The sequence below is a fragment of the Streptomyces marokkonensis genome (assembly GCF_008312835.1).
Lineage (GTDB): Bacteria > Actinomycetota > Actinomycetes > Streptomycetales > Streptomycetaceae > Streptomyces > Streptomyces marokkonensis_A.
In genome coordinates, this window is the sequence record NZ_VSKS01000026.1 from 1 (window position 1) to 57,525 (window position 57,525).

Genomic DNA, 57,525 nt, shown 5'->3' on the forward strand with positions numbered 1-57,525 from the left:
CGGATCGAGCACCTGCGGATGATCCGGGACGTGCAGGACCGCACGGGCGGGTTCCGCGCGTTCATCCCGTACACCTACCAGCCGGAGAACAACCACCTGAAGGGCCGCACGCAGGCCACCCTCTTCGAGTACCTGCGGATGATCGCCATCGCCCGGCTGTTCCTGGACAACGTGGCGCACATCCAGGGGTCCTGGCTGACCACCGGCAAGGAGGTCGGGCAGCTCTCCCTGCACTACGGCGCGGACGACCTCGGCTCGATCATGCTGGAGGAGAACGTCGTCTCCTCCGCCGGCGCGAAGCACCGCTCCAACCGGCTGGAGATCATCGACCTGATCCGCAAGGCGGGGCGGGTCCCGGCGCAGCGCTCGACGACGTACGAGCACCTCGTCGTGCACGACGACCCGGCGGACGACCCCGTCGACGACCGCGTCGTCTCCCACATCTCCTCCACGGCGATCGCGGGCGGCACCGCCCACCCGGAGCTGAAGCTCCTCGCCTCCAACTGACCGGCCCGTGCTGACGATTCACGCCGCGGACGAGGTGCGGTGCACCTGGGACGCCGAGCCGCTGCAGGACGGTGCCGTCGCCGTCGACGGCGGCCGGATCGCCGCCGTGGGGCCGCTGGCCGAGGTGGAACGGGAGTTCCCGGGCGCACGGGTGCGGCGCTGGCCGGGCGTGCTCGGCCCCGGGCGGGTGCACGAGGGCCCGCTCCCGGACGCGCCGAGCCCGCGGGAACGCGTGCACGCGGTGCTGAAACGGGGCGCGGTGGCGGTGCTCGCGGAGTGCGCCGACTCGGCGGAACTCCGCGCCGCCGCCGGGCGCAACGACGTGGCGGTCCTGGCGAGTTCACGCCCGGCGGCGATCGTCACGGGAGGCCGCGCGGATCTGGCGGTCTTCGACGGCACGGGCACCTGCGTGGCGACCGTGTGCGCCGGGCGCCTGGTCCACAGGCGCCGCTGAGCGCTCCCCGGAGCTCACCCCGAGAACGCCTCACCGAACGCCCCGTCCTCCTGGGACACCCCACTGCACCCGGTCATCGCCTTCTTCGCGGAGGAACCGCCGCCGCACGGCCGGTCCCGGGACGCCGACCACATCGATACCCACGCGACGCCCTTCTCCTCGGCGAAGGCCCGCACCTGCGCGGCGTCCTCCAGGGTGAACGTCTCGCCCTCGACGTCGTTGACGCCGATCATCGAGGTGAGCGCCATGCCCCGCCAGGCGGCGGCGCCGGACAGCCCGAAGACGTCCCGGAGTTGCGCGTGCGCCGCACGGGCCGCGGTGAGGGCGTAGTCGCCCATGTCGCCGTCGTAGGACTCGCCGTAGTTCATGGTCATGAGGTTGACGGTGGCGACCCGGACGCCGTGGTCGTTGGCCGACTCCAGCAGGGCCAGGCCGTCCTCGTCGAGCCCCGAGGGCATGACCGGGAGCGTGAACGAGACCTCCAGGCCGGTGCGTTCCTCCTGCAGCAGTGCGATGGCCTCCGAGCGCAGGGCCACGGAGGCGGAGTCGGCGAGTTCGTCGCCCTCGATGTCGAAGTCGGCGCGGGTGGCGCCGGCCGCGTCCAGCGCCGTGCCGTACGCCTCGGCCAGTTCGGCCGCGGTGTCACAGGTGGCCGCCAGCTCCTTGCCGGAGGCGCCGCCGAAGGAGACGCGGACATCGGCGCCGGACCCGGTGAGCCGCGCGATGCGGGATGTCACCGCGGTGTCGTCGACGGGCCGGGTGCCGTGCCAGCGGGGGGTGCAGCCGCTGCCGGAGGAGATCACGAACGCCAGGTTGTACGTCGTGGGGGAGCCGGCCGAGTCGGTGGGGGAGGCCGTGGTGGCGCTCACGTAGGGGGCGTAGGCGGTGGCCCCCGGGGCCGAGGCCGTGGGGCGGGCCGGAGCCGCGTCCGTCGTGGCGTCCCCGGTCGAACAGCCCGCGACGAGGGCCAGCACCGGCGCAAGGACGAGCCCGGCGACGGACCTCGGTGAACCGCGCATCGCGCTCGCTCCCCTTTCTCGTGTCTCACGACTGCTGTGCGAACGGTGAATATCGCACACGGGGCGGTGCCCCACCCGGGGATGTACGTCCCTTTTCCGGAAGATTCTCAGCGGAGGGCGAGGCGGGCGGCTTTCCGACCGGAGTCCCACGGGAAACGGGCCGCGCCGCGCGAGGGCTCGGGACGCCGCCGCACCGGCCGTGCGGGCGGGCTGCAAGAATGGGCGGGTGACCCGCGCATCCCTGGACAAGCAGCCGCACGAAGTCGCCTCGATGTTCGACGACGTCGCGGAACGGTACGACCTGACCAACGACGTGCTGTCCCTCGGCCAGGACCGGCGATGGCGCAAGGAGGTCGCCAGGGCGGTCGACGCGCGGCCCGCGCAGAAGGTGCTCGACCTGGCGGCCGGCACGGGCACGTCGTCGATGCCCTTCGCCCGCACCGGCGCCTACGTCGTGCCCTGCGACTTCTCCCTCGGCATGCTCCGGGTCGGCAAGCGCGACCGCGCCTGGCTGCCGTACACCGCCGGTGACGCGACCCGGCTGCCCTTCAGGGACGACGTCTTCGACGCCGTCACCATCTCCTTCGGGCTGCGCAACGTGCAGGACACGGACGCGGCGCTGCGCGAGATGCACCGGGTGACCCGGCCCGGCGGGCGGATCGTCATCTGCGAGTTCTCGCATCCGACGTGGGCGCCGTTCCGCACCGTCTACACCGAGTACCTGATGCGCGCGCTGCCGCCGGTCGCCCGGTCGGTGTCGTCCAACCCGGACGCCTACGTCTATCTCGCCGAGTCGATCCGCGCCTGGCCCGACCAGCCCGCACTGGCCGACCGGCTGAAGGACGCCGGCTGGTCGAGGGTGGCGTGGCGCAATCTGACCGGCGGGGTGGTGGCGCTGCACCGGGGTTTCAAGGAGAGCTGAGCACCGCCGGGTGGGGGAGGGCGGGCCCCTCAGAGATCCAGGCGGTAGCAGTGGGCCTCGCGCTGCGAGACGGGTCTCACGAAGGTTTCGGCGAGCCGCATGCCCAGCCGCCGGGTGACCGCCGCGGAGCGGGCGTTGCGGGCGTCGACCATCGCGACCACACTGCTCGTCCCCGCCGCGCGCACCCGTTCCACGGCCTCCCGGGCCGCCGCGGTGGCGTACCCCTTGCCCCAGTGTTCCCGTGCGAGCCGCCAGCCGATCTCGATCTCGCCGGTGGGCCCCCAGTCGCGCTCCCACGGCTGGGCGCCGGTGAAGCCGATGACCTGCCCGGACTCGTCGAGCATGCTCCACAGGCAGAAGCCGAGCTGGGCGTCGTGCCGGCGCTGGCGGGCGGTGAGCTCCTCGTAGACCGACAGGTCCGCCGCCCTGCCGCCCAGGAACTCCATCACGTCCGGGTCGGCGAAGATCCGGTGCCAGGTGAAGGCGTCCTCATGGGTGGGAACACGCAGCCGTACAGCGGGGAGAGCTCGGTTCACGGGGCAGCCCTTCAGCCGGGTGATCAATGCCGCTGAATAGACTGCACGTGTCCAGTGCCGGTCGGCACGCAGATTTCGAACCTTGGGGAGATCCCGCCGTGACCGAGCCCCTCTCCGACAACACCGCCGATGTGATCGTCGTGGGCGCGGGGCCAGCCGGCTCCACCACCGCGTACCACCTGGCCCGGTCCGGACTCGACGTGCTCCTGCTGGAGAAGACCGAGTTCCCACGGGAGAAGGTGTGCGGCGACGGCCTCACCCCGCGCGCCGTGAAGCAGCTGGTGTCGATGGGCATCGACGTCTCCGAGGAGGCCGGCTGGCTGCGCAACAAGGGCCTGCGCATCATCGGCGGCGGGGTCCGCCTCCAGCTGGACTGGCCGGATCTCGCCTCCTTCCCCGACTACGGACTGGTCCGCAAGCGGGACGACTTCGACGAGCAGCTCGCCCGGCAGGCCCAGAAGGCGGGCGCCCGGCTGTACGAGCGCTGCAACGTGGGCGCGCCGATCGTCGACGACCGCACCGGGCGCATCACGGGCGTGAAGGCCAAGCTCGGTGAGGAGAAGCGGGAAGTCACCTTCCACGCCCCGCTGGTCGTGGCCGCCGACGGCAACTCCACCCGGCTGTCCCTGGCGATGGGCCTGCACCGGCGCGAGGACCGGCCGATGGGCGTCGCGGTGCGCACGTACTTCACCTCGCCGCGCCACGACGACGACTACCTGGAGTCCTGGCTGGAGCTGTGGGACCGCCGCGGCCCGCAGGACCGGCTGCTGCCCGGCTACGGCTGGATCTTCGGCATGGGCGACGGCACGAGCAACGTCGGGCTCGGCGTGCTCAACACCTCGGAGTCCTTCAAGGAGCTGGACTGGCGCGAGGTCCTCAAGGCCTGGTGCGCCTCGATGCCGGAGGACTGGGGCTACACCCCGGACAACATGACCGGCCCGATCCGCGGTGCCGCGCTCCCCATGGCCTTCAACCGCCAGCCGCACTACACGCGCGGCCTGCTGCTCGTCGGCGACGCGGGCGGCCTGGTCAACCCGTTCAACGGTGAGGGCATCGCCTACGCCATGGAGTCCGGGCAGCTCGCCGCCGAGGTGATCGTCCAGGCGCACGCGCGGGCGACGCCGGCTCAGCGGGAGATCGCGCTGCGGCGCTACCCGCGGGTGCTCAAGGACACCTACGGCGGCTACTACACGCTCGGCCGCGCCTTCGTGAAGCTCATCGGCAACCCGAAGGTCATGCAGATCGCCGCCCAGCGCGGGCTCACGCACCCGATGCTGATGAGGTTCACCCTGAAGCTGCTCGCCAACCTGACGGACCCGACGGGCGGCGACGCGATGGACCGCATCATCAACGGTCTGAGCAAGGTGGCGCCGAAGGCCTGACGCCCCCGGCGGGGCCACCGCCTGACGCCGGCGCCGTGAGCGGCGCTGTGGACGGCCGGAGTCCGGAGGGCGGACTCCGGCCTTCGCCGTCCGCGCGGGGCGCCGTGAGGGGCCGTCACGGCGCGGCACGGCCCTCCACCGGCGCGCGCCGGCACCGTCGACCCGCCACGGAGGCGGGACGATTCGGGCAATCGGGTGATCTTGCCCTGGTGTGCGCGGGGAACGCGGTGGGAGCGCGGGAGGGAACGGCGGAGGGCCGCTGCCCCCGAGCGGCAGCGGCCCTTCAGTCCGTGTGGGCGCGGCTCAGAGCACGCGCACGGCACCCGACGCCGGGTAGCCGGAGAGGTCCTGGATGACGACGCCCTTGGACGGGTTGGCGGCGTCCAGGTACTGGCCGTTACCGATGTAGACACCCGTGTGGTACGCGGAGCCCTTGCCGCCCCAGTACAGGATGTCGCCGACCTGGATCTGCGACAGCGGGATGTCCGTGCCGACGGTCGACTGGTCCTGCGAGACACGCGGGAGGTCCACGCCGACCTGCTTGAACGCGGCCTGCACCAGGCTCGAGCAGTCCCAGGCGTTGGGGCCCGTGGCGCCCATGACGTAGGCGTCGCCCACCTGCGCCTTGAGGAAGGCGATGACCGTCGCGACGCTGCCGCCGGCCGGCGCGGAGGCGGTCGTGGTGGCGGTCGCGGCCGTGGTGGCGGTGGAGAGGGCGGGGCGCTCGGCGTCGCGCGCGGCACGCTCGGCGGCGGCCTTGCGGGCCTCCTCCGCGGCCTTCTTCTTCGCCTCGGCCTTCTTCTTGGCCTCGGCGAGGTCCGCCTTGGCCTCCTTGGCGGCCTTCGCGGCGGCCGCGTCACGCTCGGCACGCAGCTGGTAGTTCGCGGCGGCCTGCTGGGTCGCGTCCGCGGACTGGGCGACCTGGGCGGCCAGGTCGGCCGTCAGGGTGGGCAGTTCGAGGGTCTGCGTCACCGGCTCGGCGGCGTTCGCCGAACCCGACGCCCCGGCCACTGCCAGGGTGCTGAGGACGCCACCGGCAACTCCGGCCCGCATCGCCATCGTGGACGACGCGGTGCGGCGGGGCTTCCGGTGGCTGCGTATGTGAGCGGTGTGGGACATGGGAACTACCGGTACCAGGGGCTCCTTCATATCTTCAAGGAACGTGTGCTGCGCCACAGTTGTTCAATCGGGGGTCCGAATCCCGGGCGTGTCGTTCTTTATTGACGCCGTAACGGACATTGCGGGCGCCCGTGATCAGCCCTTGATCACGCACTTTCATCGTTACGCCCGAATTGCCCCCCGCTTACCACTGGTTGAACCTGTTGGCCAATCCCTGCTCTCCTGCGGATCTTGTGAATGTGGCGGAGGTCACGGAACGGTTACCCCCGTCGCCGCGTCCGGACGGCCTTCCGGGGTCGTGATCGACCGGTGGCGCCGGCCGCGGGGGTCGCGGTGGCCGAACGTGACCGGATCGTGACCCTCCGACTTCGTGAACGCGTGCACACGTCCACATCGCGCCGCGGATCCCCTCCGAGGTGTGAACGCGGCTTCTATCAAGGGATCGGGTCCAGCGCCAATTTGCATGCACGAGAAGCCTCTTGATATGGAGACGGGCCCTCTGAGCTGCGCTGACCAGTCAAAATGTCACCTTTGGTGATCACGCGGACGCTTGACGTATGAAGATCACCGCTCATCCGACTTCATGATCGTTCGTCAGGTGGTGGAGATCACAAAGCTTGTGCAATACCCCGTGTCGCAGATCACAGACCCACGGGCATAGGATGCGGAGCGGTTGGGCTTGTGACCTGCTTCACATGTTCTCGATCTTCGCCGGGGCGGGCGTGGTTCGTGGGGCAGTTGAGGCCGGATCGGCCCGATGCACAACCGCCAGCAGTCAGTGCCGACTGAGAGGAGCGAGGAGCGGTGAACGCTTATGCGCCCATCCTCGTACTGGGAGCCCTCGGGGCAGGCTTTGCGATCTTCTCCGTGGTCATGGCCACGCTGATCGGTCCGAAGCGGTACAACCGCGCCAAGCTCGAGGCCTATGAGTGCGGTATCGAACCGACCCCCACGCCGGCCGGCGGCGGGCGCTTCCCCATCAAGTACTACCTGACGGCGATGCTCTTCATCATCTTCGATATCGAGATCGTCTTCCTCTACCCCTGGGCCGTCACCTTCGACGCCCTGGGGCTTTTCGGGCTCGTGGAGATGCTGCTCTTCGTGCTCACCGTCTTCGTCGCGTACGCGTACGTATGGCGGCGCGGCGGCCTGGAATGGGACTGAGGGGCCATTAGTCATGGGACTCGAAGAAAAGCTGCCGAGCGGATTCCTGCTGACCACCGTCGAGCAGGCCGCGGGCTGGGTGCGCAAGTCGTCCGTCTTCCCGGCCACGTTCGGCCTCGCCTGCTGTGCCATCGAGATGATGACCACCGGTGCGGGCCGCTACGACCTGGCGCGCTTCGGCATGGAGGTCTTCCGCGGCTCACCGCGGCAGGCGGACCTCATGATCGTCGCCGGGCGGGTCAGCCAGAAGATGGCGCCGGTGCTGCGGCAGGTCTACGACCAGATGCCGAACCCCAAGTGGGTGATCTCCATGGGGGTCTGCGCCTCCTCGGGCGGCATGTTCAACAACTACGCGATCGTCCAGGGCGTCGACCACGTCGTCCCGGTCGACATCTACCTCCCCGGATGTCCGCCCCGCCCCGAGATGCTGCTGGACGCCATCCTCAAGCTCCACCAGAAGATCCAGAGCTCCAAGCTCGGCGTGAACGCCGAGGAGGCGGCCCGCGAGGCGGAGGAGGCGGCGCTCAAGGCCCTGCCCACGATCGAGATGAAGGGGCTGCTGCGATGAGCGACGCGAACGGCGACGGGGTCAACCCCGAGAAGGACCTCTCCGCGGAGAACCTCCCGGGCCAGCGCGGTCAGGGCGGCGAGGAGATCCGCGTCCAGCGCGGCATGTTCGGCGCGAACAACGGCGGCGACACGTCCGGCTACGGCGGCCTGGTCCGCTCGGTCCGGCTGCCCGGACCGGCGACCCGCCCCTACGGCGGCTGGTTCGACGAGGTCGCCGACGAACTGGAGGGCGCCCTGGAGGAGCAGGACCTGCTCCCCGGCAACGCCATCGAGAAGACGGTCGTCGACCGCGGCGAACTCACCTTCCACATCGAACGCGAGCACCTGGTCCGCGTGGCGAAGACCCTGCGCGACGACCCCGCCCTGCGCTTCGAGCTGTGCACCGGCGTCAGCGGCGTGCACTACCCGCACGACAAGGGGCGGGAGCTGCACGCCGTCTACCACCTGCGCTCGATCACCCACAACCGGGTGATCCGCCTCGAGGTCAGCGCCCCCGACAGCGACCCGCACATCCCGTCGCTGTTCCCGGTCTACCCGACGAACGACTGGCACGAGCGCGAGACGTACGACTTCTTCGGCATCGTCTTCGACGGTCACCCGGCCCTGACGCGGATCATGATGCCGGACGACTGGCAGGGCTTTCCCCAGCGCAAGGACTACCCCCTCGGCGGCATCCCCGTCGAGTACAAGGGCGCCCAGATCCCGGCTCCGGACCAGCGGAGGTCGTACTCGTGAGTACTTCGCACGCATCCCCTCGCGAGACCACCGAGGGCACCGTCTACACCGTCACCGGCGGTGACTGGGACGAGGTCGTCGAGAGCGCGGCCCGGGCCGACGACGAGCGCATCGTCGTCAACATGGGTCCCCAGCACCCGTCCACCCACGGTGTGCTCCGTCTGATCCTGGAGATCGACGGCGAGACGGTCACCGAGGCCCGCTGCGGCATCGGCTACCTCCACACCGGCATCGAGAAGAACCTCGAGTACCGGACGTGGACCCAGGGCACCACGTTCGTGACGCGCATGGACTACCTGACGCCGTTCTTCAACGAGACGGCGTACTGCCTCGCGGTCGAGAAGCTCCTCGGCATCGAGGACCAGGTACCCGACCGCGCCTCGATCATCCGCGTGCTCCTGATGGAGCTGAACCGGCTCTCCTCCCACCTGGTGTGCATCGCCACCGGCGGCATGGAGCTCGGCGCCACCACGATCATGATCTACGGATTCCGCGATCGTGAACTGATTCTCGACATCTACGAGCTCATCACGGGTCTCAGGATGAACCACGCGTACATCCGCCCCGGCGGACTCGCGCAGGACCTGCCGCCCGGCGCGGTGGACCAGATCCGCGAGTTCGTGAAGAAGATGAGGAAGAACCTCCCGGAGTACGACAAGCTCGCCACCGGGAACCCCATCTTCAAGGCCCGCATGCAGGACGTCGGCTACCTGGACCTGGCCGGCTGCATGGCCCTCGGCGCGACGGGTCCGGTCCTGCGCTCCACCGGCCTGCCGCACGACCTGCGCAAGGCGCAGCCGTACTGCGGGTACGAGACCTACGACTTCGAGGTCCCGACCGCCGACACCTGCGACTCCTACGGCCGCTTCCTGATCCGGCTCGAGGAGATGCGCCAGTCGCTGCACATCGTCGAGCAGTGCCTGGACCGGCTCCAGCCGGGACCGGTGATGGTCGCCGACAAGAAGATCGCCTGGCCCGCCCAGCTCGCCCTGGGACCGGACGGACTGGGCAACTCCCTCGACCACATCAAGCAGATCATGGGCACCTCCATGGAAGCCCTGATCCACCACTTCAAGCTGGTCACCGAGGGCTTCCGCGTGCCGCCGGGACAGGCGTACGCGGCGGTCGAGTCGCCCAAGGGCGAGCTCGGGGTGCATGTCGTCTCCGACGGCGGCACCCGCCCCTACCGGGTCCACTTCCGTGACCCGTCCTTCACCAACCTGCAGGCCATGGCGGCGATGTGCGAGGGCGGCCAGGTCGCCGACGTCATCGTCGCCGTCGCGTCCATCGACCCCGTGATGGGAGGCGTCGACCGGTGACCACCTCTTCTTCCGAGCGGTCCGAGCGGGGCGTCAGCCTGGGCATGCCCGAACTGCCCGCACCCCCCTACCCGGACGACGTCCGGGCCCGGCTGGAGACCGACGCGCGCGAGATCATCGCCCGCTACCCGGACTCCCGGTCCGCCCTTCTGCCGCTGCTGCACCTCGTGCAGTCGGAGGAGGGCCACGTCACCCGCACCGGGATGCAGTTCTGCGCCGACGTGCTGGGCCTGACCACGGCCGAGGTGACCGCGGTCGCCACCTTCTACACCATGTACCGGCGCCGGCCGAGCGGTGACTACCAGGTCGGGGTGTGCACCAACACCCTGTGCGCCGTCATGGGCGGCGACGCGATCTTCGAGGAGCTCCAGGAGCACCTGGGCGTCGGCAACGGCGGGACCACCGACGACGGCAAGGTCACCCTTGAGCACATCGAGTGCAACGCGGCCTGCGACTTCGCGCCCGTGGTGATGGTGAACTGGGAGTTCTTCGACAACCAGACCCCCGAGAGCGCCAAGCGCATGGTCGACGACCTGCGCGCCGGCCGCCCGGTCGCACCCACGCGCGGGGCGCCCCTGTGCACCTTCAAGGAGACCGCCCGCATCCTGGCCGGCTTCCCCGACGAGCGCGAGGGAGCCGTCGAGGCCACCGGGAGTGCCGGACCCGCCTCCCTGATCGGCCTGAAGCTGGCCAAGGGGGAGGCCGCACCCGCGCGCGTGGTGCACCCGCGCGGCGAGGCCCCCCGGGACACGCCGCCGCACGAGCCGTCGCCCACCGAGCACCTCAGCTCGCACGACGCGCCGCAGGACACATCGGCCTCCGACCCCGAGCACCCCTCGGGTCCCGTTGCCGAGGAGGGGGAGTGATGACCTTGGCACCCGAACTCAAGGACATGAGCCCGGAGAAGCTGCTCGCACCCGTGCTGTCGGCCTTCTGGGACGAGGACAGGTCCTGGACGCTGGACGTCTACAAGAGGCACGAGGGGTACGAGGGGCTCCGCAAGGCGCTCGCCATGTCACCGGACGACGTCATCGCGTACGTCAAGGAGTCCGGTCTGCGCGGGCGCGGCGGCGCCGGCTTCCCGACGGGGATGAAGTGGCAGTTCATTCCCCAGGGGGACGGCAAGCCCCACTACCTGGTGGTCAACGCCGACGAGTCGGAACCCGGAACGTGCAAGGACATTCCGCTCCTCTTCGCGAACCCGCACAGCCTCATCGAGGGCATCGTCATCGCCTGCTACGCCATCAGGTCCTCCCATGCCTTCATCTACCTGCGCGGTGAGGTCGTCCCCGTGCTGCGGCGGCTGCACGAGGCCGTGCGCGAGGCCTACGCGGCCGGCCTCCTCGGCGAGAACGTCCTGGGCAGCGGACTCGACCTCGAACTCACCGTCCACGCGGGCGCGGGCGCGTACATCTGCGGTGAGGAGACCGCACTGCTCGACTCGCTCGAAGGCCGCCGGGGCCAGCCGAGGCTCCGTCCCCCCTTCCCCGCCGTCGCGGGCCTGTACGCGTGTCCCACTGTCGTGAACAACGTCGAGTCGATCGCGTCGGTTCCCGCCATCATGAACCGGGGCAAGGACTGGTTCCGCTCGATGGGCAGCGAGAAGTCGCCCGGCTTCACGCTCTACTCCCTCAGCGGCCACGTCGCCAGCCCCGGACAGTACGAGGCGCCCCTCGGCGTCACGCTGCGCCAGCTGCTCGAGATGAGCGGCGGGATGCGTCCGGGCCACCGGCTGAAGTTCTGGACCCCGGGCGGCTCCTCCACGCCGATGTTCACCGACGAGCATCTCGACGTCCCCCTCGACTACGAGGGTGTGGGCGCCGCGGGTTCCATGCTCGGCACGAAGGCACTGCAGTGCTTCGACGAGACTACCTGCGTCGTCCGCGCCGTCACCCGCTGGACCGAGTTCTACGCCCACGAGTCCTGCGGCAAGTGCACGCCCTGCCGCGAGGGCACGTACTGGCTCGTCCAGCTGATGAGGGACATCGAGGCCGGCAAGGGACAGATGGCCGACCTCGACAAGCTGAACGACATCGCCGACAACATCAACGGCAAGGCCTTCTGCGCCCTCGGCGACGGCGCGGCCTCGCCGATCTTCTCGTCGCTCAAGTACTTCCGCGAGGAGTACGAGCAGCACATCACGGGCCGTGGCTGCCCCTTCGACCCGGCCAAGTCGACGGCCTGGGCCGACCGTACGGAGGTGCACGCATGACTGTGACCACCAGCGCTCCCCCCGGCGGGGGAGAGGCGGCGGTCCCGCCCGAGGACCTCGTCACGCTGACCATCGACGGCGCCGAGATCAGCGTGCCCAAGGGCACCCTGGTCATCCGGGCCGCCGAGGAGCTCGGCATCGAGATCCCCCGGTTCTGCGACCACCCGCTCCTCGACCCGGCCGGCGCCTGCCGCCAGTGCATCGTCGAGGTCGAGGGCCAGCGCAAGCCCATGGCCTCGTGCACCATCACCTGCACCGACGGGATGGTGGTGAAGACCCACCTCACCTCGCCGGTCGCCGAGAAGGCCCAGAAGGGTGTGATGGAGCTCCTGCTCATCAACCACCCGCTGGACTGCCCGGTCTGCGACAAGGGCGGCGAGTGCCCGCTGCAGAACCAGGCCATGTCGCACGGCAACGCCGAGTCCCGCTTCGACGGCAAGAAGCGCACCTACGAGAAGCCCGTCCCGATCTCCACGCAGGTGCTGCTCGACCGCGAGCGGTGCGTCCTGTGCGCCCGCTGCACCCGGTTCTCCAACCAGATCGCGGGCGACCCGATGATCGAGATGGTCGAGCGGGGCGCGCTCCAGCAGATCGGCACCGGCGAGGGCGACCCCTTCGAGTCGTACTTCTCCGGCAACACCATCCAGATCTGCCCGGTCGGCGCGCTCACCTCGGCCGCCTACCGGTTCCGCTCCCGCCCCTTCGACCTGATCTCGTCGCCGTCGGTGTGCGAGCACTGCTCCGGCGGCTGCGCCACCCGCACCGACCACCGGCGCGGCAAGGTCATGCGGCGGCTCGCCGCCGACGACCCTGAGGTCAACGAGGAGTGGATCTGCGACAAGGGCCGCTTCGCGTTCCGGTACGCGCAGCTGCGGGACCGCCTCGACACGCCGCTCGTGCGCAACGCCGAGGGTGACCTGGAGCCCGCGTCCTGGCCCGACGCGCTGCAGATCGCGGCCCAGGGGCTGCTGGCCTCGCGCGGCCGCACCGGTGTGCTGACCGGCGGCCGGCTCACCGTCGAGGACTCCTACGCGTACAGCAAGTTCGCACGCGTGGCGCTCGCCACCAACGACATCGACTTCCGCGCGCGGGTGCACAGCTCCGAGGAGGCCGACTTCCTCGCCGCGCGGATCGCGGGCCGCGGCCGCGACCTCGACGGCACGGGCGTCACCTACACCTCCCTGGAGAAGGCGCCGGCCGTTCTGCTGGTCGGCTTCGAGTCCGAGGAGGAGGCGCCCGGCGTCTTCCTGCGGCTGCGCAAGGCATGGCGCGGGCACGGGCAGAAGACCTTCGCCCTGGCCACGCACGCCACGCGGGGACTCGAGAAGGCCGGGGGCACCCTGCTGCCGGCGGCTCCGGGAACCGAGACCGAGTGGCTGGACGCGCTGGCCGGCGGCGTCGGCCTGGAGGGCGACGGAGCCAGGGCCGCCGAGGCCCTGCGGGCCGAGGGCGCGGTGATCGTCGTCGGCGAGCGGCTGGCGGCCGTACGGGGCGGACTGACCGCGGCCGTCCGGTTCGCCGCCGCGACCGGGGCCCGGCTGGTGTGGATCCCGCGCCGGGCCGGGGAGCGGGGCGCGGTCGAGGCGGGCGCGCTGCCGGCGCTCCTGCCGGGCGGCCGCCCGGCGACCGACCCGCGCGCGCGTGAGGAGGTCGCCGCCCTCTGGGGCGTCGCCGAACTGCCGCACCGCTACGGGCGCGACACCGGCCGGATCGTCGAGGCGGCGGCGCGCGGTGAGCTCCAGGCCCTGCTGGTGGCGGGCGTGGAGGTCGCCGACCTGCCCGACCCGGCACGCGCGCGTGCCGCGCTCGCCGAGGCCGGGTTCGTGGTCTCGCTGGAGCTGCGGCCGAGCGAGGTCACCGAGCTCGCCGACGTCGTCCTGCCGGTCGCCGCCGTCGCGGAGAAGGCCGGGACCTTCCTCAACTGGGAAGGCAGGGTCCGCCTCTTCGAGGCGGCGCTCAAGCCCGACCAGATGACCCGGCGGCTCGCGCCCACCGACGCGCGGGTGCTGCAGATGCTGGCCGACGCCATGGACGTCCATCTGGGCCTGCCGGACCTGCGCACGATCCGCGCGGAGCTCGACCGGCTCGGCTCCTGGGACGGCCCCCGCGCCACCGACCCGCTGGAGACCGCGGGCGCCCTGCCCCGGCCGGCCGCGGGGGAGGCCGTGCTCGCCGGACACCGGCTGCTGCTGGACCAGGGCCTTCTGCAGCTCGGCGACGAGGCGCTGGCCGGTACCCGGCACGCCGCCCTCGCGCGGCTGTCGGCGGCCACGGCCGCCGAGGTCGGCGTCAAGGACGGCGACCCGCTGTCGGTGACCGGTACCGCGGGGTCGGTCGAACTGCCCCTGGCCGTCACCGACATGCCCGACCGGGTGGTCTGGCTGCCGCTGAACTCCGTCGACGGCGGGGTCGCCGCCGGCACCGGGGCACTGCCCGGCTCCCTCGTCCGTATCGGCCCGGCGACGCTCGCCGGCGAGGCCCCCAAGGAGGTGGAGGCATGAGCCCGTACCTCGCCGCTGAAGACCTCTCGATGTTCGGCCGCGATCCCTGGTGGCTGATCGTCGTCAAGGCGGTGTTCTGCTTCGCCTTCCTGATGGTGACCGTGCTGATCTCCATCGTCATGGAGCGCAAGGTCGTCGCCTGGATGCAGCTGCGCATCGGCCCCAACCGGCACGGCCCCTGGGGCATGCTCCAGTCGCTCGCCGACGGCGTGAAGCTGATGCTCAAGGAGGACGTCGTCGTCAAGCGCGCGGACAAGGTGGTGTACGTCCTCGCGCCGATCGTGGCGGCGATCCCGGCCTTCATGGCGTTCGCGGTGATCCCCTTCGGGCCGGCCGGCAACGAGATCTCGATCTTCGGCCAGCGCACCACGATGCAGCTCACCGACCTGCCGATCGCGGCGCTGTACATCCTCGCGGTCGCCTCGGTCGGCATCTACGGCATGGTCCTGGCGGGCTGGAGCTCCGGTTCCACGTATCCGCTGCTGGGCGGCCTGCGCTCCTGCGCGCAGATGATCTCGTACGAGATCGCCATGGGCGCGGCGTTCGCCTCCGTGTTCCTCTACTCGGGGTCGATGTCGACGTCGACGATCGTCGAGCAGCAGACCGACCGCTGGTACATCCTGCTGCTGCCGGTCTCCTTCCTCATCTACATCGTCACGATGGTCGGCGAGACCAACCGCGCCCCCTTCGACATGCCGGAGTCCGAGGGCGACCTGGTCGGCGGCTTCAACACCGAGTACTCGTCCATCAAGTTCGCGATGTTCATGCTCGCCGAGTACATCAACATGGTGACCGTCTCGGCCGTCGCCGTGACCTTCTTCCTGGGCGGCTGGCGGGCCCCGTGGCCGGTCAGCACCTTCTGGGAGGGCGCGAACCACGGCTGGTGGCCGATGCTCTGGTTCACCGGCAAGCTGCTGACCCTGCTGTTCGGGTTCGTCTGGCTGCGCGGCACGCTCCCGCGGGTCCGCTACGACCAGCTGATGAAGCTCGGCTGGAAGGTCCTCATCCCGGTCTCCCTGGTGTGGCTGATGGCCGTCGCCACCGTGCGGGCGCTGCGGAACGAGAACTACGACTTCGCGGACATCGCCCTCTACATCGCCGGAGGCGTCCTCGCCCTGCTGCTGCTCTCCTTCGTCGCCGACATGTTCCGGTCGAAGGCGAAGGAGTCCGAGCGGCCCGAGGGCCCGCCCGCCTTCGACCCCATGGCGGGCGGATTCCCCGTGCCGCCGCTGCCGGGACAGGAGTTGCCGCCCGTGCCGCGACGCCGTTCGCACCGGGAGCGGGAACTGATTGTCAGTGGCGGACCCGATACTCGGAGTGACGAATCTCTGGGCGGAACTACGGATGGAAAGGAGGCGTCCGATGGCTGAGGAGCCCAAGGAGACCAAGCCCGGTTTCCTGAACCCCGTGGCCGGCTTCGGCGTGACCTTCAAGGCCATGTTCAAGAAGCGGCTGACCGAGCAGTACCCGGAGCAGCAGAAGACCACCGCTCCGCGCTTCCACGGACGGCACCAGCTCAACCGCCATCCGGACGGCCTGGAGAAGTGCATCGGCTGCGAGCTGTGCGCCTGGGCCTGTCCCGCCGACGCGATCTACGTCGAGGGCGCGGACAACACCGAGGAGGAGCGCTACTCGCCGGGCGAGCGGTACGGCCGCGTCTACCAGATCAACTACGCCCGCTGCATCCTGTGCGGCCTGTGCATCGAGGCGTGCCCCACGCGGGCGCTGACGATGACCAACGAGTTCGAGCTGGCGGACTCCAGCCGCGCCAACCTCATCTACACCAAGGAGCAGCTGCTCGCCGGTCTGGAGGAGGGGATGGTCGACTCCCCGCACGCCATGTACCCGGGCACCGACGAGCAGGACTACTACCGGGGCCTGGTGACCGAGGCCGCGCCCGGTACGGAGCAGCAGGCCGCCCACTCCGAGGGCGAGGTGGTGCAGGAGGCCGCCTCGACCTTCGGCGCGGAGGAACCGGCGTCGGAGGAGGTGATCGGGCGATGAGCGGGCTCGCCGCCTACTCCACCTCCGGCGGAGAGGCCTTCCAGTTCTGGGTCCTGGGCACGGTCGCCGTGATCGGCGCCCTGTGCACCGTGTTCATGCGGCGGGCCGTGCACAGCGCGCTCTGCCTCGCCGGGACCATGATCATCCTGGCGGTGTTCTACCTGGCCAACGGCGCCTACTTCCTGGGCGTCGTCCAGATCGTCGTCTACACCGGCGCGATCATGATGCTGTTCCTGTTCGTGGTGATGCTGGTCGGCGTCACCGCGGCGGACTCCCTGAAGGAGACCATCAAGGGCCAGCGCTGGCTGGCCCTGCTGTGCGGTCTCGGTTTCGGCATCCTGCTGATCGGCGGGATCGGGAACGCCTCGCTCAGCGAGTTCAGCGGCATCGGCGAGGCGAACGCGGGCGGCAACGTGGAGGGCCTCGCGGCCCTCCTGTTCACCAAGTACGTCTTCGCCTTCGAGATCACCGGTGCCCTGCTCATCACGGCCGCCGTCGGCGCCATGGTCCTCACCCACCGGGAGCGCACCGAGCGGGCCATGACCCAGCGGGAACTGGCCGAGCAGCGCGTGCGCGAGGGCAGGTACCTGCCGCCGCTCCCGGCGCCCGGTGTCTACGCCCGGCACAACGCCGTGGACATCGCGGGCCTGCTGCCCGACGGCACCCCGTCGGACCTCAGCGTCAGCAAGACGCTGCGGGACCGCGGCCAGGTCCGTGACGTGTCGCAGGAGGCGATCAACGACCTGCGGGCGATGGAGCAGCGCGCGGAGGAGCGCCTGGAGCGCAAGGCGATCGATCCGCCGACCTTCAAGCGGGCCGAGGAGGCGTCGAAGTGAACCCCGTCAACTATCTGTACCTGGCCGCGCTGCTGTTCACGATCGGCGCGACCGGTGTGCTGATCCGGCGCAACGCGATCGTCGTGTTCATGTGCGTCGAGCTCATGCTCAACGCCTGCAATCTCGCGTTCGTCGCCTTCTCCCGGATGCACGGCAATCTCGACGGCCAGGTCATCGCCTTCTTCACGATGGTGGTCGCCGCCGCGGAGGTCGTGGTCGGGCTGGCGATCATCGTGTCCCTGTTCCGTTCCCGCCACTCGGCCTCGGTCGACGACGCCAGCCTGATGAAGCTGTGAGGGGCTGCTGAATCGTGGAGAACCTGATTGCGCTGCTGGTGGCGGCGCCCCTGCTCGGAGCGGTGGTCCTGCTGTGCGGCGGACGCCGGCTGGACGCCGTGGGCCACTGGATCGGCACGCTGCTCGCGGCCGCCTCCTTCGTGCTCGGCCTGGTGCTGTTCACCGACCTGCTGGGCAAGGGCGCCGGTGAACGCACCGTCACGCAGCACCTGTTCAGCTGGATCCCGGTGGAGGGCTTCCAGGCCGACGTCGCCTTCCGGCTCGACCAGCTGTCGATGACGTTCGTCCTGCTGATCACCGGCGTCGGCTCGCTGATCCACCTGTACTCCATCGGGTACATGGAGCACGACGAGCGGCGCCGCCGCTTCTTCGGTTATCTGAACCTGTTCCTCGCGGCGATGCTGATCCTCGTCCTCGCCGACAACTACCTGCTGCTGTACGTCGGCTGGGAAGGCGTCGGTCTCGCCTCCTACCTGCTGATCGGCTTCTGGCAGCACAAGCCCAGCGCGGCCACGGCCGCGAAGAAGGCCTTCCTGGTCAACCGCGTCGGCGACATGGGCCTGTCGATCGCGATCATGCTGATGTTCCTGTGGTTCGGCACCTTCGCCTTCGGGCCGGTGCTCGGCGGCCACGGCGAGGCCGGTCTCGCGGGCGAGGCGGGCGAGGGCAAGCTCACCGCCATCGCCCTCATGCTGCTCCTCGCCGCCTGCGGCAAGTCCGCCCAGGTGCCGCTGCAGTCCTGGCTCGGTGACGCGATGGAGGGCCCGACCCCGGTCTCGGCCCTGATCCACGCCGCGACCATGGTGACGGCGGGCGTGTACCTGATCGTCCGGTCCGCGGCCGTCTTCAACGGCGCCCCGGACGCGCAACTGGTCGTCACCATCGTCGGCGCGGTCACGCTGCTGTTCGGTGCGATCGTCGGTTGCGCGAAGGACGACATCAAGAAGGCGCTGGCCGGCTCGACCATGTCGCAGATCGGCTACATGGTGCTGGCGGCCGGCCTCGGCCCCATCGGCTACGTCTTCGCGATCATGCACCTGGTCACGCACGGCTTCTTCAAGGCCGGTCTGTTCCTCGGCGCCGGTTCGGTGATGCACGGCATGAACGACGAGGTCGACATGCGCCGCTACGGCGGCCTGCGGAAGTACATGCCGGTCACGTTCGTCACCTTCGGCCTCGGCTATCTGGCGATCATCGGCTTCCCGGGCCTGTCCGGCTTCTTCTCCAAGGACAAGATCATCGAGGCGGCGTTCGCCAAGGGCGGCACCGAGGGCTGGATCCTCGGCGCGTGCGCCCTGCTGGGCGCGGCCATCACCGCGTACTACATGACGCGCGTGATGCTGATGACGTTCTTCGGCGAGGAGCGCTGGCGCGACGCGCCGACGCCGTCCCCGGCGGCACCGGGCGTGGAGCCCGCCGCCGAGACGCGCGGCGCCTACGAGCCGCCGCACCCGCACGAGTCCCCGAAGGTCATGACGATCCCCATGATCGTGCTGGCCGTCGGGTCGGTCGCGGGCGGTGCCTTCTTCAGCATCGGCGACCGCTTCCTGCACTGGCTGGAGCCCGTCACCGGGCATGCCCACGGCCACCCGCCGGTCAGCGCCCTGACGGTGACGCTCTGCACGGTCGCCGTGATGGTCATCGGCGTGGGCATCGCCTGGGCCCAGTACGGGCGCCGTCCGGTGCCGGCCGTCGCCCCGCGCGGGTCCCTGCTCACCCGGGCCGCCCGGCGGGACCTGCTCCAGGACGACTTCAACCACGTGGTCCTGGTCCGCGGCGGTGAGCACCTCACCCGCTCGCTGGTCTACGTCGACCACACCCTGGTCGACGGGGTCGTCAACGGCACGGCGGCCTCCATGGGCGGCCTGTCCGGGCGGATGCGCAGGCTGCAGAACGGCTTCGCGCGGTCCTACGCGGTCTCGATGTTCGGCGGTGCGGCGGTCCTCGTCGCCGCGACCCTGCTGATGAGGGCGGTCTGATACCGATGTCCTTTCCTCTGCTGACAGCGACGGCGGCGCTCCCGGCCATCGGGGCGATCGCCACGGCCGCCGTACCGGCCGCGAGGCGCACGGCAGCCAAGTGGCTCGCCCTGCTGTTCTCGCTCGCCACGCTCGTGCTGGCGATCGTCGTCCTGGTGCGGTTCGACCCGGACGGCGACCGCTACCAGCTCACCGAGTCCCACTCCTGGATCGCGGACTTCGGCGTCCGGTACGAGCTGGGTGTCGACGGCATCGCGGTGGCGCTGATCGCGCTGACCGCGCTGCTGATCCCGTTCATCGTCCTCGCGGGCTGGCACGACGCCGACCCGCTGGAGACGGGGAACAAGAGGTGGCGGCCGACGCAGGGCTTCTTCGCCCTGATCCTGGCCGTCGAGGCGATGGTGATCCTCTCCTTCGAGGCCACCGACGTCTTCCTCTTCTACATCTTCTTCGAAGCCATGCTGATCCCGATGTACTTCCTCATCGGCGGCTTCGGGGACCGTGCCCACGAGCACGGCGAGGAGAAGGCGGCCGCCCAACGGTCGTACGCGGCGGTGAAGTTCCTGCTCTACAACCTGGCCGGCGGTCTGATCATGCTGGCCGCGGTGATCGGGCTGTACGTGGTCGCCGGGAACTTCTCGCTCACCGAGATCGCCGAGGCGCGGGCCAACGGCTCGCTGGACATGGCGACGAGCACCGAGCGCTGGCTGTTCCTCGGCTTCTTCTTCGCCTTCGCCGTGAAGGCGCCGCTGTGGCCGCTGCACACCTGGCTGCCCAACGCCATGCAGGAGTCCACCGCGCCGGTCGCCGTGCTGATCACGGCGGTCGTCGACAAGGTGGGCACCTTCGCGATGCTGCGCTTCTGCCTCCAGCTGTTCCCGGAGGCCAGCAAGTGGGCGACGCCGGTCATCCTCGTCCTGGCGGTCGTCAGCATCATCTACGGCGCCCTGCTCGCGGTCGGCCAGCGCGACATCAAGCGGCTGATCGCGTACGCGTCGATCTCGCACTTCGGCTTCATCATCATGGGCATCTTCGCGATGACCAGCCAGGGCCAGTCCGGCGCGACGCTGTACATGGTCAACCACGGCATCTCGACCGCCGTGCTGATGCTGATCGCCGGATTCCTGATCTCGCGGCGCGGTTCACGGCTCATCGCCGACTACGGCGGTGTGCAGAAGGTCGCACCGGTGCTCGCCGGCACCTTTCTGATCGGCGGGCTCGCGACCCTCTCGCTGCCGGGGCTCGCGCCCTTCGTCAGTGAGTTCCTGGTCCTGGTCGGCACGTTCACGCGTTACCCGGTGATCGGCATCATCGCCACCTTCGGCATCGTGCTCGCCGCGCTCTACACCCTCGTCCTCTACCAGCGGACGATGACGGGCCCGGTGAAGCCCGAGGTGGCCGCGATGCCCGACCTGCGGGTGCGGGAGATCGCGGTGGTGGCACCGCTGGTCGTGCTGCTGGTCTTCCTGGGCGTCTACCCGAAGCCCGTCACGGATGTCGTGAACCCGGCGGTGAAGCAGACCATGTCCGACCTTGAGAAGAAGGACCCCCGGCCCGAGGTGGAGGCGGCCAAGTGAGCGCAACAGCAGCCGTCCACAGCCTGTGGACAACGGCGGCGGCCGACCCGATCTCGAAGATCGACGCGCCGAAGATCGAGTACGGACAGCTCGCCCCCACCCTGATCGTCGTCGGTGCGGCGATCATCGGGATCCTGGTCGAGGCGTTCGTACCGCGCAAATCCCGCTACTACGTACAGATGTTCGTGGCCGTGGTCGCGCTCGCGGCGGCCTTCGCCTCGGTCGTGGCGCTCGCCGCGGACGGCTACGCCACGACCAAGGCGGGCATCGCGGCGATGGGCGCCATCGCCGTCGACGGACCGGCCCTGTTCCTTCAGGGCACGATCCTGCTGACGGCCCTGGTCGGCCTGTTCACCTTCGCGGAGCGCCGGCTCGACCCGGAGGCGCACGGCAACCGCGTGGACTCCTTCGCCGCGCAGGCCGCGTCCGTACCGGGCAGCGACAGCGAGCAGAGGGCGGTGAAGGCCGGGTTCACCACCACCGAGGTGTTCCCGCTGCTGCTCTTCGCGGTCGCCGGCATGCTGGTCTTCCCGGCGGCCAACGACCTGCTGACCCTGTTCGTGGCGCTCGAGGTCCTCTCCCTCCCGCTGTACCTGCTGTGCGCGCTGGCCCGCCGCAAGCGGCTGATGTCGCAGGAGGCGGCGGTCAAGTACTTCCTGCTCGGCGCGTTCGCCTCCGCGTTCCTGCTGTTCGGCATCGCACTGCTGTACGGCTACGCGGGCTCGATGTCGTACGCGACGATCGCGCAGGTCGTCGAGGGCACCGTCCCGGAGGTCACCCCGGCGCTCGCCGGCACCATGGGAAACGACGCGCTGCTGCTGGTCGGTGCCGCGCTGCTGATCATGGGCCTGCTGTTCAAGGTCGGCGCCGTGCCCTTCCACATGTGGACGCCCGACGTGTACCAGGGCGCCCCGACGCCGGTGACGGGCTTCATGGCCGCGGCCACCAAGGTGGCCGCGTTCGGCGCGCTGCTGCGGATCCTGTACGTGGTGCTGCCGGGCCTGCGCTGGGACTGGCGGCCGGTCATGTGGGCCGTCGCCATCGTCACCATGGTGGTCGGGGCGGTCGTCGCGATCACGCAGACCGACATCAAGAGGCTGCTGGCGTACTCGGCGATCTCGCACGCGGGCTTCATCCTCGCGGGTGTCATCGCGGCCACGCCGTCGGGTGTGTCGTCCGTGCTGTTCTACCTGGCGGCGTACTCGTTCGTGACGATCGGCGCGTTCGCGGTGGTCACGCTGGTCCGGGACGCAGGGGGCGAGGCGACGCACCTGTCCAAGTGGGCGGGGCTCGGCCGTCGCTCCCCGCTGGTGGCCGCCGTGTTCGCGGTGTTCCTGCTGGCCTTCGCCGGGATCCCGCTGACCTCCGGATTCGCCGGGAAGTTCGCCGTGTTCAAGGCGGCGGCGGAGGGCGGGGCCGCCCCGCTGGTCGTGGTCGGTGTGATCGCGTCGGCCATCGCGGCGTTCTTCTACATCCGCGTCATCGTCCTGATGTTCTTCAGCGAGCCGCGCCCCGAGGGCCCGACCGTCGCGGTGCCGTCACCGCTGACGATGACGGCGATCGGGGTCGGCGTGGCGGTCACGGTGGTGCTCGGTGTGGCACCGCAGTACTTCCTGGAGCTGGCCGGGGACGCGGGAGTGTTCGTGCGCTGACACGACGCGCAGCGGCAGGGCGGCGGCCCGGTACCCCCCGAGGGGTGCCGGGCCGCCGCTTTCGGGGTGGACCTGTGGACAACTCCGGGGCTGTCGGTGCGGGCCCCTATCGTGGAGGCAGTGGTCGAGGGACGGCTCACGGGGGCACGGTGACGGGCGGTAGTGGCGGGATGGCAGTGATGGAGAGCGAGGCGCTGGCCGCGCTGCACCGGGTGTTCGGGTACGAGACCTTCCGCGGTGAGCAGGAAGCGGTCGTCGAGCATGTGATCGCGGGCGGCGACGCCGTCGTGCTCATGCCGACCGGCGGCGGCAAATCGCTGTGCTACCAGATCCCCGCCCTGGTCAGACCGGGCACGGGCGTCGTGGTCTCCCCGCTCATCGCCCTGATGCAGGACCAGGTGGACGCGCTGCGGGCGCTGGGCGTGCGCGCCGGGTTCATGAACTCCACGCAGGACTTCGACGAGCGGCGGGTGGTCGAGGCGGAGTTCCTAGCCGACGAGCTGGACCTGCTGTATCTCGCGCCGGAGCGGCTGCGCCTGGACAGCAGCCTGGACCTGCTCTCGCGCGGCAAGATCTCCGTCTTCGCCATCGACGAGGCGCACTGCGTGTCCCAGTGGGGGCACGACTTCCGGCCGGACTACCTCAGCCTGTCCCTGCTGGGCGAGCGCTGGCCGGAGGTGCCCCGGATCGCGCTCACGGCGACCGCCACGCACGCCACGCACAAGGAGATCACCGACCGGCTGAGGATGCCGGGGGCCCGGCACTTCGTGGCGAGCTTCGACCGGCCCAACATCCAGTACCGGATCGTCCCCAAGGCCGACCCCAGGAAGCAGCTGCTGACCTTCCTGCGCGAGGAGCACGCCGGGGACGCGGGCATCGTCTACTGCCTGTCGCGCAACTCCGTGGAGAAGACGGCGGAGTTCCTCTCGCGCAACGGCATCGAGGCGGTGCCGTACCACGCGGGCCTCGACGCCGGGACGCGCGCCGCGCACCAGGCGCGGTTCCTGCGGGAGGAGGGGCTGGTCGTGGTGGCGACCATCGCCTTCGGCATGGGCATCGACAAGCCGGACGTCCGGTTCGTCGCCCACCTCGACCTGCCCAAGTCGGTCGAGGGCTACTACCAGGAGACGGGGCGCGCGGGGCGTGACGGACTGCCGTCCACGGCCTGGATGGCGTACGGGCTCAACGACGTCATTCAGCAGCGGAAGCTGATCCAGTCGGGGGAGGGCGACGAGGCGTTCCGGCGGCGGGCGGGCGGGCACCTGGACGCGATGCTGGCGCTGTGCGAGACGGTCCGGTGCCGGCGCGGCCAGCTCCTGGCCTACTTCGGGCAGGAGCCCGACCCGGCGGGCTGCGGCAACTGCGACACCTGCCTCACCCCGCCGGAGACGTGGGACGGGACGGTCGCGGCGCAGAAGGTGCTGTCGACGGTGGTGCGGTTGCAGCGGGAGCGCGGGCAGAAGTTCGGCGCGGTGCAGATCGTGGACATCCTGCTGGGGCGGCGCACGGCGAAGGTCATCCAGTTCGACCACGACCAGCTGTCGGTGTTCGGCATCGGTGAGGAGCTGAGCGAGGCCGAGTGGCGCGGCGTCGTCCGGCAGCTGCTCGCCCAGGGGCTGCTCGCCGTCGAGGGGGAGTACGGCACGCTGGTGCTCACCGGGGAGAGCGGGGCGGTGCTGCGGCGGGAGCGGGAGGTACCGCTGCGCAAGGAGCCGAAGAAGCCGGCGGCGGCCCGGGGCACGAGCAGCCGGGGTGAGCGCAAGGCCAAGGCCGCCGCGGCCGAGCTGCCCGAGGAGCTTCAGCCGGCGTTCGAGGCGCTGCGCGCCTGGCGTGCCGAGCAGGCCCGCGAGCAGGGCGTCCCGGCGTACGTCATCTTCCACGACGCCACACTGCGGGAGATCGCCACGGTGTGGCCCACGTCGGTGGCCGAGCTCGGCGGGATCAGCGGGGTGGGGGAGAAGAAGCTGGCGACGTACGGGGAGGGCGTGGTGGCGGTGCTGGCCGGGCTGACGGCGCCGGGGGACGCCGGTGCCGGTGCCGGGTCCGAGGACCCCGGCGGCCCGGACGACTGGCCCGAGGAGGAGCCGGAGCCCGACTGGACATAGGTGGCCGCCCCGGGGTTCATCGGCACGACTGCCCGCCATCGCGTCAGGGCAGGGCTTTCAGGCCTGGGGCGAAGGTGATCAGGAGAGGGACCAGCGGGACCAGGGCCGCCGCGGCGGTGGTCAGGGCGCGGTGGTGGCGGCCCAGGCGGGGCGGGGGCTCCAGGAGGCGTTCGACGCGTTCGCCGAGCAGGCGGTGGCTGGAGGCGCAGGACAGCACGCCGCGGTGCTGGTTGAGCTCGATCAGCGCGAGCGCCGTGGTCAGGTGGCCGCAGCGGCGGGAGGCCGTGTCGTCGGCGGACAGCTCGACCAGCCGGTGGGTCTGGTCGCAGAAGTGGGTGAACAGCGGGATCCGCGGGAAGCCGGTGGCCAGGGCCGTCGACAGGTGCAGCAGCCAGTCGTGCCGTGCGCGGGCGTGGCCGCGCTCGTGGGTCAGGACGGCGTCGAGCTGGTGGTCGGTGAGGCGCTGCAGGGCCCCGGTCGTGACGATCAGCTGAGGCGGGCTGCCCGGCATCCACCAGGCGTCGGGGTACTCCTCCTCCAGCACCAGCAGGGGACCGCGCGCCGCGGGGAGCCCCGCGGGCAGGTCCGGGGCGCGCTCCCGCAGATGCGCCCGGGCACGGGTGCGCCGGCGGCGGGCCTCGGCCAGCTCCCGCCCCAGCATGGCCGTCGTCCAGGCCGCCCCGCAGGACAGCAGCACGGTGAGGACGGTCGTCCAGGGCGAGGCGGCGGACAGGTCGTACGCCGCGGTCACCGCGGGCGGGGCCGGGGCGAAGAGCTGGGCGCGCACGGTGCCGAAGACGGCCGCGGCGCTCAGCGCGAGTGCCGTCAGGCAGCACAGCAGGACGGTGGCGACCAGGCACTGCCACGCCCACAGGGCGACGACCGGTTCCCGTTCCGGCCACTTCGCCCGGGTCAGCGCCCGGGGGACGGGCACGGCGGCCGTCACGGCGACGACGCTCAGCAGGAGCAGGCAGACGGTCATGCCACGGGCTCCGGATCCTGTCGGAAGGGGCGGCTCGGGGGCGTGCGGGGCGTGCGGGGCGTGCGGAGGGCGCGGTGCGGACATGCGCACACCGCCCGACACCGATTATGACGGCGAAGGGCGGTGTGAGTCAGGGGGCGGAGGGGATCGGGAAGGGCCACAGGGGTCAGGGCGCGGGGACCACCCGTCCCGAGACCTCGCCCAGGCCCACGCGCACCCCGTCCGGGCCCGGCGCCCAGGCCGACAGCGTCACCACGTCGCCGTCCTCGAGGAACGTCCGCTTGCCGTCGGGGAGTTCGAGGGGGTCGCGGCCGTTCCAGGTCAGTTCGAGCAGCGAGCCGCGTTCCCGCTCGGCGGGGCCGCTCACGGTGCCGGAACCGTACAGGTCACCGGTGCGCAGGGAGGCGCCGTTGACGGTCATGTGGGCGAGCTGCTGGGCGGCCGTCCAGTACATGGTGGAGAAGGGGGGTTCGGAGACGACGTGCCCGTTGATGGCGACGCTGATGCGCAGGTCGTAGCCGCCGGGTTCCTCGTCGGCGTCGTCCAGGTAGGGCAGCAGCTCGTGGGTGCGCTCCGGCGGCGCGACGCGGGCCTCCTCCAGGGCGTCGAGCGGAGTGATCCAGGCCGACACCGAGGTGGTGAAGGACTTGCCGAGGAACGGGCCGAGGGGGACGTACTCCCAGGCCTGGACGTCGCGGGCGGACCAGTCGTTGAGGAGGCAGAGGCCGAAGACGTGGTCGCGGTAGTCGCCGAGCGGCACCGGCCGGCCCCGTTCGGACGGCACACCGACCACGAAGCCGACCTCGGCCTCGATGTCCAGCCGGACGGACGGCCCGAAGACGGGGGCGGCGTCGGCGGGTGCCTTGCGCTGGCCGGAGGGGCGCACGACGTCGGTGCCGGACACCACGACCGTGCCGGAGCGGCCGTGGTAGCCGATCGGCAGGTGCTTCCAGTTGGGGGTCAGGGAGTCGGCGGCGTCGGGGCGGAAGATCTGGCCGACGTTGCGGGCGTGGTTCTCGGAGGCGTAGAAGTCGACGTAGTCCGCGACCTCGAAGGGGAGGTGCAGCGTCACCTCGGACAGCGGGTGGAACAGCGGTTCGACGGTCTCCCGGTGGGCGGGGACGGTCACCCAGGCCGTGAGCGCCCGCCGTACGTCCGACCAGGCCGTGCGGCCCGCGGCCAGCAGCGGGTTCAGGGTCGGCCGGGCGAGCAGGGAGGCGTACGGGGAGCCCAGGGCGTGCGCCGCGGCGCCGGCGTCGAGGACGTGGTCGCCGAGCCGGACGCCGACGGTCCGCTCCGACGAGCCGGGGGGCGAGAACACGCCGTACGGCAGGTTGTGCGGGCCGAAGGGATCGCCCTCGGGGACATCGAAGGGGGGCATCGGGTGCTGCCTCGCTTTCGTGTGCGCAGGTGCGCCACGTGTCCGTGGCCGTGCCACACGTTACGGGTGACACGGCGGTCTTGTGCAGAGCGGCAGTGGTGGTGTGGCGGTGGAGGGGACTCGTGGGCGGGGATCATGCGGGCACAAGGCGCCATCCCCCGCTTCCCCTCGCGTACCGGAAGTTATCCACAGGACGGATCGCAATCTTGACGGAGCGGTGCGAACGGGGCGACTCTGGGCGGGTGCCGGAAGGCCTCGGGGAGGGGGCGTTCCGATGGCACACAGGGGGGCGGATGGCCATTGGGGAGGCCGGCCCGCGCTCGGCGCGCTCGAGGTCGCGGCCGGAACGGCTGGAGGAGACCATGCGTGCCCGGCTCGGCCGGGAATGTGTGTACGTGCCGTCATGCAGGCTGGGGCTGTACGTGGCGCTGCGCCACTGGTGCCCGCCGGGCGGCCGGGTGCTGATGTCGCCGGTCAACGACGACGTCATCTTCTTCGTGGTGCTGGCGGCGGGACTGCGGCCGGTGCAGGCGCCGTTGAACGCGCTCGACGCGTCCATCGACATCGATGCCGTGCCCGAGGAGACCTGGGGCTCGCTCTCCGCCGTACTGACCACGAACCTGTACGGCAACCCGGACCCGGCGCCGCGACTGCGGGCCCGCTGCGACGCGTTGGGCATCCCGCTGTTCGAGGACGCGGCGCACGCGATCGGCAGCGAGGCCGGCGGGCGGCCGGTCGGGGCGTGGGGCGACGCCTCCGTTTTCAGCCTGTCCAAGCACGCCGGCGCCCAGGCCGGCGGGATCCTGTCGCTCGCCGACCCGGACCTGGGCGACGCGCTGCGGCGGACCTGCGACGGACTGCTCACCCCGCGCCGGACGGCGTCCGAACTCGCCTATGCCGTGCGGCCGTACGCCGAGGCCGCGGTGAGGGGGCTGGGGCTGCGGCGGGCCGCGTGGGCGGCGATGGGACTGCTGGGGCTGACGGAGCGCGACGGGATCAGGATGCCGTTGCGTCCGGAAAGGCTGGCCAGGGCCGCCGGCGTGGCCCCGGACCTGGCCGCGCACGACCCCTGGGTCCGCGTCGACATGCACACCTACCGCCTGCGGTCCGGTCCGCTGCGGCTGCGGCGGATCCGGCGCGGGCTCGGACGGCTGGACGAGGTGCTGGAGGCGTCCCGGGAGGGCACCGAGCTGCTGCTGTCGACGCGCTGGGCCCGGCCGCGCGCCGGAGGCGGCACGCAACCGCTCTTCCGCGTCCCGCTGTTCGTGGCGGACCGGGACGCGGCGATCGCGGCGCTCGCGCGGCGCGGGATCGTCGTGGGCTACCTCTACGACCCGCCCCTCGACGACTACGCGGGGAAGGAGTTCACGGACCCCTCGCCCGCGCCCGGGGCCGCCCGCTGGTTCGCGCGGCACGCGCTGCCGGTGGACCCGCTGCGGGCCCGGGAGGCCGTCGAAGCGCTGGAGCGGTCCGGTGCGCGGCCGGCCGAACTGCCGGCGGAGCTGACCCGGCCGGGGACGAGGGCCGACGGGCTGGGGCCGTCCCGTGACTGACATCCAGGTGCACGAGCCGGCCGCGCCGCGCGCCGGCGGGCGGCCCCCGCCCGCCGGGGACCGGTCCGGCCCGGACTCCCTGTTCAAGAACGCCTACTTCCTCATGCTCAGCACGGGCGTGTCGGCCGTTCTCGGGCTGGGGTTCTGGCTCGTCGCCGCCCGCTACTACTCCGAGGACGCCGTCGGCCAGGGCTCCGCCGCCATCGCCGCCATGCGGCTGCTCGCCAGCATCACCGCGACCACGATGATCGGCGCCGTGGTCCGGTTCGTACCGCGCGCGGGCCGCGAGACCGGACGTCTGGTGTGGGCGGTGTACGGGGCGAGTTCGGTGGTCGTCGCCCTGGCCGCCGGCGTCTTCCTGCTCACGCTCGACCAGTGGGGCGCCTCCTACGAACCCCTCGGCGCACCGCTGGCCGGGGCGCTGTTCGTGGCGGCGTGCGTGGCGTGGGCGCTGCTCACGCTGCAGGACGGGGTGCTCACCGGGCTGCGCAAGGCCGAGTGGGTGCCGGCCGGCAACGCGGTGTTCTCCGTCGGGAAGCTCGTCCTGCTGGCCGTCTTCGCGAGCGCGCTGCCCGTGCTGGGCATCTTCGTGTCCTGGGCCGTGGCCATCGCGTTCTCCACGCTTCCGCTCGGCTGGCTGATCTTCCGCCGGCTCATCCCGCGCCAGGCCGCCGCCGACCGGGACGTGGAGCCGCCCGGCCTGCGCGCCATGGGCCGCTTCCTGGCCGGGGACTCGCTCGGCGCGCTGTTCAGCCTGGCCATGATCAACCTGCTGCCCGTGATGGTCGCGGTCCGCTTCAGCGCCGCCGAGAACGGCTACTTCTACGTGGCGTACACCGTCGGCGGCACGATGGAGTTCATGGCCATCAACATGGCCTCCTCGCTCACCGCCCACGCCTCGCACGATCCGCGCCGGCTCGCCGACGGGGTGCGCGGGGCGCTGCGCCGGATGACGCTGCTGCTGGTGCCGGTCGTCGCCGTGCTGGTCGCGTTCGCGCCCCAGATCCTCACGCCGTTCAGCGCGGACTACGCCGAGCAGGGCTCGACGGTGCTGCGGCTGCTCGCCCTCGGCGCGCTGCCCCGGGTGGTCGTGGAGCTGTACATCGGGGTGCTGCGGGTGCAGGGCCGCACGGGTGTGCTCGCCGCGCTGCAGGGGGCGATGTGCGTGCTGGTGCTGGGCAGCGCGGCCGTGCTGTTCACCCCTGCGGGGATCGCGGGGGCCGGGTGGGCGGTGCTGATCAGCATGACGCTGATCGCGGCCGTGTCGGTCTTCGGGCTGCGTTCCGCGCTGCGCGAGGGGACCGGCGGGCCCGTGGAGCGGCCCTCCGCCGCGCCCGACTACGGCACGCGCTGGGCCCGGCTGAACGCCACCGCCGGGTACGGCACGGGCTGGGCGCGCCGGGCGGCGTACGAGGACCGGGACGCCGGGGGCTCCGGCGACGACACGGTCACGCTGTTCATCGGCCGCCCCGGGTACGAACGGGAGGCCCTGCGGGCGGACACGCTGGCGTTCATCGTGCGCCCGCCCGGTGCGGACGCGGGGCACACGTCCGGGGCCGGGCCGGACGAGGGACACGGGGACCGCGGGCGGCGCGAGGGCACGGACGGGCGGGGAGACGGTTCCGCGCCGGAAGCGTTCGCGCCGGACGCTCCAGAAGCGGAAGCCCCAGAAGCGGTAGCCCCGGAGCCGAAGGCTCTCGCGCCGGAGCCGGCGGACGAGCCCCACGACGCGGACGAGCCCCACGGCGCGGACGAGCCCCACCGCCACCGGACGCCCAGTGCCCCCGGCCCGGACGTCTCCCCGGTCACCCGGGCCGCCACCACGCCTCCGGGCCCTGCCTCGTGGGCACACCGGAGAGGCCCCGAGGAGGCCTCCGAGCCGCCCCCCGCCCCGCCGCGACGACCGTCCGGCGACGCAGACGCAGACGCAGACGCAGACGCGGACGACAGGCGTCTGAGCGGCATCCTCTGGGCGCTGCTCGGGCTCGCCACCCTCGTCTTCTGGACGTCGGTGCACGAACTGCCCTGGCTCGGCGGGTCCCGGGGCGACGAGCCCACCGGGCGCGCCCTGCTGGAGGGCCTGCCGCTCACGGCGCTCGCGGCCGGGGGCGTACTGATCCTGGTCCTCGTCGCCTCGGTGACGCTGCGCACGCGGCCCGACGCCCGGCTTTCCGGCACGGCGCTGGCCTCCGTCCTGGCCGCCCTGCACGCCGCACCCGTCGCGCTCGGCCGGGAACCGGAGCCGGTGGACGGGGCGTTGTACGCGCGGACGGCCGGTTTCCTCACGGAGACGCTGGGCCTCGACGGGCCCGCTCCGCTGCTGCGCTGGGCGCCGCTCGTCTGCCAGCTGCTGTGTCTCGTACCACTGTCGCTGCTGCTCGCGGCCGCGGGCGGGCGCCTGTCGTGGCCGGGGCGCTGGGCGGTCCTGTATCTCGTCGCGGTGGGCGGCTGGGTGTGGCGGGACGCCCTCGCGCCGGTGGCGCCGCCGCTGCTCGTCCTTCTCGTCGTCCTCCACATCGTCGTCGTCGTACTCGTCCTGCTCCTGCCGCCGCGCCGCGCCCTGCCGCTGCCGGCGCCGCCCCGCCGCGGGCAGCAGGACGGCCGATCCAGGGACTGATCACGCCTCAGAGCCGAACCGCCAGGGGGGAACCACCGTGCGTCCGCCAACCACTCCGCGCGAGAGAGCCGCGCCCGATCCGGCGCCGGAGAGCAGCCCGGCGCCGGCCACCCCTGACGAAGCGGCACCGGACCGCGCGTCCGGGCCGCGGGCCCCGGCCTCCTCGGAGTCGTCGAGTCCCGCGCACGAGCCCGTGACGGACCTCTCCGATCTGCCACCCGTCTGGTCCGGCCGCCACGGCCCCGCCGCGGTCCTGCCCGGCGTACCGCTGCTCGCCGCGCTCGCCCTGTGGGTGTACGCGGTGCGGCACACGGATGTGTCGCGGCTCGACGACTTCGGTCTCGTCACCGCCCTCCACCCGGCCTTCTGGGCCGGCCTGGCCGTGCTCACCGCCGGCTTCTGGTTCACGGTCCGCGATCCGCGGCGGCCGGGCGGCTGGGCGGCGGCGTACGTGCTCGGGCTGCTGGTGATGGAGCGGGCCACCCAGGCCGTGCTCTATCCCACCCCGCTGTACGCCTGGGCGTGGAAGCACGACGGTGTCGTCGACCACCTGCTGACGGCCGGCGGACTGCAGACCGCCGACCAGGTCGGCGACATGGCCGTGTACGACCAGTGGCCCGGCTTCTTCGCGGCCCAGGCGGCGCTGGTGCGGCTCCTCGGCGTGGAGTCGACGGCCATGTACATGGCCTGGTGGCCGCTGGTCTCCAGCCTGATGCTGCTGCTCCCGCTGCTGCTGATCTACCGCACCTTCACCGAGGACCGGCGGCTCGTCTGGACCGGCGTCTGGCTCTTCTACGTCGGCAACTGGGTGGGGCAGGACTACTTCTCCCCCCAGGCCGTGGCCTTCGCGCTGCACCTCGGTGTGCTGGCCGTCGTCCTGCGCCGGTACGGCCGCTCCGGCGGTGCGCAAGGGCGGCAGGGACAGGCGGTCTGGACGGTCGTGCTCAGCGTGCTGGTCGTGGCGATCGTCATCTCGCACCAGCTGACCCCGGGCATGCTGGCCGCCTCCCTGCTCGCCCTGTGCCTGGTCCGCCGCTACCGCGGCTGGGTCCCCCCGGTCACCACGGTCGTGATCTTCCTGGCCTGGTGCCTGACGGCCGCGCTGCCGTTCCTGTCCGCGGCGCTGCCGGACATGATCCGTTCCGTGGGCGACATCGGCGGCAACGTGGCCACCGGATACGGCGCCACCCCGACCGGTACCGGAGCGGTGGCGACGTCCTGGGCGGCCCGGCTGCTGTCGGGCACGGTGCTGCTGCTGGCGGTCGCCGGGATGTGGCGGCAGCGGGTGCTGCGGCACCGGGCGATGCCGCTGCTGCTGATCTCGGCGGCTCCGCTGCCGATGTTCGTGGCGAGCAGCTACGGCAGCGAAATGATCTTCCGGGTGCTGCTGTTCATGCTGCCCGGCGCCGCCTTCTTCGCCGCCGCCGCACTGCTGCCCGAGGTGCGCACCCTCGCCACCGGGCCCGGAGAGGGAACCCGCACCCCGGCACCCGCGCGGGGCGCCCTGCGGCGCGGCATCGGGACGGGTGGCCCGCTGCTCGTGCTCCTCGCCGGGACCCTGGCCTTCGTCCCGAGCTACTCGGGCAAGGACCGGATCAACTACTTCCCGCCGGAGGAGGTGGCCCTGGTCCAGCGGCTCTTCGACGAGGCGCCCGAGGGGTCGGCGGTCGTCGCCGCCAACCGCAACTACCCGCTCGCGTACGAGTCGTACGGGACCATCGGCCACTACTGGTTCCTGGAGGACGACCGGCGGCACGTCGACGAGATCGTGCGGCGCCCGGCCGCCACCCTCGCCCGCGACATGACCGGCGTGGAGCACCCGGGCCGGGCCTACTTCCTCCTCACCCAGGGGCAGTTCGCCAACTCGGAGATGAACGGACAGCTCACCGGGGAGCAGTTGAACCGGATCCGGGAGTCCGTCGCCGCCTCGCCGCGGTTCCGGCTCGTGGCGCAGAACGGCGCGGGCGCGGTCTACGAACTGAGGCGCGAACGGCCGGAAGGCACCGAGCGCGCGGAGGGCGGGGAAGCCACCGAGGGCGTGGAGGGCGCGGAGGGCGCGGAAAGGGGTGCGGAGCGATGACACCGCAGGATTTCGTGGTGCGGATGCTCCCGCCGTTCGGCGGCTGGCTGGCCCTGGCCGCCCTCGCCCTGCCCGGCGGATCACCGCTGCGGGGCGCGGCCGTCGCCGCGTTCCTGGCGGCCGGCCCCGGCGCGGCCCTGGTCGGCCTGTGCGGACCGGCCCTGCGCGCACGGCCCGCGCGGGGGCCCGTGGAGTCGCACGGCGCCGACTTCGCCCGCCGCTCCGACCTGCTGGAACGGATGATGCTGGGCGTCCTCCTCAGCGTCTGCGCGGTGATGACCGTCGCCACCGTGCTGATCGCCACCCACACCTTCAGCGCGTGGCGGGTACTGCTCGCCCTGACCCTCCTGACCACGCTCGCCGCGTTCTGCCCGCGGCTGCGCGCCTCACCGCCCGCGCCGGGGACTTCGACGACACGGAAGGGTTCCGCCCTGTGAGGTTCATCCGTCCCTTTCGCCGCGACAGCGGCGCGCCCGCCCCCGACGCCCGGCACCGCAGGCCACGGGTGCCGCGCGAGCGCGGGCCGGTGTCGCGGCGCCGCCGGCTGCTGCTGACGTCCGCCACGGTCGTCAGCGCGGTCCTCGTCGCCGTACTCGCCCTGCGGAACGCGTCCGGACCCTCGGACTCCGGGCCGGAACGCTCCGCGACGGGCGGGGAATGCGGGCCCACCGACCTCCTCGAACCGCCCTGCGGTGCCTGGTTCGGCGCGTTCGTGCCGCACGACCGGGACGACCTGGAGGACAGGGTGCGGGCCTACGAGAAGCGCGTGGGCCGCACGCTCGACATCGTCTACACCTACCACGACATGTCCCTGCCCGAAGGCACGCGCAGGGAGGGGCAGTTGCTCAGCCCGGAGGAGCAGCGCGTGGGCGAGGACCGCATGCTGCTGCTGTCCTGGGAGAGCAAGTGGTGGGGCGGTACGAAGGGGCAGCAGCCGACGTGGAAGGAGATCGCCGCCGGTGAGCTGGACGAGTCCGTCATCGACGTCCAGGCCCGGCGGATCAAGGACTACGGCGAGCGCACCGGGAAGAAGGTCTTCCTCTCCTTCGACCTGGAGATGGACACCCGCACCCCGGACAACGGCACACCGGCCGAGTACGTGAAGGCGTACCGGCACATCCACGACCGGTTCGAGCGGCTGGGCGCCGACAACGTGGTGTGGACGTGGATCATCACCGGGTACCTGGACCACGCCGGCCTGTTCGAGCGCATGTACCCGGGGGACGAGTACGTCGACTGGATCGGCTACAACCAGTACAACTACTACCGGTGCCACGAAACGGACTGGCTGACCTTCGCCCAGACCCAGACGGCCACCCACGCGTGGATACGGAAGAACATCTCCGACGACAAGCCGCTGATGCTCTCCGAGTTCGGTACGGCGGCCGACCCGTCCCGCCCCGGGCGGCAGGCCGAGTGGTACGGGCAGGTGCCGCGGGTGCTGAAGGACCTGGACGGGGTCAAGGCCGCCCTCCAGTGGAATCACCGGGACCCGGGACCGCACTGCGACCTCGCCCTGGCCGACGACGCGGCGTGGCGGAGCCTGCGCGAGGTGGTGGCCGACCCGTATCTCAACCAGCCGCTGTCGTGAGCCGCCGGGCATCCCGGCCACCCCTCAGCCCGCGAACTCCGGACCCCTGAGTGCCGCCCGGCCGCGCCGGTACCAGCGCCAGGCGATCGTCTTCGGGCCGTCCCGGTACGGGGCGATCCGCGCGCCGCCGCCCGCCAGCCACGCCTCGACGTCGGCGACGGTGTGGCCGCGGCGGACGATCAGGCGGGCGATGCGGTAGCGCTCGTCCCGGTCCGAGCTGAGCGCGTGCCGCACGGCGGCCGCCGTCTCGTACCCGGCCCGGGCGGCCATCGCCCGCACCCGCGGGCTGTTGTAGCCGTGCGGATAGGCGAGATGGGGGACGGAATGGCCGAGGACGTCCTCCAGCACGGCCTTGGAGTCCAGCAGTTCGGCGCGCAGGCGCCGTGCGGTCAGCGTGTCGAGCTGGGCGTGGGTGACCGTGTGGCTGCCGATCTCCAGGCCCGCCTCCTCCAGCCGTGCCGCCTCGTCCAGGGTCATCATCGGGGCGGGCGGCAGCAGACTGCGGCCGCCCGGGGCGATGGCGCCGGTGGTGAGGTAGGCGGTGGCGGGCAGCCCGCGCCCGGTCAGGACGTCGGCGGTCGGTCCTGGCAGGTCGGCGAAGCCGTCGTCGAAGGTGAGCAGCACCGGCCGGGGCGGCAGCGGCGCCCGCCCCGCGAGACCGTCGGCGAGGACGCCGATGGTGACGGGCGTGCGGCCACTGTCCACGACGGCGTCCAGATGGGCCGCGAAGTCCTTCGGCGTGACCGTGAACTCGGCGATCCACTCCGGCGGGTCGTCCATCACGGCGTGATAGAGGAGCACGGGGACGGCCGGGGTCGTCTCCGGCGCCGGACTCATCGCGTCCCCCTTCCCCCGCCGCTCCTCCAGGCCCGCCGAGCCCGCAGATAGCCGAGCGGACCGTGCACCATCCCCCTGCGCTGCAACCGCGACAGCCGGCGCGGCCAGGGATGGGTGCGGGTGTCGTGCGCCCCCGGTGCGCCGCCACCCGCGCCGGTGGCGCGTACGGCGGTCAGCGCGCGGGCGCGGGCGAGACCGCGCGGCAGCCGGGCGAGGAACGCCGGCAGCAGCGCGGGCCGGTTGACCAGGACCGCGGTGAGGTAGGCGGTGAGGCCGGCGCCGTAGCCGTACGCCTGCGTCTCCAGGTCGGACCAGGTCTCCCGGTGGTGGTGCCACACCAGCGCGTACGGCGTGTAGTGCAGCCGGCGCCCCTGGGCGAGGACGCGCACGAACCCGTACAGGTCGTCGCCGCCCCGCGCCGGCGTCCCGGCACCGGTGGCCGGGTCGAAACCGCCGGCGGCCCGCAGCACCCGGGTACGGAAGGCCATGTTGGCGCCCGAGCCGAAGCGGCCCGCGGTGAAGGGGAACAGCGGCTCGTCGCGGGGCGGGTCCCGGGGGTCGTACGTCGTCGGCGTGAAGCCCTTCGCGAAGCCGCCGTGGCTCTCCAGCAGGACCTGGGCCGGGGTGCGCAGCCGGGCGGGCAGGATCAGGCCGGTGGCGCAGCCGAGCCGGGGGTCGGCGGCGAACGGCGCGGTCAGTTCGGTGAGCCAGCGGGGATCGGCGACCACGTCGTCGTCGGTGAACGCGACCACCTCGCCCCGGGCCGCCGCCAGCCCGGTGTTGTGCGCGATCGCGAGCCCGGGGACCGGCTCGCACACGTACCGCACGCGCTCGCCGTACTTCCGCTCCACGAGATCGCGCGTCCCGTCGGTCACGGGCGCGTTGTCGACGACGACGATCTCGAACCGCGGATGCTCCTGCGCGAGGAGCGAGTCCAGCGCCCGGGCCAGCTGCCCGGCCCGCTCCCGGGTGGCCACGACGACCGAGGCGTACGGCGGCCCGGGGGGTGCACCCGAGCCGTCGGAGGTCCGCGCTCGCCCCGGCGTGGCAGCCGCCCGGCCGGTCTCGGTGTCCCGGATCCGCCCGCTTCCGCCGGCCGCCGGCGTCGCGCCGGACGGCGGCCCGGGGGGTGCACCCGCGCCGTCGGAGGTCCGCGCGCGCCCCGGCGTGGCAGCCGCCCGGCCGGTCTCGGTGTCCCGGATCCGCCCGCTTCCGCCGGCCGCCGGCGTCGCGCCGGACGGCGGCCCGGGGGGTGCACCCGCCGGCGTCTCCCGCACCGCCGAGGTGAGCCCCTGCCGCGCCGCCCGCGTCAGCGCCGCCCGCGGGTCGGCCCCCTCCGGTACCCGCGTCAGCAGCGTGCCCACCGGCCGTCCCGCCCGCCTGACCAGGAGGAACACCTCGCCGTGGGTCACCGGTGGGCTGCCGGGGCCGGGCCGGAGCGCGGCCTCGTCCCCGCCCGGCTCCAGGTCCAGCTCGGCGACCTGCACCGCGCCGATGGCCAGGAACCGCCGTATCTCCTCCCGCGTACGCGCTCGCGCTCTGCCGGACATACGTCCTCCCCTCCCCCTCCTCACGAGCGGCGCAGCCGTGCCGCGCCCTTCAGGGTCCGCGACGCCAGCGACGCGAGGCGCGGGCGGGCGCGGACGAACGCGTGCGCGCGGCGCGCGGGCTCGCGGCTCAGCCAGTGCAGCGCGGCACCCGCTCCCGGACGGGTCGCCGCACCCTCGTGGACGGCGCGTTCGCCGGTCTTCAGCGCGTCCTTGTACTCGGCCGGACCGCGCCCCATGTCGAGCAGGCCGATGCCCTCGGCCGCCGCCGCCTCGGCCATCCGCAGGTGCAGCACGAGTCCGGGCGAGAACGTCGCGAACTCCGGGTCGTACGCCGGGAACCAGCAGGCCAGGACGGAGGCCGAACGCAGGCCGAAGTGCGCGGCAACGGGGCGGTCGGCGGCGTACAGGACCGACAGCGTGCCCGAGCACTGGGGCGCCCGGGTCTCGGCGAGCCGGCCCACGAGCCGGACGATCCACTCCTGCGCGAACCGGTCGCGGCGCCCGGTCCTGCGGTACTGCGCCGACTTCCACTCCATGAGGGTCCGCAGCGCGGCCGGGTCGCGTTCGTCGAAGACGAACCGCACCGGTCCGGCCCGGCGGCCGAGCCTGCGCTCCTTGGCCAGCGTGGTCTTCAGGAACTTCGGCGACCGGGTGCGCAGCACCGACTCGTAGGTCTCGTAGCCCTTCTCCACGTCGATGACGAAGGTGGCGTGCTCCTCGGCCGCGTACGGCACGAAGAGGTCCTGGCCGGCCTCCAGATTGTCGAACGCGAAGCTCGACACCGAGCAGGCCCGCAGCAGTTCACCGGTCTCCGGGGCGACACCGGGGGCCAGCACCGCGCCCTGGCAGTCCGACACCCCGAGCCCGATCGCCCGGCCCTGTCCCGCCACGCCCCGCTCGTGGGGCAGGAAGCCCGCCGGTTCCGCCCCCCGGTACAGCACCGCCACCCGGGCCCGCGGCCGCACCCGGCCCACGGCGGCGGTGAACTCCGGTTCCATGAAAGGGCTGCGTGGCGCGTCCGTCGCGGCGCGCAGTTCCCGCCAGCGCTCCCGTTCCCCCTCGCCGAGCTCCTCCGGCCTCAGCACGCGCATGCGTCCACTGCTCACCTGACCCCCCGATCAAGTCCCCCCTGGACCCTTGGACGGTACCGCCCGGGCCCGGGAGGGCGGTAGATAGCGGACGATGTTCTCGCCAAACGGTGAAAGAGTCCTCAACCGGTCCGTACCCGGCGATGACGGAAGGGGAACCGCACCGAAAGCGAGCGGATACGGGCATGGTGAATCGGACGGTCGCGTTGTCCGTATTCTCTGATCATGGCCGCACCCACCGCTTTTTCACTCATCGCCACCGACCTGGACGGGACGCTGCTGCGCGACGACGACACCCTCTCCGACCGGTCCCTCGCCGCGCTCGCGCGCGCGGCGCGGACCGGTGTCCGTCACCTCGTGGTGACGGGGCGTCCCGCCCCCAGAGTGCGGCCCCTCCTGGACGACCTCGGCTGCACGGGGCTCGCGGTGTGCGGACAGGGCGCGCAGGTGTACGACGCCGGCGCGGAGCGGCTGCTGTGGTCCGTCACGCTGGACCGGGAACTGGCGGAGACCGCCCTCGGCAAGATCGAGGCCGAGGTGGGGGAGGTGTACGCCGCGGTCGACCAGGACGGGGCCGACGGGCTGACGCTGATCGAGCCGGGCTATCTGATGCCGCACCCGACGCTCCCCGCCGTACGGGTGGAGCGGCGGCGTGATCTGTGGGAGCGGCCGATCAGCAAGGTGCTGCTGCGCCACCCGCTCCTGTCCGACGACGCGTTGGCGGCGGCGGCGCGCGCGGTGGTCGGTTCGCTGGCGACGGTCACCATGTCGGGGCCCGGGACCGTGGAGCTCCAGCCGTGCGGGGTGACCAAGGCGACCGGTCTCGCCCTGGCCGCCGAACACCTGGGGGTGAGCCCGGCGCGGACGATCGCCTTCGGCGACATGCCGAACGACATCCCCATGTTCGACTGGGCGGCGCACGGCGTCGCCATGGCCAACGCGCATCCCGAGCTGAAGGCGGTGGCCGACGAGGTCACCACGTCGAACGAGGACGACGGCGTGGCCGTCGTCCTCGAGCGACTGTTCGGTGGGGCGGCCGTGCTCGGCCGTCAGCGGTCGGCTCAGTACGCGCCGAAGACGTTGTCGATCGAGCCGTAGCGGTCGGCGGCGTAGTTGCAGGCCGCCGTGATGTTCGCGACCGGGTCGAACGGGTCGAAGGCCGTGCCGGGCACGTGGTAGGCCTGGAAGGTCGGGTCGATGACCTGCAGCAGGCCCTTCGACGGGGTGCCCGCGGCGGCGTTGGAGTCCCAGAGGTTGATGGCGGCCGGGTTGCCGGAGGACTCGCGCATGATGTTGCGGTGGATGCCCTCGTAGGAGCCCGGGATGCCGTTCTGCGCCATGACGGCCAGCGACTCACGGATCCAGCCGTCGAGGTTGTCCGGGTACGCCGTCGTGGCCGTCGTGGAGGCGGCGGTCGTGACGGGCGTCGTGGTGGCCGCAAAGGCGCCGGTGGCGCCGAACAGCGGAAGGGCGACCATCGCGACGCCGGTGCCGGCGACGGCGAGGGAGCGGGCGATGCGGCGGCTGCCGAGGCGGCGGAGCTGACCGGAAGCGGGCATGTCTGGGTTCCTCTCCTGCGCCTGCGAGGTGAGCTGTCGGGTTCGGGCGGGGAGAGTGCCCGGCCGTGCCCTGCGGGCATGGCTTCACCCCGAGCCGTTCCGGTGCGATGCCCGGCCCGGCGACGTACCTGGGTCCCCCGCTCCTGCCGTGCGTGAGTTCGTTCGGTGGGTGTGATGCGGGCGGTGGCAGGATTCGGCGTCCGCCCGGCAGGCCCGGAACGTATGCGAGAGCACATGTCGGGAACAAGTGTGGGCATCACGTAAAGGACTCTTTGATCTTGCAATGGGGGATTTGAGACGCTTGATCCCTGGCGAGTGCCAAGAGTCAACTCGGTTCCGGGGAAGGGGAGTCGCCGGTGCGGGGGAGCGGCGGGCGCGCCGGGTGGCGCGTGACCCACTTCACTGGCCGCGGGATGCGGGAGCATTTGCGGCCAAGGGGAATGCAGCGGTCAAGTGCGGCAAACCGGACGTGGGGCCGGGCAGGATGGTTGGCGGGTCGTTGTGTCCGGGAAGGAGGGGAATGTCCGCCGCCGTCAACCGATCAAAAGCACTCCGCTTCTGATCCCCCGGCGCCCTGCCTGTAACCCCGGGCGCTGGCGGTGATCGAAACGTGACCGGATACGCTGACTTGAGTGATGGCAGCGACCTATCGACATTCCATGTAATCGCCAGTGGACACCAGCAGACAGGAGACCCTCGTGACCGTCGTCGGGCCGTTCGGGCTGAGCGTGCGGGACCAGGCTCTGGAAGCCGATGTCCAGGCCGGAATGACGGCTGTCGAGGAAGGGCTGATCGAGGCCACCAAGAGTGAGGTCCCCTTCATCACGGGGGCCGCCCAGCACTTGGTGCGGGCCGGCGGCAAGAGGTTCCGTCCCCTGCTGGTGATGCTCGCCGCCCAGTTCGGCGACCCCTACGCGCCCGGTGTCGTGCCGTCCGCCGTGGTCGTGGAGCTCACCCACCTGGCCACGCTCTACCACGACGACGTGATGGACGAGGCCGAGGTGCGGCGCGGCGTCGACAGCGCGAACGCCCGCTGGGGCAACTCCGTCGCGGTCCTCACCGGCGACTTCCTGTTCGCGCGGGCCTCGCACATCCTGGCCGACCTCGGACCGGAGGCGGTGCGGGTGCAGGCCGAGGCATTCGAGCGGCTGGTCACCGGGCAGATCCTGGAGACCGCGGGGCCGCAGGACGGCCGCGACCCGGTCGACCACTACCTGGACGTGCTCGGCGGCAAGACCGGCTCGCTGGTCGCGGTCTCCTGCCGCTTCGGCGCGATGATGTCCGGCGCCGACGAGACGGTGGTGGACGTCCTCACCCAGTACGGCGAACGGCTCGGCGTCGCCTTCCAGCTCGCCGACGACGTCCTGGACATCGCCTCCGACTCCCACGAGTCCGGCAAGACCCCCGGCACCGATCTGCGCGAGGGCATCGCCACGCTGCCCGTGCTGCGCCTGCGCGAGCGGGCGGCCCGGCTGGGCCTGGCCGAGGACATCGCCCTGTGCGAACTGCTCGACTCCGACCTCACCGACGACGCCCGGCATGCCGAGGCGCTGCGGCTGCTGCGCGCCCACCCCGCGCTGGAGCAGGCCCGCCGGGACACCGTGCGGTACGCCGAGGAGGCGCGTGCGGCGCTGGCCCCGCTGCGGGACTGCGAGGCGAAGACGGCACTCGTGCAGCTCTGCGACGCGGTGGTGCACCGCGCGGGCTGACCCCGCCGGCGGCCCGAACGCGCCGCTACCCCTACGGGGCGGGGGAGGAAACCACCCCCCGTGTCATACCCCAGCAGTACACGGAGTTGAGTCCGGGGTCTGACGTATCCGCCTGCCGGATTTGGTCAGATGGACAACGACGGACAACACCACTTCTCACCGGTTCGGGTGAGAATGGCGGCTCAGGGTGAGACTGGTGCGAGGACACGAGACGGAAGCCGCCGCCGACTACGGAGGGGCACACATGGCACCGTACGAATCCGAGAACACGACGGTCGCGGGGGAGGTCGACGAGCCGCGCACGGGGCGGCGCAGGGCCGCCCGGTACGTCGTCCCCGTCACGGTGATGGGACTGGCCGCCGCGACCATCGGGCTCGTCCCCGCGATCGCCGACTCCGGCGACCCCGACCTGCCGGAGATCACCGCCGCGCAGCTCATAGAGAAGATCGCGATGTCGGACGTCGAGCAGCTGTCCGGCACCGTGAAGATCACCACGGACCTCGGACTGCCGGACCTCGGCGGCCTGGAGGACTCTCTCGCGTCCGGCGCGGCGGGGCGGGGCGGGGACGGCGGCTCCTCGGCCGACCCGTCCGCCAAGCTCACCGCACTGGCGTCCGGCACGCACACGCTGCGGGTCGCGGCCGACGGTCCCGACCGGCAGAAGGTCTCGCTCCTCGAGGACGCCGCCGAGTACAGCCTGATCCACAACGGCAAGGACGTCTGGGGCTACGACAGCAAGTCCAACGAGGTCTACCACGGCACCGTCGACGAGTCCGGCGAGGAGCGGGAGCAGAAGCCCCCGGCCACCCCGAAGGACTTCGCCGAGGAGGCGCTGAAGTCGGTCGACGACACCACGTCCGTGACCGTCGACGGCACCGCCCAGGTGGCCGGCCGGGACGCGTACAGGCTGGTCGTCGAGCCCAGGCAGTCCGGCTCCACGGTCGGTGCCATCAGCATCGCGGTCGACCACGAGACGGGCATGCCGCTGAAGTTCACGCTCACCCCGTCGAGCGGCGGCGCGGCCGTCGTGGACGTCGGCTTCACCAAGGTGAGTTTCGACCGGCCGGCCGCGTCGACGTTCGAGTTCACCCCGCCCAAGGGCGCCGAGGTGACCGAGGACGGCGAACTCGACCGGGGCCGCGGGCACTCCGGGAAGCCGGAGGGCGCCCCGAAGTCGGAGGAGGACCTGGCCAAGGGCCTCGACGGGCTGAAGATGCTCGGCGAGGGCTGGAACACCGTCGCCACCTTCGACACCGGCGCCGAGGGCGGCCTGCCCACCGGTGAGACCGGCGGAGACCTCGGCGGCTTCCTCGGCTCGCTCGGCGACCAGGTCAAGGGCGAGTTCGGCACCGGCACGGTGTTCAGCACCCGCCTGGTCAACGCCCTGTTCACCGAGGACGGCAAGGTCTACGTGGGCACCGTCACCAAGGACGCGCTCGTGAAGGCGGCCGACGCGGGGAAGTAAGGTCGCGGAAGCTCACGACGTGACAGGGAACGAGGGAGCGATGGGCGAGGCGTCCGCCGGCGAGCCGGACGGAGCACACGCGGGTGACGGAGTCATCGTCACCCGCGCGCTCACCAAGCGCTACCGCGGCGGACAGCTCGCCGTCGACGGTCTTCACCTGACCGTCCCGGAGGGCAGCGTCTTCGGCTTCCTCGGCCCCAACGGCTCGGGCAAGACCACCACCATCCGCATGCTGATGGGCCTGATCGAGCCGACCTCCGGCACGGCGCACGTCCTGGGGCGTCCCATGCCCCGCTCCGCGCGCGCCGTGCTGCCCCACGTCGGCGCCCTCATCGAGGGCCCGGCCCTGTACGGCTTCCTCTCCGGCCGGGACAACCTCCTGCGCTACGACGCCGCCGACCCGACCGCCGATCCGCGCACCCGGAGCGCCCGTGTCGCCGCCGCGCTGGACCGGGTGGGCCTCACGGCCGCCTCCGGCAAGAAGGCGAAGGCGTACTCCCTCGGCATGAAGCAGCGCCTCGGTCTCGCGGCCGCCCTGCTCCAGCCGCGCCGGCTGCTCGTCCTGGACGAGCCGACCAACGGCCTCGACCCGCAGGGCATGCGGGAGATCCGCACGCTCATCCGCGCGCTGGCCTCGGACGGCACCACCGTCTTCCTCTCCTCCCACCTCCTCGACGAGATCGAGCAGGTGTGCACGCACGCCGCCGTGATGGCACGGGGCCGGCTGATCACCCAGGGGCCGGTAGCCGAGCTGTCGGCGGGCGCCCGGGGCCGGCTGGTCGTGACCACGCCGGACCCGGTCGACGCGGCGCGGGTGCTGAAGGAGCAGGGAGTCGCCGACCTCGTCGTCGCCGACGACCGGGTGACCGGCGAGGTGCCCGAGCGCGACCTCGCCGAGGTGAACGCCGCACTGGTCACCGCCGGTGTCCGGGTCCGCGGCCTCGGGGTCGAACGGGCCTCGCTCGAGGACGCGTTCGTGGCGCTGACGGGGGAGGGCTTCGATGTCGCGGGCTGAAGCGGTGCCAAGGGTGAGCCCGCTGTGGACCCTCGGCCTGTTCCGCAGCGAGCTGCTCACCACCTTCCGGCGCTGGCGCACCCTCGCCCTGCTGGGGGTGCTGGCGGCCGTGCCGGTCCTGATCGGCGTCGCCGTGCGGATCGAGACCGGTGACGGCTCGTCGGCCGGGGGCGGGGGCGGCGAAGGGCCCGCGTTCATCTCGCAGATCACCAACAACGGACTGTTCCTGGTCTTCACCGGGCTCGCCGCGACCCTGCCGTTCTTCCTGCCCATGGCGATCGGTGTCGTCGCGGGCGACTCCCTCGCCGGCGAGGCGAACGCCGGCACCCTGCGCTACCTCCTGGTCGCTCCCGCCGGCCGGACCCGCCTGCTGCTCACCAAGTACGCGACGGTCATGGTCTTCTGCCTGGTCGCCACGCTGGTGGTCGCCGTCTCGGCGCTGCTCGTCGGCGCGCTGCTGTTCCCCCTGGGCGATCTCACCACCATCTCGGGCACCCGGATCAGCTTCGGCGAGGGCCTGGTCAGAGCCCTGCTCATCGCCCTGGTCGTCGCCGCGTCCCTGACCGGCGTCGCGGCGCTCGGCCTGTTCGTCTCCACGCTGACCAACAGCGGCATCGCGGCGATGGCGACCACGGTCGGGCTGCTGATCACGGTCCAGATCCTCGACCAGATCCCCCAGCTGCACGCCCTGCACCCCTACCTCTTCTCCCACTACTGGCTGTCCTTCGCCGACCTGATGCGCGAACCGGTCCACTGGGACGACCTGACGAGGAACCTGGGACTTCAGGCCCTCTACGCGGCGGTGTTCGGCTCGGCGGCCTGGGCGAGGTTCACGTCGAAGGACATCACCGCGTAGGGGAGGCGGTGGCGACGCGCGACGCGCCCCGTCAGGCGGCCTCGTAAGGGAAACGGGCGAGGGGTGCCTCCCGGGCGAAGAACGTCTTGGCGCGGGCCAGGGCGTCGGTGTCCTTCAGGACGTCGCCCGGCCTGCTGCCGTTGCCGAGCAGCACGCCACCGAAGCACATTCCCATGTACGCCGCCGAGTTGTTCAGCGTGCCGGCCAGTGGATCGGCGACCTCCGGCTCCTGGTGCGCGAGCGCGGTGACGCCCCACAGGGTGCGCCCCGCCATCGTCGACTTGAAGTCCAGCCCCGGCGTGCGCAGCCAGCCCGACCAGTGGTCCAGGTAGCGCTTGGCCTGCGCGGACACCGAGTACCAGTACAGCGGCGAGGCGATCACCACGTCCGTCGCCGCGAGGGTGGCGTCCAGCAGCAGGGCCACGGGGCCCTCGGTGGGGCGCACGTGGTCGCTGTCGTGGCGCAGGTCTTCGAAGTCGGGGACGGGGTGGGCGGTGAGGTCGATCCACTGCTGCTCCACGTCGGAGGGAAGTTGTTCGGCGGCCCGGCGGGCCAGCAGTTCGGTGTTGCCGTCGGGGCGGGAGCTGGCCAGGACGAAGAGGAAGCGGCGGGTCATGATCATCCCCAAGATGCTCGGCGTACGCCAGTTACAGGCATCTGCATCATATGTACATGCAAGCAAATCGCCAAGGTTCGCTCAGCCGACGGCGCCGCGACGCTCCGCCTCCCGCGCGACGGCGAGCAGCACCTCCTCCCGCCCCCGTGGCGCCACCAACTGGAGGCCCGCCGGACAGCCGTCGCCGCCGAACCCGGCCGGCACGCTCAGCGCGGGGTGACCGCTGACGTTGAACGCCCAGGTGAGCGAGGTCGAGTAGACGTCACCTGGGCCGTCGTGGCCGTGCGGGGCCGTGGGCGCCGTGGGGGTGAGCAGCAGGCCGGTGCGGGCGAAGAGGGCGTCCAGGCGCCGGTCGTTCCCGGTACGGACGCGGTGGGCGTCGGCCGGATCGGCGCCGGGCGTGCGCAGGGCGAGCCAGGCCGGGGCGGGGTCGAGGAGCAGCGGCGGCTCCGGGGGACGTACGAGTCGTACGACACCGGCGTCGGCCAGCCGCCCGGCCGCCGCACGGGCCAGGGCCACGGGCTCGGGATCGGGGACGGCGAATCCGAGGTCCGGCGACCAGGTGGCGGTGACGGGAAAGGACGGAACCGCCCCGGCCCCGCCGGCCGGCCCCGACACCACCCGCCACCAGGCGGCCGCGTCCGCCGCCGTGCGGGTGAGGACCCCGGGCGCCGCGAGGCCCGTGCGGTCGGGCGAGGGCAGACGGCCGCCCGTGACCTTCAGCCCGACGACCCCGCACCACGCCGCCGGGATCCGCACCGAGCCCGCCCCGTCACTGCCCGTCGCCAGCGGCACCAGCCCGGCCGCCACCGCCACCGCCGACCCGGCCGAGGAGCCGCCGGGCGTACGGTCCGCCCGCCACGGGTTGACGGTGCGGCCGCGCGCCCCGAGCCCCCACGTCTGCCACGGCGTCCCCGGGCCGGGCACGGAGGTGGCGCCGACCGGGACACAGCCGGCCCCGATCAGCGGGCCCGCCGCACGCAGCCCGCGCGGCCCCTTGACCGCGACCGGCACCCCGGCCAGCGGCAGCCGCTCCCCGGCGGCGACCCGCGCGTCCACGTCCCCCGCCCGCCGCAGCGCCTCCCCGCCCCACACCTCGAGGAACGCGCACACCACCGGATCCGCCCGCCCGATCCGCTCCAGCGCCTCCGCGACCACGTCCACGGCCCGCAGCCGCCGCCCGCGTACGGCGGAGGCGATCTCCTCGACCGAGGCGGACACACGACGGTCGTACTCCTGGCTGTCCGGCACACCTGCCCCCTGAGCGGTCCCCGCCGCCCACGGTACGTGCCGCACGTCGGCGGCAGGGTGGTACCGATACGCCGGCCGGGCGTGCGCGATCGCGGGGGCGTGCCCTGGGTGCCCCCTGCCGCTGATCAGGCCGGACGCGGACCGGGCGGCCGATGCGTCAGCGGGTCGCCCCCGTCAGACGGGCCAGTGACTCCGTGCCGCGGGGCGGCCGGCCGCTCAGGTCGCCCAGCCGCCATTCCGGCACCCACGGCACGCGGTACACGTCGATCACCGACTCGATGAGCCGGATCCGGTGGGCGAGGGGGCGCGGCAGCCGTCCCGGCGCGTCCGCCACCAGGACCACGGCGTCCAGGTCGAGCCCCTGGGGCGCCTCCTGGCGCCGGAACACCTCCGTGGCCGGGACCACGGCGTCCAGGCCGGCCGCGTGGGTCCGGGCGACGAGCAGCACCGACCGCGGACCGGCGGGCCCGGGCCAGGCGCGTCCGCCGTCATGACCGCCGTAGACCGCGGCGAGCGTCGAGACACCGGCGCCGCCGTGCAGGCCCACCCAGGAGAAGCGCCGGGCCGTCGCCTGTGCGTGGGCGGACTCCGGCGGGGCCGCCGCCTCCGGTGCCGCCACCGGCCCTCGGATCCAGATCTCCGGTCCCTCTCGCATGCCTGTCCGCATGCCCCCTCTCCTGCTCGCCTCCTCGATCCTCATGCCGCAGGGCGGGCGGGAAACCGGCGTGGCCGGTCGTTGGGACGAGCCTGTGACAACGCGGTGACGTGAGAAGCGCGGGCGAGCGGACAGACTCGACGGTAGGTGTACGACCCGAATGAGGGGACGATGGCTCGACTCAGCCGCGAGAACAAGCGGGAACAGCAGCAGGCCGCGCACGCGGCGAACCTTGCGGCGGCGCCGATCGACGTCCGTGTCCCCGTCGGCGGCGGGGCCGGCACGGGCGGGGCGTCGGTCGGCGGGGTACCGGTGTTCGCGGGGCCCGGCGAGGAGATCCAGCAGGCGGTGCTGAACCGTCTGCACCGCATCGCCGTCGCCTCCGGGCACGCCGTCCTCGCCACCGTGCACGACGAACGCATCGGCTACGTCGTCCCGCTCCAGGTCGACCCGGACGGCTCCAGCCACTTCACGGGCCGGCCGGCACGGATCCGCCCGGCGCAGGAGCCGGCGCGGGGGGCCGATCCGGTACGGCGCGCGGAGCCCGCGCCGGGAGCGGGGCCCGACGCGGACCGGCCGACGCACCTCCTGCGCTCCGTGCCGGAGCCGCAGGCACCGAAGGGCCCGGCTCCCGTACGGGACGCCGCCCCCACCTTCCGGCTGCGACCGGTCCCCGGAGCGGGGGCTCCCCGGGACGTCGTACCGACCTTCGAGCTGCGGGCCCTGCCCGCGTCGGCGGAGGCCACGCCGGGCACGGTCGCGCCCCCGACCGGCGCCTTCGGTCCGCCTCCGCCCATGGACGCGCGCCCCGCGGAACCGTCCCCCGCTCCCGAGCCCGTGCTCGACCCCGACCCCAGGCCCACCCCGCCGCGCGGGTTCGACGCCGTGGCGGAGGCGGTGCTCGGTGACGAGCCCCTCGCCGCGTCCGGCGAGAACCACCTCGCCGAGCCCATGGCCCGGGTCAACGAGGCCGTCCGGTCCGGCCGGATCGACACGGCCGCCCGCCTGGCCGGGGAGACCGTGGCGGAGGCGTCGGCCACCCTGGGGCCGGAGCACCCCGAGGTCCTCCGCCTGCGCGAACTCACCGCGTACATCGCCTACCTGGCCGGTGAGCCGCTGCACGCCTTCCGGCTGTCCCTCGACCTCGCCCTGATCTGCCGCCGCGCGCGGGACACGGAGGCCGCCTACGGCAACGTCCGCAGCGCGGCCACCGCGTGGCGCGCGGTGCGCGACCCGCTGCTCGGACTGGAGCTCGGGCACGAGCTGATCGCGCTGTGGACCGAGCTCGCCGCCGAGGGCGGCCCCGCCGCCGACGAGATCGAGGAACTGGAGTCCGCCCGCGCCCGCATGGGCCGCCTGACCGAACGGGCCCGCACGCGGCAGACCTGAACCGTTCCCGTCCCGGCGGCCCCCGTCCCTAGTGCAGGCAGAATTCGTTGCCTTCCGGGTCGGCCATCACCAGCCACCCCCCGGAAGGCTCCTCCACCCGCCGCAGCACACGCGCGCCGAGCCCCTCCAGGCGCGCGAGTTCCTCCTCGCGGCGCCCCTCCCCGGGGTGCAGATCGAGGTGCAGCCGGTTCTTGACCGTCTTCTCCTCCGGTACGCGCTGGAACAGCAGGCGCCGACCGCGGCCGGTGCCGCTCTCCTCCTCGTACGGGTCGTCGGGATGCCGTACCGCGGCCAGGTCGCGCCAGGCGCGGCGGCCGTGGGACTCGACGGTGAGCCCGGCCGGAACGGCTCCCGCGCCGAGCAGCTTCCCGATGAGGGCGCTGTTGTCCTCGACCACGTAGCGGAGGGCGGCGGCCCAGAAGTCGGCCTGTGCGTGCGGGTCGGCCGCGTCGACGACGACCTTCCAGTGGACGGGCGTGCCCGGAGTCGGTGTCTGCGTCATGCGATCAGTTATAGGACCCGGCACTGACACCGGCCGGCGGCCCGGCGTCCGGGCCGTCCGTGTCGTGCGCGGGGCTACGGCCTGGTCTCCAGCGCGTCCGCCCCCGGTACGGCGGCCACGCCCTCCGGGCTCCGCGCCGCACCCGCCGTGCCGGCCGGCGCGGCGGGTGCGGCGGGTGCGGCGGGTGCGGCCCCGGCGGTCGCCGGCACGTCGAGCCCTCCGGCCAGCACGCGGGCGGTCCTGCGGGCGGAGCGCAGCGCGTCCCAGGTGAGCAGGGTGAGCGCCAGCCACACCAGCGCGAAACCGGCCCAGCGCTCGGGCGGCATGGCCTCCTTGAAGTACACGACGCCGAGCAGGAACTGGAAGACCGGCGCCAGGTACTGCAGCAGTCCCAGAGTCGACAGGGGCACGCGGATCGCGGCGGCGCCGAAGCAGACCAGCGGCAGCGCGGTGACCAGTCCGGTCGCGGCGAGCAGCAGCGCGTGCCCCGCGCCCTCGGCGGCGAAGGTGGAGTCGCCCCGGGCGCCCAGCCACAGCAGGAAGCCCAGCGCGGGAAGGAACTGGATCGCGGTCTCGGCGGCCAGCGACTCGACGCCGCCGAGGTTGACCTTCTTCTTCACCAGGCCGTACGTGGCGAAGGAGAAGGCGAGGCAGAGCGAGATCCACGGCGGCTGGCCGTAACCGACGGTCAGGACGAGCACCGCCGCGGCCCCGACCCCCACCGCCGCCCACTGGGCGGGCCGGAGGCGCTCCTTCAGCAGCAGCACGCCCATCGCGATGGTCACCAGCGGGTTGATGAAGTAGCCGAGGGAGGCCTCGACGACGTGCCCGGAGTTCACGGACCAGATGTAGACGCCCCAGTTCACGGTGATGACCGACGCGGCGACCGCGACCAGCGCCAGCCTGCGCGGCTGCCGCAGCAGCTCGCCGAGCCAGGCCCAGCGGCGTATGACCAGCAGGGCGGCGGCCACGAAGACCAGCGACCAGACCATCCGGTGGGCCAGGATCTCCACCGCTCCCGCGGGCTTGAGCAGGGGCCAGAACAGCGGGACGAGCCCCCACATGCCGTAGGCCGCGAAGCCGTTCAGCAGTCCTATGCGCCGCTCTGCGGCCGACTTCCCGGTCACGGGCCCCTCCTTCGTGCCTGACGCGTGCCCTGTGTCCCGCGCCGCTCGCCGAACGCGCGCGCGATGCTCGCGAACGACGGTAACGCCGGACACCCCCGCGTGTCATGTCCGTACCGGCATACGGTCATGACGGGCTCCGTCGCCGCTCCCGCTCCGGAACATCGCGCGCGGCGACTTGTATCCGCTTTGTATGCGCACCTCCTTCAATCGCCCCTGTCACCTCGGCGACCACGGGAGGAACCATGCGCATACGGAAGAGACAGGGCCGTCGGCTGCTCGCGGCACTGTGCGGCCTGGCCGCACTGATGGCGGCCGCCCCGGCCTCGGTCGCGGCACCGGAGAAGGCCTCGGCCGAGCTCCGGGCAACATCGACCCGCCCCGCGTTCCGCATGCCGTTCGTCTGCGGACAGACCTGGCGCGGCAGCAACTGGCAGGGCCACAGCCCCGCCCACTCCATCGACTGGAACCACTACGACGCGAACGGCACCCCGGACGACCTCGGCCGCCGCGTCCTCGCCAGCGCCGGCGGCACCGTTCTCTCCTCGTACTACGCCACCGGCACCGGCTACGGGAACACCGTCGTCATCGGGCACGGCAACGGCTGGCGGACCCGGTACGCGCATCTGAAGTCCCGTGACGTGCAGAAGGGCGACACCGTCTCGCGCGGCCAGCGCATCGGCACGGTCGGTGCGACGTCCGCGCTCTACGACATCTCCCCGCATCTGCACTACGAGCAGATCCACGACGGCAGTGTCGTCGTCGCCGTCGTCCAGGGCGTCACCTGGTACGACTACCTCGCGCGCTACCAGACCAGCACCAACGGCTGCTGAGCCCGGCGCCGCACCGAACCGGGCGAGTGGGTACGGCGGCCGCCCGCCGCCGTACCCACGGGTCCGGTGCCGTCCCTCCCCCCACCGGCTCAGCGAAGCGAGCGCAGCTTGGCGTCCACCAGCTCGGCCTGGTCGCGCACGTCGAGGCGCCGATAGGCCGACAGTGAGCGGTGGAAGTAGCGCCGCGCGGTCTGCTCCCGGCCCGTCGCGTGGTGCAACTCGCCCAGCAGACACGCCACCCGGGCCTCCGCACGGCGGTCACCGAGCCGCTGCTGCACCGCCAGCGCATCCACCAGCAGCGCCGACGCCCGGCCCGCGTCGCCCTGCCGCAGGCACAGCTCCCCGATGCTCTGCCGCACGTACGCCGCGCAGTGCGTGTCGGTCAGCTCGTCGAAGATCCCCAGTGCCCGCTCCAGCTCGGCCCGCGCCATGTGCGGTGTGCCGCGCAGTTCGTGCAGTACGGCGATACGGCGCCGGACCTGTGCCTCGCGGTGCCGGTCGCCGACGTCGCGGGACAGGGCGAGCGCGTCGTCGAGCCACGGTGCCGCGGCGTCCGCGTCGCCCCGGTCCAGCCACACCGAGGCGATCGCGTTGTGGGCGATGGCCTCACCGTGCCGGTCGGCCGCCGCCCGGAAGGCGTACCGCGCCGCGGTGAAGGAGGCCAGCGCCGAGTCCAGGTCGCCGGTCACCCGGTGCACGGAGCCGATGCCGAGCCGGGCGACCGCCTCGCCCGAGCGGTGGCCGAGGGCGGTGAAGACGTCCCGGGACCGGGTGAACGCGGCGAGCGCGTCGGCGTACCGGTCCTGATAGAGATGGAGCTGGCCGAGGTTGCGCAGCAGGGCGGCGGACCGGGTGTCGGTGGGTGCGGGCCCCGCGTGGAGCGCGAGCCGGTGGGTGCGCAGCCAGTCGTCGTAGTAGCCCCGCATGTCGAAGAAGCCGGCCAGCTCGACGGCGAGGTCGCCCGCCCGCGCGTGGTCGCCGAACCGCAGAGCGGACTCCACGGCGGTGACGAGGACCCGGCGTTCGCTCTCGAACCACTCGACCGGCCGGGTGCGTACGGCGCGGGCGATGCCGGCGGCCGGGCCGGGCAGCGGGACCGTTTCCCCCAGCACTCCGAGGAAACGCGTCGGCATCGCGGCGTTCGCGCAGCGGGCCAGCGCGATCAGGGCGTCCACGGTCCGCAGCCCGTGCTCGCGCCGGACGTCGGGGTCGTCCGCCTTGGTGAGTTCACGGGCGTAGATGTGGAGCAGATCGTGCATGCGGTAGCGCTGCAGCCCCAGTGGGTCGGTGCCCACCACCTCGACCAGGTGCTCGTCGAGCAGTGTCTCGAGCACCCGGCCCGGCTCCTCGGCGTGCCCCATCGCGACCGTGACGAGCCAGCCCGGTACCGCCTCGCCGGGCAGCCGGCCGAAGGCGCGGAAGGCAGCGGCGGCATGCTCGGGCAGATGCCGGTAGCTCAGCTCCGCGCTCGCCCGAACCTCCAGCTCGCCGGCGCGCAACCGGTCCAGCCGGTCACGCTCGTCGTGCAGGAAGTCGGCCAGCGCGGCGACGGTCCAGCCCGGCCGGTTCGCCAGCCGGGCCCCGGCGATCCGCACGGCCAGCGGCAGCGACCCGCAGCCGGCGAGCACCCGGTCGGCATGCGCGTCGGCACCGCGCAGTCGCTCCTCACCGACGATCCGGCCGAGCAGCGTACGGGCCTCGTCGTGCCGCATCACGCCGAGGGGGCAGTGGTGCGCGGGCAGGGACGGCAGGCGTCGGCGCGAGCCGACCAGGACCGCGGAGCCGCCGGTGCCCGGCAGCAGCGGGCGGACCTGCGCGCTGGTCGAGGCGTCGTCCAGGACGATCAGGAAGCGCCGCGGAGCCAGTCGGGAACGCAGCAGTGCGGCCCGCTCATCCGGTTCGGCCGGAATGGCGTTGTCGATGACGCCGAGGCCCCGCAGCATCTCGGCGAGCACGTCGGCCGCCTCACGGGGGCGGCCGCTCATGCCGCCCAGATCGACGAACAGCTGCCCGTCCGGGAACAGGTGCCGCACCCGGTGGGCGACATGGACGAGCAGGGTGGACTTCCCCGAACCAGGCAGTCCTGACACCACGGCGACGACCGGCCGCCGGCGGGCCCCGGACAGCAGCTCCTCAAGGGCGGCGATCTCCACGTCGCGGCCGGTGAAGTCGGGTACGTCCATCGGCAGTTGGCACACCGGCGTGACCGGGGCGGCGCGGCGCCCGGCCACCTGCCCGTTGACCTCCTCACCGGTGGCGCGCAGCGGGGCACCGGGGGCGACGCCGAGTTCGGCGGCGAGCACCCGCTCGGCCTCGGCGTAGGCGACGCGGGACTCCGTGACGCGTCCGGCACCGTACAGGGCGCGGACCAGCATCTGCCACAGGTCCTCGCGCAGCGGGTCCTCGGCGAGGCGGGTCCTGAGGTCGGCGACGAGCGGCGCGTAGTCGCCCCGTCGCAGCCGCACCTGGAGGCATTCGTCGACGGCGAGGGAGCGCAGCCCCTCGATCCGGGCGACGACCGGATCCCACACGACGCTGGGCGGCAGGTCCTGGAGCATGCCGCCCCGCCACAGCGCGAGCGCCGTGTCGTAGCCGCGCAGGGCGGCGCCGTCGTCGCCCTGGTCGCGGGCCGCGCGGGCATGGTCCAGGAGGTGCTCGAACAGCAGCATGTCGTGATCGCCGGGTCCCACGTCCAGGGTGTAGCCCGAGGGAAGGGTGCGCAGCCCGTCGGTGACGATGCCCGCGGCCTTCAGGGCCGCCCGGACCGCGCGTACGTAGGTGCGGACGTTGGCCACCGCCGAGCGGGGCGCGCCGCCGGGCCACAGGACCTCTGTCAGGACATCGAGAGAGACGAACGCCCCGGGCTCCAGCAGGAGCGTGGCGAGGACCGCCCGCGGCTTGGGGCCGCCCAGCGGCAGCGGCTCCGATTCGCCCCGCGCCCGTACCCGGAGCGGGCCCAGCACGCCGAATATCGGCTCCCCCATGCGCCTGCCTCCGCAAAGCCCGTGACAGCCCGTGACTGTGTGCCCAGCGTAGCCGTACACACAGTCGCCGAACAGGAGTTCAGCGATCCGGGACGGGACCGGCACCCCGGGGTCACTTCACGTCGACCCGCCCCGCCCCGGGCGGCGACGGGAGGTGAGGACGCTCGCCGGCGAGCCGCGGGAGCAGGGCGGGGAGCGCTGTGCGGCAGGGGCGTCAGCCCTTGAGCGCGGCGGCGACGGCCTCGGCGAGCGGGGTGGTCGGGCGGCCGGCCAGCCGGGACAGATCGCCGCTGTCGACGACGAGCTCACCCTTCTCGATCGAGACGTCCACGCCCGCGAGGACGGCGGCCATCGGCCCGGGCACGCCGGCGCCGGCCAGGATGCCGGTGAGCGCCTCCGGCGTGACCGGGGTGTAGGCGATCTCCCTGCCGGTCTGCCGGCTCAGCTCGGCCGCGTACTCGGCGAAGCTCCACGCCTCGTCGCCGCCCAGCTCGTACGTCGCGTTCTCGTGCCCCTCACCGGTCAGCACGGCGACGGCGGCGGCCGCGTAGTCGGCCCGCGAGGCCGAGGAGACCCGGCCCTCGCCGGCGGCCGCGAGGACCGCGTCGTGCTCCAGCACCGGGGCGAGGTTCTCGGTGTAGTTCTCGTGGTACCAGCCGTTGCGCAGCAGTACGTACGGCACGCCGGAGCCCAGCAGCGCCTCCTCGGTGCCGCGGTGGTCGTCGGCGAGGGCGGCGCTCAGCGGGCCGGGGGCGCTGGTGTAGGCGAGCAGGGCGACGCCGGCGGCCTTCGCGGCGTCGATGACGACTTGGTGCTGCCGCACCCTGCCCTTGTCGAACTCGTTGCCGGAGATCAGCAGCACCTTGTCGCCGGCCGCGAACACGCCGTCGAAGGTGCCGGGGGCGTTGTAGTCGGCGACCGCGACGCGCACGCCGCGCCCCGCGAGGTCCGCGGCCTTCTCGGCGCTGCGCACGACGGCGGTGACCTGCTCGGCCGGAACCTTCTCCAGCAGCTGCTGCACGACGAGGCGGCCGAGCTTTCCGGTGGCTCCGGTGACGACGATGCTCATGGTTCGTAACTCCTTGTGGGGTGGGTGTGCCACTCACCATAGGAGGTGCGCTAACTATTGGAAAGTACCCACCTTGAGGTAAGGTACTGGCATGGCAGTAAGTAATGGTGGCCGGGGCGGCGACGGCGAGGCGATGTGCCCGCACCGACTGGTCCTGGAACACGTGACCAGCCGCTGGGGCGTCCTCGTGCTGATCCGGCTCCTGGAGCGCCCGCACCGCTTCAGCGAACTGCGCCGCGCGATCGGCAGGGTTAGCGAGAAGATGCTCACCCAGACCCTCCAGACCCTGGAGCGCGACGGCATGGTCCACCGCGACGCCAAGCCGGTCATCCCGCCCCGCGTCGACTACTCCCTCACCGGCCTGGGCCGCGAGGCCGCCGAACAGGTGCGCGACCTCGCCCTGTGGACCGAGAAGCGCATGACCGACGTGCTCGCCGCCCGGCAGGCGTACGACGAGGCCCGGACGCCGTAGGGCGCCCGGGCCTCCTGCGGATCGCGGCGGCCGTCAGCCGACGACGGTCCAGGTGTCGCCGCCGGCCAGGAGCGCGGCGAGGTCGCCCTTGCCCTTCTGCTCGATCGCGGTGTCGAGCTGGTCGGCCATGAGGGTGTCGTAGACGGGCCGCTCGACGGAGCGGAAGACACCGATGGGCGTGTGGTGCAGGGTGTCGGGGTCCGCGAGCCGGGACAGCGCGAAGGCGGTGGTCGGGGACGCTGCGTGCGCGTCGTGCACCAGGATCCCGGCCTCGTTCTCCGGGGTGACCGCCACCACCTTCAGGTCACCGGTCTGCGGGTCGCGGACGACGCCCTTGGACCGGTCGGCGCCGAAACGGATCGGCTCGCCGTGCTCCAGGCGGATCACGGCGTCCTCCGCCCGCTGCCGGTCCTTGAGGACCTCGAACGCGCCGTCGTTGAAGATGTTGCAGTTCTGGTAGATCTCCACCAGCGCCGTGCCCGGGTGGTCGGCGGCCTGGCGCAGCACCTCGGTGAGGTGCTTGCGGTCCGAGTCGACCGTGCGGGCCACGAAGGAGGCCTCCGCGCCGAGGGCCAGGGACACCGGGTTGAAGGGGGCGTCGAGCGACCCCATCGGCGTCGACTTGGTGATCTTGCCGACCTCGGAGGTGGGGGAGTACTGGCCCTTGGTCAGGCCGTAGATCCGGTTGTTGAACAGCAGGATCTTCAGGTTGACGTTGCGGCGCAGGGCGTGGATGAGGTGGTTGCCGCCGATGGACAGGGCGTCGCCGTCACCCGTCACCACCCACACCGACAGGTCCCTGCGGGAGGCCGCGAGGCCGGTGGCGATGGCGGGGGCGCGGCCGTGGATGGAGTGCATCCCGTAGGTGTTCATGTAGTACGGGAAGCGGGAGGAGCAGCCGATGCCGGAGACGAAGACGATGTTCTCCTTCGCCAGGCCGAGCTGGGGCATGAAGCCCTGCACGGCGGCGAGGACGGCGTAGTCACCGCAGCCGGGGCACCAGCGCACTTCCTGGTCGGACTTGAAGTCCTTCATGGACTGCTTGCCCTCGGCCTTGGGGACGAGCTGCAGCAGCGCGTTGGCGTCAGTCATCGATGGCCTCCTTCAGCGCCGTGGCGAGCTGCTCCGCCTTGAACGGCATGCCGTTGACCTGGTTGTACGAGTGGGCGTCCACCAGGTACTTCGCCCGGATGAGAGTGGCGAGCTGACCGAGGTTCATCTCGGGGACCACCACCCTGTCGTACTTCTCGAGCACCGCCGCGAGATTGCGCGGGAAGGGGTTCAGGTGCCGCAGGTGGGCCTGCGCGACCCGCTCCCCGGCGTTCCGCAGCCGCCGCACGGCCGCCGTGATCGGCCCGTACGTCGAGCCCCAGCCCAGCACCAGCAGGCGCGCCGTCCCGTCCGGGTCGTCGACGTCGAGGTCGGGTACGTCGATGCCGTCGATCTTGGCCTGACGGG

At 72.4% G+C, this 57,525-nt stretch carries 50 protein-coding genes and 1 riboswitch (1 of these 51 only partly in view); of the genes, 32 read left to right on the forward strand and 18 right to left on the reverse strand.

All coding sequences use genetic code 11. The features are described from left to right. Positions 1–507, forward strand: a 507-nt coding sequence (locus tag F1615_RS31485) for a radical SAM protein (RefSeq protein ID WP_425385671.1), incomplete at its 5' end; no start/stop codon positions are given. 7 nt (positions 508–514) lie between these two features. After that, positions 515–961 (forward strand): imidazolonepropionase-like domain-containing protein, encoded by a 447-nt coding sequence (locus F1615_RS31490; protein ID WP_149552453.1) that lies wholly within the window; start codon positions 515–517, stop codon positions 959–961. A 14-nt stretch (positions 962–975) separates the two neighbouring features. Here F1615_RS31490 and F1615_RS31495 read toward each other — a convergent pair whose 3' ends face one another. After that, a complete protein-coding gene (locus F1615_RS31495) occupies positions 976–1,980 on the reverse strand; it encodes a chitinase (RefSeq protein WP_149552454.1) in 1,005 nt (334 codons plus the stop codon). A gap of 226 nt (positions 1,981–2,206) precedes the next feature. Here F1615_RS31495 and F1615_RS31500 point away from each other — a divergent pair, with 226 nt between their 5' ends. Beyond that, positions 2,207–2,902: a demethylmenaquinone methyltransferase gene (locus F1615_RS31500; protein ID WP_149552455.1), complete on the forward strand. Its 696-nt coding sequence runs from the start codon at positions 2,207–2,209 to the stop codon at positions 2,900–2,902. Between the two features lie 29 nt (positions 2,903–2,931). Here F1615_RS31500 and F1615_RS31505 read toward each other — a convergent pair whose 3' ends face one another. Next, positions 2,932–3,438 (reverse strand): GNAT family N-acetyltransferase, encoded by a 507-nt coding sequence (locus tag F1615_RS31505; protein ID WP_149552456.1) that lies wholly within the window; start codon positions 3,436–3,438, stop codon positions 2,932–2,934. Positions 3,439–3,536: 98 nt separating this feature from the next. On the opposite strand from F1615_RS31505, the gene F1615_RS31510 reads away from it, so the two are divergent. Beyond that, positions 3,537–4,820 carry a geranylgeranyl reductase family protein gene (locus tag F1615_RS31510; RefSeq protein ID WP_149552457.1) on the forward strand — a complete coding sequence of 428 codons (1,284 nt, stop codon included), beginning with the start codon at positions 3,537–3,539 and terminating at the stop codon, positions 4,818–4,820. Positions 4,821–5,123: 303 nt separating this feature from the next. Here the strand turns inward: F1615_RS31510 and F1615_RS31515 are convergent, their stop codons facing one another. Then, positions 5,124–5,969 (reverse strand): C40 family peptidase, encoded by an 846-nt coding sequence (locus F1615_RS31515; RefSeq protein WP_149552458.1) that lies wholly within the window; start codon positions 5,967–5,969, stop codon positions 5,124–5,126. Between the two features lie 774 nt (positions 5,970–6,743). Between F1615_RS31515 and F1615_RS31520 the strand changes: the two genes are divergently transcribed. From F1615_RS31520 to recQ, 15 genes are all read left to right on the forward strand, one after another. Further along, positions 6,744–7,103, forward strand: a complete 360-nt coding sequence (locus F1615_RS31520; protein WP_007490928.1) for an NADH-quinone oxidoreductase subunit A — start codon at positions 6,744–6,746, stop codon at positions 7,101–7,103. 13 nt (positions 7,104–7,116) lie between these two features. Continuing rightward, entirely contained in the window at positions 7,117–7,671 is a 555-nt protein-coding gene (locus F1615_RS31525) for a NuoB/complex I 20 kDa subunit family protein (RefSeq protein WP_030565381.1), read from the forward strand. Further along, entirely contained in the window at positions 7,668–8,408 is a 741-nt protein-coding gene (locus F1615_RS31530) for an NADH-quinone oxidoreductase subunit C (protein WP_149552459.1), read from the forward strand. The genes F1615_RS31525 and F1615_RS31530 overlap by 4 nt, the downstream gene beginning before the upstream one ends. After that, complete coding sequence (locus F1615_RS31535; RefSeq protein WP_149552460.1) at positions 8,405–9,727, forward strand: NADH-quinone oxidoreductase subunit D; 1,323 nt, start codon at positions 8,405–8,407, stop codon at positions 9,725–9,727. Before F1615_RS31530 ends, F1615_RS31535 begins: the two co-directional genes overlap by 4 nt. Next, positions 9,724–10,593, forward strand: coding sequence for an NADH-quinone oxidoreductase subunit NuoE (gene nuoE, locus F1615_RS31540; RefSeq protein WP_149552461.1), 870 nt, complete (start codon positions 9,724–9,726; stop codon positions 10,591–10,593). The genes F1615_RS31535 and nuoE overlap by 4 nt, the downstream gene beginning before the upstream one ends. Beyond that, a complete protein-coding gene (nuoF, locus tag F1615_RS31545; protein ID WP_149552462.1) occupies positions 10,593–11,939 on the forward strand; it encodes an NADH-quinone oxidoreductase subunit NuoF in 1,347 nt (448 codons plus the stop codon). The genes nuoE and nuoF overlap by 1 nt, the downstream gene beginning before the upstream one ends. Continuing rightward, complete coding sequence (locus F1615_RS31550) at positions 11,936–14,440, forward strand: NADH-quinone oxidoreductase subunit G (RefSeq protein WP_149552463.1); 2,505 nt, start codon at positions 11,936–11,938, stop codon at positions 14,438–14,440. Before nuoF ends, F1615_RS31550 begins: the two co-directional genes overlap by 4 nt. Then, positions 14,437–15,810, forward strand: a complete 1,374-nt coding sequence (gene nuoH, locus F1615_RS31555; RefSeq protein WP_149552464.1) for an NADH-quinone oxidoreductase subunit NuoH — start codon at positions 14,437–14,439, stop codon at positions 15,808–15,810. Before F1615_RS31550 ends, nuoH begins: the two co-directional genes overlap by 4 nt. Further along, entirely contained in the window at positions 15,803–16,444 is a 642-nt protein-coding gene (gene nuoI, locus F1615_RS31560; RefSeq protein ID WP_149552465.1) for an NADH-quinone oxidoreductase subunit NuoI, read from the forward strand. Before nuoH ends, nuoI begins: the two co-directional genes overlap by 8 nt. Continuing rightward, on the forward strand, positions 16,441–17,280 hold the full coding sequence (locus F1615_RS31565; protein WP_149552466.1) for an NADH-quinone oxidoreductase subunit J: 840 nt from the start codon (positions 16,441–16,443) through the stop codon (positions 17,278–17,280). Before nuoI ends, F1615_RS31565 begins: the two co-directional genes overlap by 4 nt. Continuing rightward, positions 17,277–17,576 (forward strand): NADH-quinone oxidoreductase subunit NuoK, encoded by a 300-nt coding sequence (nuoK, locus tag F1615_RS31570; protein WP_037929353.1) that lies wholly within the window; start codon positions 17,277–17,279, stop codon positions 17,574–17,576. Before F1615_RS31565 ends, nuoK begins: the two co-directional genes overlap by 4 nt. 14 nt (positions 17,577–17,590) lie before the next feature. Next, a complete protein-coding gene (gene nuoL / locus F1615_RS31575; protein WP_149552467.1) occupies positions 17,591–19,555 on the forward strand; it encodes an NADH-quinone oxidoreductase subunit L in 1,965 nt (654 codons plus the stop codon). A 5-nt stretch (positions 19,556–19,560) separates the two neighbouring features. Further along, positions 19,561–21,132, forward strand: a complete 1,572-nt coding sequence (locus F1615_RS31580; protein ID WP_149552468.1) for an NADH-quinone oxidoreductase subunit M — start codon at positions 19,561–19,563, stop codon at positions 21,130–21,132. After that, complete coding sequence (gene nuoN, locus F1615_RS31585) at positions 21,129–22,784, forward strand: NADH-quinone oxidoreductase subunit NuoN (protein ID WP_149552469.1); 1,656 nt, start codon at positions 21,129–21,131, stop codon at positions 22,782–22,784. The genes F1615_RS31580 and nuoN overlap by 4 nt, the downstream gene beginning before the upstream one ends. 170 nt (positions 22,785–22,954) lie before the next feature. After that, positions 22,955–24,889, forward strand: coding sequence for a DNA helicase RecQ (gene recQ, locus F1615_RS31590; protein ID WP_149552470.1), 1,935 nt, complete (start codon positions 22,955–22,957; stop codon positions 24,887–24,889). 43 nt (positions 24,890–24,932) lie between these two features. Here recQ and F1615_RS31595 read toward each other — a convergent pair whose 3' ends face one another. After that, complete coding sequence (locus tag F1615_RS31595; protein WP_149552471.1) at positions 24,933–25,871, reverse strand: M56 family metallopeptidase; 939 nt, start codon at positions 25,869–25,871, stop codon at positions 24,933–24,935. 166 nt (positions 25,872–26,037) lie between these two features. Continuing rightward, positions 26,038–27,252, reverse strand: a complete 1,215-nt coding sequence (gene fahA / locus F1615_RS31600; protein ID WP_149552472.1) for a fumarylacetoacetase — start codon at positions 27,250–27,252, stop codon at positions 26,038–26,040. Between the two features lie 362 nt (positions 27,253–27,614). Between fahA and F1615_RS31605 the strand changes: the two genes are divergently transcribed. The 5 genes from F1615_RS31605 (at position 27,615) to F1615_RS31625 (ending at position 35,093) form a co-directional block, all read left to right on the forward strand. Continuing rightward, the gene (locus F1615_RS31605; RefSeq protein ID WP_244328922.1) at positions 27,615–28,805 is read left to right on the forward strand and encodes a DegT/DnrJ/EryC1/StrS family aminotransferase; all 1,191 of its coding nucleotides are present in this window, start codon (positions 27,615–27,617) and stop codon (positions 28,803–28,805) included. After that, on the forward strand, positions 28,798–31,422 hold the full coding sequence (locus tag F1615_RS31610; protein ID WP_149552474.1) for a lipopolysaccharide biosynthesis protein: 2,625 nt from the start codon (positions 28,798–28,800) through the stop codon (positions 31,420–31,422). The genes F1615_RS31605 and F1615_RS31610 overlap by 8 nt, the downstream gene beginning before the upstream one ends. 193 nt (positions 31,423–31,615) lie before the next feature. Further along, positions 31,616–33,502 (forward strand): glycosyltransferase, encoded by a 1,887-nt coding sequence (locus F1615_RS31615; protein WP_244328923.1) that lies wholly within the window; start codon positions 31,616–31,618, stop codon positions 33,500–33,502. Continuing rightward, positions 33,499–33,939: a hypothetical protein gene (locus tag F1615_RS31620; protein WP_149552475.1), complete on the forward strand. Its 441-nt coding sequence runs from the start codon at positions 33,499–33,501 to the stop codon at positions 33,937–33,939. The genes F1615_RS31615 and F1615_RS31620 overlap by 4 nt, the downstream gene beginning before the upstream one ends. Further along, a complete protein-coding gene (locus tag F1615_RS31625; protein WP_149552476.1) occupies positions 33,936–35,093 on the forward strand; it encodes a glycosyl hydrolase in 1,158 nt (385 codons plus the stop codon). Before F1615_RS31620 ends, F1615_RS31625 begins: the two co-directional genes overlap by 4 nt. A gap of 24 nt (positions 35,094–35,117) precedes the next feature. Here the strand turns inward: F1615_RS31625 and F1615_RS31630 are convergent, their stop codons facing one another. From F1615_RS31630 to F1615_RS31640, 3 genes are read right to left on the reverse strand one after another with little or no spacing between them, the layout of a single operon-like run. Beyond that, complete coding sequence (locus F1615_RS31630; RefSeq protein WP_244328924.1) at positions 35,118–35,930, reverse strand: polysaccharide deacetylase family protein; 813 nt, start codon at positions 35,928–35,930, stop codon at positions 35,118–35,120. After that, positions 35,927–37,480, reverse strand: a complete 1,554-nt coding sequence (locus F1615_RS36615; RefSeq protein WP_244328925.1) for a glycosyltransferase — start codon at positions 37,478–37,480, stop codon at positions 35,927–35,929. Before F1615_RS36615 ends, F1615_RS31630 begins: the two co-directional genes overlap by 4 nt. Before the next feature lie 20 nt (positions 37,481–37,500). Continuing rightward, the gene (locus F1615_RS31640; RefSeq protein ID WP_149552477.1) at positions 37,501–38,571 is read right to left on the reverse strand and encodes a GNAT family N-acetyltransferase; all 1,071 of its coding nucleotides are present in this window, start codon (positions 38,569–38,571) and stop codon (positions 37,501–37,503) included. Between the two features lie 222 nt (positions 38,572–38,793). On the opposite strand from F1615_RS31640, the gene F1615_RS31645 reads away from it, so the two are divergent. Next, positions 38,794–39,666: an HAD family hydrolase gene (locus F1615_RS31645; protein ID WP_149552478.1), complete on the forward strand. Its 873-nt coding sequence runs from the start codon at positions 38,794–38,796 to the stop codon at positions 39,664–39,666. On the opposite strand, the gene F1615_RS31650 is transcribed toward F1615_RS31645, so the two are convergent. Next, positions 39,630–40,127 (reverse strand): transglycosylase SLT domain-containing protein, encoded by a 498-nt coding sequence (locus F1615_RS31650; protein WP_149552479.1) that lies wholly within the window; start codon positions 40,125–40,127, stop codon positions 39,630–39,632. The genes F1615_RS31645 and F1615_RS31650 overlap by 37 nt on opposite strands. A 3-nt stretch (positions 40,128–40,130) precedes the next feature. Further along, positions 40,131–40,305: riboswitch (cyclic di-AMP (ydaO/yuaA leader) on the reverse strand. Positions 40,306–40,825: 520 nt separating this feature from the next. Here F1615_RS31650 and F1615_RS31655 point away from each other — a divergent pair. The 4 genes from F1615_RS31655 (at position 40,826) to F1615_RS31670 (ending at position 45,172) form a co-directional block, all read left to right on the forward strand. Continuing rightward, the gene (locus tag F1615_RS31655; RefSeq protein ID WP_149552523.1) at positions 40,826–41,836 is read left to right on the forward strand and encodes a polyprenyl synthetase family protein; all 1,011 of its coding nucleotides are present in this window, start codon (positions 40,826–40,828) and stop codon (positions 41,834–41,836) included. Positions 41,837–42,080: 244 nt separating this feature from the next. After that, positions 42,081–43,301, forward strand: coding sequence for a LolA family protein (locus F1615_RS31660; protein ID WP_149552480.1), 1,221 nt, complete (start codon positions 42,081–42,083; stop codon positions 43,299–43,301). 40 nt (positions 43,302–43,341) lie between these two features. Further along, positions 43,342–44,316, forward strand: a complete 975-nt coding sequence (locus F1615_RS31665; RefSeq protein ID WP_149552524.1) for an ABC transporter ATP-binding protein — start codon at positions 43,342–43,344, stop codon at positions 44,314–44,316. Beyond that, positions 44,303–45,172: an ABC transporter permease gene (locus tag F1615_RS31670; protein WP_149552481.1), complete on the forward strand. Its 870-nt coding sequence runs from the start codon at positions 44,303–44,305 to the stop codon at positions 45,170–45,172. The genes F1615_RS31665 and F1615_RS31670 overlap by 14 nt, the downstream gene beginning before the upstream one ends. A 31-nt stretch (positions 45,173–45,203) precedes the next feature. On the opposite strand, the gene F1615_RS31675 is transcribed toward F1615_RS31670, so the two are convergent. The 3 genes from F1615_RS31675 to F1615_RS31685 form a co-directional block, all read right to left on the reverse strand. Further along, positions 45,204–45,788, reverse strand: coding sequence for a flavodoxin family protein (locus F1615_RS31675; RefSeq protein ID WP_149552525.1), 585 nt, complete (start codon positions 45,786–45,788; stop codon positions 45,204–45,206). Positions 45,789–45,869: 81 nt separating this feature from the next. Next, positions 45,870–47,039, reverse strand: a complete 1,170-nt coding sequence (locus F1615_RS31680) for an amidase family protein (RefSeq protein WP_425385672.1) — start codon at positions 47,037–47,039, stop codon at positions 45,870–45,872. 157 nt (positions 47,040–47,196) lie between these two features. Then, positions 47,197–47,694 carry a DUF6668 family protein gene (locus F1615_RS31685; protein WP_244328926.1) on the reverse strand — a complete coding sequence of 166 codons (498 nt, stop codon included), beginning with the start codon at positions 47,692–47,694 and terminating at the stop codon, positions 47,197–47,199. A gap of 171 nt (positions 47,695–47,865) precedes the next feature. Here F1615_RS31685 and F1615_RS31690 point away from each other — a divergent pair, with 171 nt between their 5' ends. After that, positions 47,866–49,083 carry a tetratricopeptide repeat protein gene (locus F1615_RS31690; protein WP_149552483.1) on the forward strand — a complete coding sequence of 406 codons (1,218 nt, stop codon included), beginning with the start codon at positions 47,866–47,868 and terminating at the stop codon, positions 49,081–49,083. Positions 49,084–49,111: 28 nt separating this feature from the next. Here F1615_RS31690 and F1615_RS31695 read toward each other — a convergent pair whose 3' ends face one another. Then, a complete protein-coding gene (locus tag F1615_RS31695) occupies positions 49,112–49,585 on the reverse strand; it encodes a VOC family protein (RefSeq protein ID WP_149552484.1) in 474 nt (157 codons plus the stop codon). A gap of 74 nt (positions 49,586–49,659) precedes the next feature. Next, positions 49,660–50,712, reverse strand: coding sequence for an EamA family transporter RarD (gene rarD, locus F1615_RS31700; protein WP_149552485.1), 1,053 nt, complete (start codon positions 50,710–50,712; stop codon positions 49,660–49,662). Between the two features lie 242 nt (positions 50,713–50,954). Here rarD and F1615_RS31705 point away from each other — a divergent pair, with 242 nt between their 5' ends. Continuing rightward, positions 50,955–51,542: a M23 family metallopeptidase gene (locus tag F1615_RS31705; protein ID WP_208818457.1), complete on the forward strand. Its 588-nt coding sequence runs from the start codon at positions 50,955–50,957 to the stop codon at positions 51,540–51,542. Positions 51,543–51,631: 89 nt separating this feature from the next. On the opposite strand, the gene F1615_RS31710 is transcribed toward F1615_RS31705, so the two are convergent. Both F1615_RS31710 and F1615_RS31715 read right to left on the reverse strand, forming a co-directional pair. Next, positions 51,632–54,526 (reverse strand): AfsR/SARP family transcriptional regulator, encoded by a 2,895-nt coding sequence (locus F1615_RS31710; protein ID WP_149552486.1) that lies wholly within the window; start codon positions 54,524–54,526, stop codon positions 51,632–51,634. Between the two features lie 214 nt (positions 54,527–54,740). Beyond that, positions 54,741–55,595 (reverse strand): SDR family oxidoreductase, encoded by an 855-nt coding sequence (locus F1615_RS31715; RefSeq protein WP_149552487.1) that lies wholly within the window; start codon positions 55,593–55,595, stop codon positions 54,741–54,743. 91 nt (positions 55,596–55,686) lie between these two features. Here F1615_RS31715 and F1615_RS31720 point away from each other — a divergent pair, with 91 nt between their 5' ends. Next, positions 55,687–56,067, forward strand: a complete 381-nt coding sequence (locus F1615_RS31720) for a winged helix-turn-helix transcriptional regulator (RefSeq protein WP_149552488.1) — start codon at positions 55,687–55,689, stop codon at positions 56,065–56,067. Positions 56,068–56,100: 33 nt separating this feature from the next. Here the strand turns inward: F1615_RS31720 and F1615_RS31725 are convergent, their stop codons facing one another. After that, a complete protein-coding gene (locus F1615_RS31725; RefSeq protein ID WP_149552489.1) occupies positions 56,101–57,159 on the reverse strand; it encodes a 2-oxoacid:ferredoxin oxidoreductase subunit beta in 1,059 nt (352 codons plus the stop codon). Further along, on the reverse strand, positions 57,152–57,525 hold the end of the coding sequence (locus F1615_RS31730; protein WP_149552490.1) for a 2-oxoacid:acceptor oxidoreductase subunit alpha. 1,558 nt of this gene lie beyond the right edge of the window; only the last 374 of its 1,932 coding nucleotides appear in the window; the start codon falls outside the window, past its right edge — the gene reads right to left on this strand; the stop codon is at positions 57,152–57,154. Before F1615_RS31730 ends, F1615_RS31725 begins: the two co-directional genes overlap by 8 nt.

Coding starts and splice junctions, on each gene's coding strand:
- F1615_RS31495 (WP_149552454.1), bottom strand. CDS start 1,980: ATGCGCGGTTCACCGAGGTCCGTCGCCGGGCTCGTCCTTGCGCCGGTG.
- F1615_RS31515 (WP_149552458.1), bottom strand. CDS start 5,969: ATGAAGGAGCCCCTGGTACCGGTAGTTCCCATGTCCCACACCGCTCAC.
- F1615_RS31525 (WP_030565381.1), top strand. CDS start 7,117: ATGGGACTCGAAGAAAAGCTGCCGAGCGGATTCCTGCTGACCACCGTC.
- F1615_RS31530 (WP_149552459.1), top strand. CDS start 7,668: ATGAGCGACGCGAACGGCGACGGGGTCAACCCCGAGAAGGACCTCTCC.
- nuoF (WP_149552462.1), top strand. CDS start 10,593: ATGACCTTGGCACCCGAACTCAAGGACATGAGCCCGGAGAAGCTGCTC.
- F1615_RS31550 (WP_149552463.1), top strand. CDS start 11,936: ATGACTGTGACCACCAGCGCTCCCCCCGGCGGGGGAGAGGCGGCGGTC.
- nuoH (WP_149552464.1), top strand. CDS start 14,437: ATGAGCCCGTACCTCGCCGCTGAAGACCTCTCGATGTTCGGCCGCGAT.
- nuoI (WP_149552465.1), top strand. CDS start 15,803: ATGGCTGAGGAGCCCAAGGAGACCAAGCCCGGTTTCCTGAACCCCGTG.
- F1615_RS31565 (WP_149552466.1), top strand. CDS start 16,441: ATGAGCGGGCTCGCCGCCTACTCCACCTCCGGCGGAGAGGCCTTCCAG.
- F1615_RS31580 (WP_149552468.1), top strand. CDS start 19,561: ATGTCCTTTCCTCTGCTGACAGCGACGGCGGCGCTCCCGGCCATCGGG.
- recQ (WP_149552470.1), top strand. CDS start 22,955: ATGGCAGTGATGGAGAGCGAGGCGCTGGCCGCGCTGCACCGGGTGTTC.
- F1615_RS31595 (WP_149552471.1), bottom strand. CDS start 25,871: ATGACCGTCTGCCTGCTCCTGCTGAGCGTCGTCGCCGTGACGGCCGCC.
- fahA (WP_149552472.1), bottom strand. CDS start 27,252: ATGCCCCCCTTCGATGTCCCCGAGGGCGATCCCTTCGGCCCGCACAAC.
- F1615_RS31605 (WP_244328922.1), top strand. CDS start 27,615: ATGCGTGCCCGGCTCGGCCGGGAATGTGTGTACGTGCCGTCATGCAGG.
- F1615_RS31620 (WP_149552475.1), top strand. CDS start 33,499: ATGACACCGCAGGATTTCGTGGTGCGGATGCTCCCGCCGTTCGGCGGC.
- F1615_RS31630 (WP_244328924.1), bottom strand. CDS start 35,930: ATGAGTCCGGCGCCGGAGACGACCCCGGCCGTCCCCGTGCTCCTCTAT.
- F1615_RS36615 (WP_244328925.1), bottom strand. CDS start 37,480: ATGTCCGGCAGAGCGCGAGCGCGTACGCGGGAGGAGATACGGCGGTTC.
- F1615_RS31640 (WP_149552477.1), bottom strand. CDS start 38,571: ATGCGCGTGCTGAGGCCGGAGGAGCTCGGCGAGGGGGAACGGGAGCGC.
- F1615_RS31645 (WP_149552478.1), top strand. CDS start 38,794: ATGGCCGCACCCACCGCTTTTTCACTCATCGCCACCGACCTGGACGGG.
- F1615_RS31650 (WP_149552479.1), bottom strand. CDS start 40,127: ATGCCCGCTTCCGGTCAGCTCCGCCGCCTCGGCAGCCGCCGCATCGCC.
- F1615_RS31660 (WP_149552480.1), top strand. CDS start 42,081: ATGGCACCGTACGAATCCGAGAACACGACGGTCGCGGGGGAGGTCGAC.
- F1615_RS31665 (WP_149552524.1), top strand. CDS start 43,342: ATGGGCGAGGCGTCCGCCGGCGAGCCGGACGGAGCACACGCGGGTGAC.
- F1615_RS31670 (WP_149552481.1), top strand. CDS start 44,303: ATGTCGCGGGCTGAAGCGGTGCCAAGGGTGAGCCCGCTGTGGACCCTC.
- F1615_RS31675 (WP_149552525.1), bottom strand. CDS start 45,788: ATGACCCGCCGCTTCCTCTTCGTCCTGGCCAGCTCCCGCCCCGACGGC.
- F1615_RS31685 (WP_244328926.1), bottom strand. CDS start 47,694: ATGCGAGAGGGACCGGAGATCTGGATCCGAGGGCCGGTGGCGGCACCG.
- F1615_RS31690 (WP_149552483.1), top strand. CDS start 47,866: ATGGCTCGACTCAGCCGCGAGAACAAGCGGGAACAGCAGCAGGCCGCG.
- F1615_RS31695 (WP_149552484.1), bottom strand. CDS start 49,585: ATGACGCAGACACCGACTCCGGGCACGCCCGTCCACTGGAAGGTCGTC.
- F1615_RS31705 (WP_208818457.1), top strand. CDS start 50,955: ATGCGCATACGGAAGAGACAGGGCCGTCGGCTGCTCGCGGCACTGTGC.
- F1615_RS31710 (WP_149552486.1), bottom strand. CDS start 54,526: ATGGGGGAGCCGATATTCGGCGTGCTGGGCCCGCTCCGGGTACGGGCG.
- F1615_RS31715 (WP_149552487.1), bottom strand. CDS start 55,595: ATGAGCATCGTCGTCACCGGAGCCACCGGAAAGCTCGGCCGCCTCGTC.
- F1615_RS31720 (WP_149552488.1), top strand. CDS start 55,687: ATGGCAGTAAGTAATGGTGGCCGGGGCGGCGACGGCGAGGCGATGTGC.
- F1615_RS31725 (WP_149552489.1), bottom strand. CDS start 57,159: ATGACTGACGCCAACGCGCTGCTGCAGCTCGTCCCCAAGGCCGAGGGC.